Annotated in this window: 37 protein-coding genes; 9 read left to right on the top strand and 28 right to left on the bottom strand. The window is 61.7% G+C overall.

The features are described from left to right. Positions 1-298 precede the first annotated feature (298 nt). The 5 genes from H0Z09_RS24910 to H0Z09_RS24890 all read right to left on the bottom strand — a co-directional run bounded on the left by H0Z09_RS24910 (position 299) and on the right by H0Z09_RS24890 (position 5388). Positions 299-523: an MbtH family protein gene (locus H0Z09_RS24910; RefSeq protein WP_076953031.1), complete on the bottom strand. Its 225-nt coding sequence runs from the start codon at positions 521-523 to the stop codon at positions 299-301. 82 nt (positions 524-605) lie between these two features. Further along, entirely contained in the window at positions 606-2000 is a 1395-nt protein-coding gene (locus tag H0Z09_RS24905; RefSeq protein ID WP_186694263.1) for an aspartate aminotransferase family protein, read from the bottom strand. 482 nt (positions 2001-2482) lie between these two features. Further along, positions 2483-3250 (bottom strand): N-acetylmuramoyl-L-alanine amidase, encoded by a 768-nt coding sequence (locus tag H0Z09_RS24900; RefSeq protein ID WP_186694261.1) that lies wholly within the window; start codon positions 3248-3250, stop codon positions 2483-2485. 141 nt (positions 3251-3391) lie between these two features. Beyond that, entirely contained in the window at positions 3392-4711 is a 1320-nt protein-coding gene (locus tag H0Z09_RS24895) for an ATP-binding protein (protein ID WP_186694258.1), read from the bottom strand. Continuing rightward, positions 4708-5388, bottom strand: coding sequence for a response regulator (locus H0Z09_RS24890; RefSeq protein ID WP_076953027.1), 681 nt, complete (start codon positions 5386-5388; stop codon positions 4708-4710). The genes H0Z09_RS24895 and H0Z09_RS24890 overlap by 4 nt, the downstream gene beginning before the upstream one ends. 164 nt (positions 5389-5552) lie before the next feature. On the opposite strand from H0Z09_RS24890, the gene dsbD reads away from it, so the two are divergent. Genes dsbD through dsbG form a run of 3 tightly spaced genes read left to right on the top strand, consistent with a single transcriptional unit; the run spans position 5553 to position 8875 of the window. Next, a complete protein-coding gene (gene dsbD, locus H0Z09_RS24885) occupies positions 5553-7292 on the top strand; it encodes a protein-disulfide reductase DsbD (protein WP_186694256.1) in 1740 nt (579 codons plus the stop codon). Further along, positions 7293-8138 carry a TlpA disulfide reductase family protein gene (locus H0Z09_RS24880; RefSeq protein ID WP_186694253.1) on the top strand — a complete coding sequence of 282 codons (846 nt, stop codon included), beginning with the start codon at positions 7293-7295 and terminating at the stop codon, positions 8136-8138. It abuts the gene before it with no gap. Next, positions 8114-8875 (top strand): thiol:disulfide interchange protein DsbG, encoded by a 762-nt coding sequence (gene dsbG, locus H0Z09_RS24875; protein ID WP_076953024.1) that lies wholly within the window; start codon positions 8114-8116, stop codon positions 8873-8875. Before H0Z09_RS24880 ends, dsbG begins: the two co-directional genes overlap by 25 nt. Positions 8876-8941: 66 nt before the next feature. Here the strand turns inward: dsbG and H0Z09_RS24870 are convergent, their stop codons facing one another. The 4 genes from H0Z09_RS24870 to H0Z09_RS24855 all read right to left on the bottom strand — a co-directional run bounded on the left by H0Z09_RS24870 (position 8942) and on the right by H0Z09_RS24855 (position 28449). Then, complete coding sequence (locus H0Z09_RS24870) at positions 8942-11668, bottom strand: hypothetical protein (RefSeq protein ID WP_186694250.1); 2727 nt, start codon at positions 11666-11668, stop codon at positions 8942-8944. Between the two features lie 257 nt (positions 11669-11925). Next, a complete protein-coding gene (locus H0Z09_RS24865) occupies positions 11926-14634 on the bottom strand; it encodes a hypothetical protein (protein WP_186694248.1) in 2709 nt (902 codons plus the stop codon). 128 nt (positions 14635-14762) lie between these two features. Further along, positions 14763-27644 carry a non-ribosomal peptide synthetase gene (locus H0Z09_RS24860; protein WP_186694246.1) on the bottom strand — a complete coding sequence of 4294 codons (12882 nt, stop codon included), beginning with the start codon at positions 27642-27644 and terminating at the stop codon, positions 14763-14765. Positions 27645-27696: 52 nt separating this feature from the next. Beyond that, positions 27697-28449 carry an alpha/beta fold hydrolase gene (locus H0Z09_RS24855; RefSeq protein WP_186694244.1) on the bottom strand — a complete coding sequence of 251 codons (753 nt, stop codon included), beginning with the start codon at positions 28447-28449 and terminating at the stop codon, positions 27697-27699. Positions 28450-28750: 301 nt separating this feature from the next. Between H0Z09_RS24855 and H0Z09_RS24850 the strand changes: the two genes are divergently transcribed. Next, positions 28751-29302, top strand: coding sequence for an RNA polymerase factor sigma-70 (locus H0Z09_RS24850; RefSeq protein ID WP_076953019.1), 552 nt, complete (start codon positions 28751-28753; stop codon positions 29300-29302). 115 nt (positions 29303-29417) lie between these two features. On the opposite strand, the gene H0Z09_RS24845 is transcribed toward H0Z09_RS24850, so the two are convergent. Next, positions 29418-30206, bottom strand: coding sequence for a transporter substrate-binding domain-containing protein (locus H0Z09_RS24845; RefSeq protein ID WP_186694242.1), 789 nt, complete (start codon positions 30204-30206; stop codon positions 29418-29420). A gap of 78 nt (positions 30207-30284) precedes the next feature. Next, a complete protein-coding gene (locus H0Z09_RS24840; protein WP_186694240.1) occupies positions 30285-30923 on the bottom strand; it encodes a TetR/AcrR family transcriptional regulator in 639 nt (212 codons plus the stop codon). A gap of 138 nt (positions 30924-31061) precedes the next feature. Here H0Z09_RS24840 and H0Z09_RS24835 point away from each other — a divergent pair, with 138 nt between their 5' ends. Together H0Z09_RS24835 and H0Z09_RS24830 are read left to right on the top strand one after the other, a co-directional pair. Continuing rightward, entirely contained in the window at positions 31062-31604 is a 543-nt protein-coding gene (locus tag H0Z09_RS24835) for an exonuclease domain-containing protein (protein ID WP_186694238.1), read from the top strand. A 63-nt stretch (positions 31605-31667) separates the two neighbouring features. Further along, positions 31668-31949 carry a pyrimidine/purine nucleoside phosphorylase gene (locus H0Z09_RS24830; protein ID WP_076953015.1) on the top strand — a complete coding sequence of 94 codons (282 nt, stop codon included), beginning with the start codon at positions 31668-31670 and terminating at the stop codon, positions 31947-31949. 65 nt (positions 31950-32014) lie between these two features. On the opposite strand, the gene H0Z09_RS24825 is transcribed toward H0Z09_RS24830, so the two are convergent. Both H0Z09_RS24825 and H0Z09_RS24820 read right to left on the bottom strand, forming a co-directional pair. Then, the gene (locus tag H0Z09_RS24825) at positions 32015-32821 is read right to left on the bottom strand and encodes an MOSC domain-containing protein (RefSeq protein WP_186694236.1); all 807 of its coding nucleotides are present in this window, start codon (positions 32819-32821) and stop codon (positions 32015-32017) included. Positions 32822-33004: 183 nt separating this feature from the next. Then, positions 33005-33943, bottom strand: coding sequence for a chemotaxis protein CheV (locus H0Z09_RS24820; RefSeq protein ID WP_186694234.1), 939 nt, complete (start codon positions 33941-33943; stop codon positions 33005-33007). Between the two features lie 540 nt (positions 33944-34483). On the opposite strand from H0Z09_RS24820, the gene H0Z09_RS24815 reads away from it, so the two are divergent. The 3 genes from H0Z09_RS24815 (at position 34484) to H0Z09_RS24805 (ending at position 36822) form a co-directional block, all read left to right on the top strand. Then, positions 34484-34933, top strand: coding sequence for a hypothetical protein (locus H0Z09_RS24815; protein ID WP_186694232.1), 450 nt, complete (start codon positions 34484-34486; stop codon positions 34931-34933). A 339-nt stretch (positions 34934-35272) separates the two neighbouring features. Beyond that, positions 35273-36166 carry a sensor histidine kinase gene (locus tag H0Z09_RS24810; RefSeq protein WP_186694230.1) on the top strand — a complete coding sequence of 298 codons (894 nt, stop codon included), beginning with the start codon at positions 35273-35275 and terminating at the stop codon, positions 36164-36166. Next, positions 36163-36822, top strand: coding sequence for a response regulator (locus tag H0Z09_RS24805; protein WP_186694227.1), 660 nt, complete (start codon positions 36163-36165; stop codon positions 36820-36822). The genes H0Z09_RS24810 and H0Z09_RS24805 overlap by 4 nt, the downstream gene beginning before the upstream one ends. Here the strand turns inward: H0Z09_RS24805 and yegS are convergent. The 15 genes from yegS to flhA all read right to left on the bottom strand — a co-directional run bounded on the left by yegS (position 36781) and on the right by flhA (position 52064). Then, positions 36781-37701, bottom strand: coding sequence for a lipid kinase YegS (gene yegS / locus H0Z09_RS24800; protein ID WP_186694225.1), 921 nt, complete (start codon positions 37699-37701; stop codon positions 36781-36783). The genes H0Z09_RS24805 and yegS overlap by 42 nt on opposite strands. Before the next feature lie 235 nt (positions 37702-37936). Next, positions 37937-38329: a DUF2802 domain-containing protein gene (locus H0Z09_RS24795; protein ID WP_076953009.1), complete on the bottom strand. Its 393-nt coding sequence runs from the start codon at positions 38327-38329 to the stop codon at positions 37937-37939. Then, entirely contained in the window at positions 38330-38812 is a 483-nt protein-coding gene (locus H0Z09_RS24790) for a chemotaxis protein CheW (protein WP_010564003.1), read from the bottom strand. It abuts the gene before it with no gap. Positions 38813-38892: 80 nt separating this feature from the next. Next, complete coding sequence (locus H0Z09_RS24785) at positions 38893-39687, bottom strand: CheW domain-containing protein (protein WP_186694223.1); 795 nt, start codon at positions 39685-39687, stop codon at positions 38893-38895. Further along, positions 39687-40475 (bottom strand): ParA family protein, encoded by a 789-nt coding sequence (locus tag H0Z09_RS24780; protein ID WP_186694221.1) that lies wholly within the window; start codon positions 40473-40475, stop codon positions 39687-39689. The genes H0Z09_RS24785 and H0Z09_RS24780 overlap by 1 nt, the downstream gene beginning before the upstream one ends. A gap of 50 nt (positions 40476-40525) precedes the next feature. Continuing rightward, positions 40526-41413, bottom strand: coding sequence for a flagellar motor protein MotD (gene motD / locus H0Z09_RS24775; protein ID WP_186694219.1), 888 nt, complete (start codon positions 41411-41413; stop codon positions 40526-40528). Between the two features lie 15 nt (positions 41414-41428). Continuing rightward, positions 41429-42169, bottom strand: a complete 741-nt coding sequence (locus H0Z09_RS24770; RefSeq protein ID WP_076953005.1) for a flagellar motor protein — start codon at positions 42167-42169, stop codon at positions 41429-41431. Then, complete coding sequence (locus tag H0Z09_RS24765; RefSeq protein WP_186694217.1) at positions 42169-43296, bottom strand: chemotaxis response regulator protein-glutamate methylesterase; 1128 nt, start codon at positions 43294-43296, stop codon at positions 42169-42171. Before H0Z09_RS24765 ends, H0Z09_RS24770 begins: the two co-directional genes overlap by 1 nt. Positions 43297-43344: 48 nt before the next feature. Beyond that, positions 43345-45567 carry a chemotaxis protein CheA gene (locus H0Z09_RS24760; protein WP_186694215.1) on the bottom strand — a complete coding sequence of 741 codons (2223 nt, stop codon included), beginning with the start codon at positions 45565-45567 and terminating at the stop codon, positions 43345-43347. A gap of 11 nt (positions 45568-45578) precedes the next feature. Beyond that, positions 45579-46367 carry a protein phosphatase CheZ gene (locus tag H0Z09_RS24755; RefSeq protein ID WP_065873738.1) on the bottom strand — a complete coding sequence of 263 codons (789 nt, stop codon included), beginning with the start codon at positions 46365-46367 and terminating at the stop codon, positions 45579-45581. Between the two features lie 18 nt (positions 46368-46385). Then, the gene (locus tag H0Z09_RS24750; protein WP_015885173.1) at positions 46386-46760 is read right to left on the bottom strand and encodes a chemotaxis response regulator CheY; all 375 of its coding nucleotides are present in this window, start codon (positions 46758-46760) and stop codon (positions 46386-46388) included. Positions 46761-46929: 169 nt separating this feature from the next. Further along, on the bottom strand, positions 46930-47670 hold the full coding sequence (gene fliA / locus H0Z09_RS24745) for an RNA polymerase sigma factor FliA (RefSeq protein WP_015885174.1): 741 nt from the start codon (positions 47668-47670) through the stop codon (positions 46930-46932). Continuing rightward, positions 47667-48500, bottom strand: a complete 834-nt coding sequence (gene fleN / locus H0Z09_RS24740) for a flagellar synthesis regulator FleN (protein WP_003192912.1) — start codon at positions 48498-48500, stop codon at positions 47667-47669. Before fleN ends, fliA begins: the two co-directional genes overlap by 4 nt. Positions 48501-48605: 105 nt before the next feature. Further along, a complete protein-coding gene (flhF, locus tag H0Z09_RS24735) occupies positions 48606-49922 on the bottom strand; it encodes a flagellar biosynthesis protein FlhF (protein ID WP_076953002.1) in 1317 nt (438 codons plus the stop codon). Between the two features lie 12 nt (positions 49923-49934). After that, on the bottom strand, positions 49935-52064 hold the full coding sequence (gene flhA, locus H0Z09_RS24730; RefSeq protein WP_076953112.1) for a flagellar biosynthesis protein FlhA: 2130 nt from the start codon (positions 52062-52064) through the stop codon (positions 49935-49937). Positions 52065-52299 lie beyond the last annotated feature (235 nt).

Here is a 52299-nt window from a genome sequence, read left to right as displayed (position 1 = left end):
CAGGCTTTGGAGCGTGGGTAACCCGGCAGGACGCCGGGTTAGCCGCACTGGGCCATGGATGGCCCATTGCGGCGGCCCACGCTCCAAAGCCGGAGTGAGGGCATGCCGAGCCTAGGCGAGGCACCGAGTGTTGGGGCGAAGGCCTTTTGGTTACTTTTGGGCCTTTCCAAAAGTGACCCGCCGTAAGGGCGGAACCCTAAGTGGCCGTGACCGCAGGAATGGATATGTACTCACCTCAAATACATGGTAGGCCCAAAGGCCGCCACGGAAGCAAGCTCCCACACTGAATCGTGACGAATCAGTTAGCGACGGCAGCACCATCCATCTTCTGCCGCAAACTCAACGGCCGCATATCAGTCCAGACCTCCTCGATGTAGGCCAGGCACTCTTTCTTCATGCCGCTCTTGCCCACGGTGCGCCAGCCTTCCGGCACTGCCTTGTAGTCGGGCCAGATGGAATACTGTTCTTCGTGGTTGACCACTACCTGAAACAGGATGTCGTCGCGGTCAAATACTGAGGTCATTGCTGTTCTCCATCGCTAAAAGGCGGGCTGCGCACCGTGCGCAGCACTGATATCTGTAGAAACGTATAACCCTGGCAAAAAATTAGAGGCTGGCGACCGCCGCCGCCAACGCGCGCCCGAAGATATCCGCGACCCGGTCGACTTCGGCGGCGGTGATCACCAGCGGCGGCAGGAAGCGCACCACACTGCCATGTCGCCCGCCCAGCTCGAGAATCAGCCCGCGCTTGAGGCATTCGCGCTGCACCAGCGGCGCCAACTGGCGATGGACTGGTGGGTGGCCTTGAATGTCGAGTGGACCCTCGGGCTCAACCAGCTCCACGCCGAGCATCAGCCCGCGGCCGCGAATATCCCCCAGGTGCGGGAAGTCGCGCTGCAGGATGCGCAGGTGTTCACCCAGGCGTTCGCCCATGGCCGCCGCGTGGCCGGCCAGGTCGTGGTCCTTGAGGTAGCGCATCACCGCCGAACCCGCCGCCATCGCCATCTGGTTGCCACGGAAGGTCCCGGCATGCGCGCCCGGCAACCAGGTGTCGAGCCAGTCGCGGTACACCACCACCGCCAGCGGCAGGCTGCCGCCGATGGCCTTGGACATCACCACCACATCCGGGAGGATGCCCGCGTGTTCGAAGGCGAACATCTTGCCGGTGCGGCCGAAACCGCTCTGGATCTCATCGACGATCAACGCCACGCCCGCTTGCTCGGTGATGCGGCGCAGGCCGCGCAGCCAGTCCAGATCAGCCGGGATCACCCCGCCTTCGCCCTGCACCACTTCGACGATCACCGCCGCCGGCAGCAAGACACCCGCTTCCGGGTCATTCAACAGGTTTTCCAGATAATGCAGGTTGACCCGCACACCTTCCGCGCCGCCCAGGCCGAACGGGCAACGGTAGTCGTAGGGATACGGCAGGAATTGCACGCCATTGCCGAGCAACGCGCCCAAGGGCTTCTTCGGTCCCAGGCTGCCCATCAGGCTCAACGCGCCCTGGCTCATGCCGTGATAACCGCCCTGGAACGACAACACGGTGCTGCGCCCGGTGGCGGTGCGCACCAGTTTCAAGGCGGCTTCGACGGCATCGGTACCGGTGGGGCCGCAGAACTGGATCTTCGCTTCCCGCGCCAGCGCTGGCGGCAACAGGCCGAACAGGTCCTGCACAAACTGGTCCTTGACCGGGGTGGTGAGGTCCAGGGTATGCAGGGGCAGTTCATCGGCAAGCACTTGCTGGATGGCCTCGATCACCACCGGGTGGTTATGCCCCAGCGCCAGGGTACCGGCGCCGGCCAGGCAGTCGATGAAGCTGCGGCCTTCCACGTCTTCCACGTAGATGCCTTTGGCGCGCTTGAGCGCCAGGGGAATGCGCCGTGGGTAGCTGCGGGCGTTGGATTCCTGCTGGCGCTGACGGGCGAGCAGCGGGGTGTCGTCGAACTGGTAGAGCGTTTCATGCACCTGGGCGTCTTCGATACGGCTGGTAGCGACTGACATTTCTCGATCCCTCAATACGCTGATGATGACCAAACTGCCGATCCGATGGCGTCTGGCCCAAGGGGCATGCGCACGGATTTCCTGTTCTGGAAACGCACCAGTGCCGGGAGGATTTACTCCGCATGTCGCGAAAAGCCAATGGCCGGTAACTCGAGTAACTGTGGGAGCTGGCTTGCCTGCGATGACCATAGGTATCTACACAACTTTCAAAGGCTGACAAATCTCCGTGTAGTGAGCGGGCTTGTCCCGCGCTGGGCTGCGAAGCGGCCCCAACCCAGGCGACCTTGTTCTATCTGGAACTCTGCGGTGTCTTTATTGGGGCGGCTTCGCCACCCAGCGCGGGCGGTGCGACGATTCGCCAAGCCCGCTCACTACAAAAATGTGTAGATACCTATGCTGCGATGACATCACCTCGGTGTGCCTGATGTACCGAGATGTCTGCATCGCAGGCAAGCCAGCTCCCACAGGACAGCATCCAGGCCTCAGAGCCCGAGGTACTTTTCATTCAGCGCATATAAGATCGCGCAGGTCTCTGCGTCCAGAACCCCGCAGAAATCCCGCGGGCGAAAGTGCATCTGAAATGCCCGCGTCCTCTGTTGAAACGCCTGCCGGTTCTTTGCAGGCGCATACCCGTAACGCTGGAACGCCCGCTCCACCTCGACTTCCGAGGGCAACCCGGTGCAAAACCGACGTTGATACATCCCCCGCGTCGTCTCATCGAACCAGGCCCCCACACCTGCTTCATGCAAGCGACGCCACGGCAGTTGCGGCCCTGGATCGCTCTTGCGCGCATACGCCACGTCCGAATGCCCAAGGATGTCGGTGGGCCCAACTTGCGGATAGCGCCCAAGGATGTCGCGAACCAGCGCTATCAACACGTCAGTCTGTTCCTCGCCATAGGACGGAAAAGTGAACACCCCGCCGTCATCCCGCGCCAGGTTGACGATTTCGATGCCAATCGAGCGGCTATTGAGGTTATCGCGCCCCGCCCAATGGCTGACCCCGGCATGCCAGGCGCGCTTTTCTTCCGCCACCAGGCGAAACACCCGCAGCTCTTCATAACCGGCAGCGCGGTAACTGGGGTCATCAGGATCGGGCAGCAGATAGTGCGCACTGACCCCGTCCTGGGTCAGGGTGCGCAGGGAGGAGCCAAAGGGCGCCGCGGTGTAATGCAGAATTACCTGCCTCACAGGCTCGCCGTTACGCTCGTTGAAGCCCGTGGCAGGAAAACTGGTATCAATGACCAACATAAGAACCGTCCTTTTCAATTCAGGCCGAGTCGTTCAACCCGTTCAAACGCAAAAAATCAACGCCATCCTGAAGGCTTGAACCTCAGGAGGGCGGTAACTATTTGTGCTTGAAAGAAAAGTTGGCACCTGAAAGAAAAGTGATCAGCGCCGCAGCGGCATGCCCAATTCGACGCGCAGGCCATCCGCCTGGCTGTCGAACTTCAGCGAGCAGGAACAACGCTGCACGATCGCTTGCACGATCGCCAGGCCCAGGCCGCAGCCTTCGCTGTTGCCATTGCGCCAGAAGCGTTGGGTCAGGTATTGCAGGTCCTCGGGCGAGATCTGCTTGCCGTGGTCACGCACGCGGAACACCACGTGATCGGCCGAGGTGATCACGCGCAGCTCCACCCGCGTATCCGTCGGCGTGTGGCGCATGGCGTTATCCAGCAAGTTGCGCAAGGCCGCGACCGCCAGGCCAACCGGCATGCCCACCGGCGCGTCGGACAGAGTGTCGGGCAGGATCAGGTCGATGCGCGCGTTGTCGCCGGCATTCGCATCCTGGATCGCCAGCCGTGCCACTTCTTCAGCACTGGACTGCACGCCATCGTCGAATGACAGGCTGCCTTCCACTCGCGCCAGCAACAGCAATTGCTCCAGGGTGCGATGCAGGCGGTCGGCGCCCTCCTCGGCGTGGGCCAGGGACTGGTCGCGGGCCGCGCCCTCGGTCATGCGCGCCACTTGCAGGTGGGTCTTGATCGCCGTCAGCGGGCTGCGCAGCTCATGGGCGGCGTCCCCGGTGAGGCGCCGTTCGCGCTCGATGGTCTTGGCGATGCGCTGCAACAGTTGGTTCTGGGTGTCGAGCAGTGGCTTGAGCTCGCTGGGCAGTGGGTGGATCTGCAGCGGCTCGAGGGAGTCGGGGCTGCGGCGCATCAACGCGTCACGCATGCGGTTGAGCGGCAGCAGGCTCTGGCCGATGCCCAGCCACAACAGGCACAGGCAGCCCAGCATCGCCACGCCCACCGGCACCGACGCCGCCAGCAGGATCGACAGGTTCAGCGCCTCGCGTTCCACCTGGCGATCAGCGGTGGTGATCAACAGGTCACCACGGGACAGGGTAAAACTGCGCCAATTCACGCCATCGATCACTTGGTCCCGAAAGCCGCTCACCCGCGACTCCAGCCCTTCATCCGGGGTAGCGTGGCTGCGCGCCAGCACTTCGCCACGCAAGGAGCTGACCTGGCACGCCATGCCCCCCGGTACATTCAGGCTGCCATGCAAATGCGCGCCAGCGCTCTCACTGGCCAGCCCCGGCATCTGCTCGGTGAGCCCCGCCACCATGCGCGCCGATGCCACCAGGCGCTGGTCGAGGGAGAACATCATCTGGTTACGCAAGTCGTTGAGCATCCAGGCCGCCGCGAGGGCCCAGATCAGCACAAAGGCGGCGCCCAGCTTGAACGTCAGGCGCAGGCGCAGGCTTTTCACGGGGCGTCCTCGCCCCCGTCAGCCGGGCCCAGGCGGTAGCCCAGGCCGCGCACGGTCTCGACAATGCCGTTGCCCAATTTGCGCCGCAGGTGGTGGATGTGCACGTTGAGCGCATTACTTTCAAGCTCATCGTTGAAACCGTAGACGCTGTCCTTGAGCTGCTCGCTGGACAGCACGCGGCCCTTGTTGTGCAGCAGGGCTTGCAGCAGCGCCTGCTCACGGCGTGACAGGTCCACCGGCTGGCCGCCCAGGAAGGTTTCGCGGCTGCTGGGGTCGTAGGCCAGGCGGCCATGTTCGATCAGGTTGACCCGGCGGCCGGCCACGCGGCGCAGCAGGGTCTGCAGGCGCGCGGCGAGCTCGCGCAGGTCGAAGGGCTTGAGCAGGTAGTCGTCGGCGCCGGCTTGCAGGCCGTCGACGCGGTTGGTCACCGAGTCGCGCGCGGTGAGGATCAGCACGGGGATTTCCAGACCCTGGCTGCGCTGTTGCTGCAGCAGCTTGAGGCCGTCCTCGTCGGGCAGGCCGAGGTCGAGCACCATGATGTCGAAGGTGGCCGCCCGGAGCATGGCGCGCGCGGCGCCGGCGGTAGCCACGCGCTCGACGGTAAAACCCTGGGCGGTAAGGCCGGCCACGATGCCGCTGGCGATCAGTTCGTCGTCTTCACAGACCAGTACGTGCATGGTGAACCCTTCAGGAAAGATGGGGGGTGATTAAAGGTGCCGCGGATTAAGCGCAGATTATGCCGCTAAACCCGCCACACTCCCTCTAGAATAGCCTGGGTTAATCATCGGTTAATCAACGCCACACATTGTGTGCCTCACTTGCATCGAACTAAGGCTTGACCATGCGGCATCTGTTTATCTTTCTGCTGGTGTTGTTCGCGGGGTTCGCCCAGGCCGCGCCGGGCAACCCTTTCGCGACCAAATCCGAATTCCCCCCCGCGGAGAAGGTTTTCGTCTTTACCTCCGAACGCCTGGAGTCGGGTGAAACCCAGCTGTATTGGCAGATTGCCGACGGTTACTACTTGTACAAACAGCGCATGAAGTTCGACGGCCTGGAGCAAACACCGCTGCTGCCACAAGGTGAAGCCCATAGCGACGAGTTCTTCGGCGAGCAGCAAGTGTATCGCCAGGGCCTGGAAGTGAAGATTCCGGCCGGCGCCACCGGCCAGGTCAAGCTGGGCTGGCAGGGCTGCGCCGATGCGGGACTGTGCTACCCGCCGCAGTCGATCACCGTGGACCTGGGCGGCAACCCTGCCGCTGTCGGCACGACACAAGGGCCGGCCGAGGCTCAGGACCAGAGCCTGGCCAGCAGCCTGCAACAACACAGCCTGGGCTGGAACCTGCTGGTGTTTTTCGGCCTGGGCCTGTTGCTGGCGTTTGCCCCGTGCTCGTTGCCGATGCTGCCGATTCTCGCCGGCCTGGTTGTCGGCAGCGGTGCCAGCCCACGGCGTGGCTTTGCGCTGGCCGGCAGCTACGTGGTGTGCATGGCGCTGGTGTACGCAGCGCTGGGTGTACTGGCCGCCCTGCTCGGCAACAGCCTCGCCGCGTTGCTGCAAACGCCGTGGATCCTGGGCAGTTTCGCTGCCTTGTTTGTGATCCTCGCCCTGCCGATGTTCGGCTTTTTCGAACTGCAAATGCCCGCCTTCCTGCGTGACCGCCTGGACAACATCAGCCGTCAACAACGTGGCGGCAGCCTGGTAGGCGCGGGGGTGCTCGGCGCGCTGTCCGGCCTGTTGGTAGGCCCGTGCATGACCGCGCCCCTGGCCGGCGCGCTGCTCTATATCGCCCAGACCGGCAATGCGCTGCACGGCGGCCTGATCCTGTTCACCATGGGCATCGGCATCGGTATCCCGCTGTTGCTGCTGGTGACCGTGGGCAACCGCTTCCTGCCCAAGCCGGGCACCTGGATGAACGTACTCAAAGGCATCTTCGGCTTCCTGTTCCTCGGCACCGCCGTGCTGATGATTCGCCCGGTGGTTGACGACGCCTTGTGGATCGGCCTGTGGGGCGCCCTCGCGCTGATAATGGCTTACTGCGGTTGGACCCTGGCCCACGAATACGGCCTGGCCGCCAAGGTGTTTGGCGCCGGCTCCCTGGTGCTGGGCCTGTGGGGCGCCGTGCTGGTGGTGGGCGCAGCCGGTGGCAGCGGTGATCTGTGGCAACCGCTCAAGGTCTACAGCGGCTCGCGGGCCGCCGCCGCATCGACCGCTCACGACGCCTTCATGACCATCAATGATCCGGCCGTGCTGCAAAACCAGCTCGACAGCGCAAAGGCCCAGGGCCAATGGGTGTTGCTCGACTATTACGCCGACTGGTGCCGGTCCTGCAAGATCATGGAGAAAGATGTATTTGGTAAGCCGCAAGTCATGGAGGCCCTGAAAGGCGTACGCCTGCTTAGGGTTGACGTGACGAGCGATAACGATGCCAGCCGTGAACTGCTGGCGCGCTATAAGATTCCTGGCCCGCCGACCTTCATCTGGATCGGCCCCAACGGCGAAGAACGCCGCGCCCAACGCATCACTGGCGAAGTGGATGCCGCCGCCTTCCTGCAACGCTGGACACACACCCGGGACGCCCTCTGAATGCTGACGCTGACCATCGGCACCTTCGCCATCGCCTTGAATCACCTGCTGCTCATCAGCGCGCTGGTTCTGGCCACCCTGGTGGGTTGGCGCGTGGCCAAGCGTGGCGGTGAAAACCCGGAATCGGTGCTGTTCAGCCTGTTCCTGTTGGGCATGCTGGTCGCCCGCGTCAGTTTTGTGCTGATGTACTGGAGCGATTACCGCCACGACCCGCTGCAGATGGTCGACCTGCGCGACGGCGGTTTCCTCGCCTGGCCCGGCGTGATCGCACTGGTCCTCGGCGCACTGGCCTACGGCTGGCGCCGCCCGGCCCTGCGCAAGCCACTGGGCGCCGGGGTAATCACCGGCCTGATGTTCTGGGGCATGACCAGCCTGTCCCTGAGCCTATACGACAAGGGCACCCAACTGCCGGACATCACCTTGCGCAATGCCAATGGCGACGTGGTGCAACTGGCTGACTACAAAGGCGGCCCATTAGTGATCAACCTCTGGGCCACCTGGTGCCCGCCGTGCCGTCGCGAGATGCCGGTACTGGAACGCGCCCAGCACCAACGCCCCGACGTGACCTTCCTGTTCGTCAACCAGGCCGAAAGCATGCAAAGCGTCGCAACCTTCCTCGCCACCCAGGGCCTGACCCTCGACAACGTACTGTTCGACGCCAGCGGCCGCCTTGGCCAAGCCGTGGGCTCGATGGCGCTGCCCACTACGTTGTTCTACACAGCGGACGGACGCTTGATCAACAGCCACCTCGGCGAACTGTCCCAAGCCAGCCTGGCCCGTGCCATGGAACCCTTCGACATCGATACAACAAGGAAACCCACATGCCCCGCCTCCGCCACCTGCTGACCCTGCTGCCACTGACGCTGGCCGCCACCCTGGCCCACGCCGAAGACTGGCCGGCACCGATCAAACAGATCGAGGCCAAGGGCGCCAAGATCCTCGGCAAATTCGACGCCCCCAGCGGCCTCACCGGCTACGCCGCACAATACCAGAACCGCGGCATGGCGCTGTACCTGACCGCCGACGGCAAAAGCGTGATTGCCGGTAACCTGTACGACGCCCAAGGCAATGACCTGAGCAGCGCGCCCCTGGAAAAACTGGTGTACGCGCCCATGGCCAAGGAAGTCTGGGCCAAAATGGAAAAAAGCAGCTGGATCCAGGACGGCGACGTCAACGCGCCGCGCACCGTCTACCTGTTCAGCGACCCCAACTGCCCCTACTGCAACATGTTCTGGGAACAAGCCCGTCCTTGGGTAAAAGCGGGCAAGGTGCAGTTGCGCCACATCATGGTCGGCATCATCCGCGAAGACAGCCCAGGCAAATCCGCCGCGCTGTTCGCCGCCAAGGACCCGCAAAAAGCCCTGCAGGAACACGAAGCGGCGGGTAAAGGCAGCAAGTTGCAGGCACTGGACAAGATCCCGGCCGATATCGAGGCAAAGCTGGATGCGAATATGAAGTTGATGGAAGAGCTGGAGTTATCGGCGACGCCGGCGATTTTCTATCTGGATGACAAGGGTGGGTTGCAGCAACAGCAGGGGGCTCCTTCGCCGGAGAAGTTGGGGAAGATTATGGGGCCGAAGTAAGCGCATCCGAACAGGTTGACGTTAAAAAACGCCCATGCAGCTTTGCATGGGCGTTTTTGTATGTCGCTACAACCAGAATGTGAAGAAGTCAAAGAACATGTAGTCCCCAGAGTGTATTTCTATACGCCCGATTTTTGAGCTTCCTGGCGTAGAGAAGTCCACCCAACCATGAAGCGGAGATCCATTATTGGCGCCGTTCAAGTTCACCACACCCAAGTAGACACCCGACGCGCTGTAGAACGTGAGTACCGTATGAAGGTGGCTCCAAGTGTAAGCGAACTTTACTCTCTTGCATTCGAAGGCTAAATCCAAACGTAGATGTTGTTTAGGATTCTGGTCGGCGCCGCGACACAATACAATTGCTTGCCCTTCCAGCAGCCCCGGAGTTGGAAAGTATGAATCGATCCCCGCTGGACCCGGGCCTGAAAGGAAGTTGATACGCATGGTGGGTGTATTGATGCTCTGCCCCGCCGTGATCAGACTGGTGGGCTCTGCAGTGAAGTTTTCGTAACGGATTTTAGGAGGAACTATCACCTGTAGCCTTCCCACTGGAAAAGCAAAGGCATTGGCTTTGCTTGTTCCCGGATAGGTCGCCACACAAAACTTTAATTCCAGATATTCGCCAGATTTAAGTTTTTCCAGTTCAGACCGGAGCAGTTGGCCCTTCACACCAGAGTCCATGTCAGGAACGGTGATCGGCTTGCGCGAAAATACATTAATCACATAACGCGCTCCGTCCTCACCAACGCCTTCAGCATCCAGCCAGCATTCTTGCCCCGGCAAGGCGAACCAGTAGGCGATGGACAATGCTTCGTCAAAAACAACAGCATCAGCATGTCCACTGAAGGTCGCTAAGTCCAGGACACCTAAAGTCTCTTGGGGCACTTCAGGTGTAGGCAATCTTTCCGGGTTGGGTGGACTGATGTCCAAATTCAACTCATCTGACGTGACTTTGGAACAGGCATTAAAAACGGTGTATGTGACCTTCACCGTCCTGCCGGCGCTCTCGATCGCTGCAGATCGCGGCAGATGTATAACTACGGGGCCAGGCTTGACGCCAGGTTGGGCGGGTACTGGCCAGTCACTGCCATCCGGCCTCTGAAATTCGAGTTCGATCGTATATTTCGAGCTATTACCCAAAAAGTCGACTTTTACATCGATCCCCTTATCTGCGTTCCACAACGTCAGATTATTCTCCACGGCTTGGGCAACCGTGGGTGCGGGTACCACCAAATGTTCCTGAGCGATATGGAAAGATTGGGTGGGGAATACAATAGCTGACTCCAGATCGCATTTCCCATCGAAGCTCACCGCGCCATGCAGTTTAAAGTCACTGCAATCTGCCAGTTTTTGCAGCTCAGCCCTGGGGATCGTTGCGTCAATGCCATTGGCCAGCCAGTCCGCGGTAAAAGGCTCATCCATGAGGATGTAGAACTGGTAAGTGGTGCCGTCCTCCAGCGTGCCGGTAATCCAAACCCAGACACATTGTCCGACAGCAGCATAGTCCCAGATAGGCACCATCACGGTTGCGTCGTCTTTGAATGTTTTGAGGTCCAGGGTGCGACCCGTTGCTTGTTCGATACACGGTTTGGTCAATTGAGGCGCGAGAACCTTCACTACCCGCTCAGGGGAAGTCTGGGGCGGATGACTGCCAAATTGAACGCTGTAGATCAACTTCAACGATTTTTTGAAGAATGTCGCAATGATCCAGGCTGGCAGATCGAACAACGCAGCGGGCTCTTCACTTTGTACCGTCGTGCAACCCAGTGATACCGGAGCAAAACCCTCGCCGAATACAGAGGCGCAAACAATGTCGCCCTTCGTCATACCGTCATAAACAGCTTTTACATGCCCACCGTTTTTGCTGTTAGTTGGATTAAGCGCATGTTCACCATCACTGCACAACGTTGATTCGATAAGATCCGGCTCTGGCAAGTCGAGTGTCGAGACCACACGTAAGAGTGTTGTGTGACGGGAGTGGAAATCATCGCCATTGCTCGGTAGGTCCTTGTGATTCGCGGGATCGAGTGTATTGAACTCTCCCGGATTCCCGGAATAGATCCAAGCCAATCTAGGGGTAATTGATGAATAGTCCTGTCGTCGGGCCAGCCAACTTCTTGGTATCCGATATTTAAAATCATGACTAGGGCGCGCCTCTTCAGCAGCGATCGACCGACCAAACTCCAACCAGATGAACGCGGACTCCTGCAGATGCTCATCTCCCTCAATGAGCAAATACAGACGCATCCCGACTACAGCCATGGGTGGGGATTTAAACGTAATGAGTGCATCACCAGAAAAATTATGCATGTTCAGCCAGCGGGTGTTGAACTCGATCTCCTCTTGGGGAAATTCTGGCAACGAGTTCTGTGTCTGATCTTCTCTGAGACTTTGAACAAACAGCTCGCCAACGAGTGATTCGTGGCGCACGCCGTTCATCATCGCTTCGTACCAATACAACACGGTCAACGATATGGACTTACTGATCCATTCTGATGGGACCATTACTGTGTCACTACCGTCTGGCACCGCCAGCGGTAGAAATGCGGGTAGGGGGTGGTCCTTCAGTTTCCAATGAAAGGTACATCTGGTACTGCCACGCGGGGGGAACACTTTAGCTTTGATACCGCTTTTGCCGTCCAAGGGATCCAGCAGATTTCCGCCGTGGACATGTTCAAGTTCTGCATAAGGCATTTCCGGCGCCTTCACGGAGCTGGGCAGCGATGCGAGCGGAATACTGCCTTTGACGTTATTAGTAGAGCTGTTTTTTTTGGGGATCGGTTTTTTAGCCACGATAAGACTCCTGTCCAACGTTAGGTAACCGTCGAGGCTGGCCTTGCCAGCCAGAAACTTCGGTTATCTAACGCTCGGAACAGGAACCCTGCCTACTGTCAGAATTGACAGTTCTGACGAATCGCCTCGATTTACCCGATAAACGGCTACCTTGAAACCAACATCACCGCAGCATTGCGCTCAAGATAAATCGCGGCGAAAGCAAGAACCCGCCTCCACTGGCATCTCGCCGAGATCATCACTCGTTTTGGGTGATACTAAAGTGAACGCACGCGAAATTCGTCAAGGTTGTAATCATCCCCATCACCGCCGGCAGGTACCGACTGATAGGTGCGGACACTCAGCCACATGGTTGTTGCGGTAGCTTGAAACGATCCTTTTAACTCAACCCATCCCCATCCTGGGAAGTGCGTAGGCGCGGTGATATTAAGCACCGTAGTACCGTCGGTAGCCTGCAGGGAAAGTGTCGGTACCGGAGGGTAACCATTGCGATTCTGAACCTTAATGCTGAACTCATAGCTTTGGCCAACAGCCAAACCGTCGTAGCGTTTCTTCACCAGCTCGCCAGTTCTTGTGTCGGCTGCGTCGTGAACCAATACCCAGTTTCCTCCAAGGTTCGTCATAAGCAGGTCCACCGGACGGTAGGCGGCGGGACCAGGCTGCCAGCCATTCCAGTCCCCTCCCGTGAACGGGGTAAAGTCATACAGCGGGATGGTTTTGACTACCAGCACCCGCGATGGGCATACCACGTTCACATTAGAACTACCGTCGGTTGATAAACTGAAAGTCAACGTCAGAGGAGTAGCGTCCATCAGTTTAACCAACTCGGACCGCAGGACAGGCCCAGCCACCCCCGCAGTCTCCTCTGCCGCCGTAATGGCTCTGGCCGAGTAAACACTGAACGAGTAGGGATTGCCGTTTTTATCCGTTCCATCCGCCCGTAACCAGCACTTCTGCCCTGCGCGCGAAAACCACATTGGATCTTCGAGGGAATTGGCATTCCCGGTGAACGTTCTCAGGTCCAAAACGGCGTTTTGCGTATTGGGCGGCGTTGCCTCCAATACGTTTGGCGTTTGCAGGCGCACCGGCAGGCTGATTTTCAAGTTCAGAGGCGGTGAGGTCTGCACCTTGCAGGCGGTGGTGACGGTGTAAGTGATCTCCACCGCTGTCCCCATGCTCTCGATCACGGCTTCCGGCGGCAACAACCAGATCACCGTGCCCGTCGTGCTACCAGGTTGGGAGGCCACCAACCAGCAAGAACCATTCGGTCTCTTCCAGCAGATAATGATGGAGTGCTTGGGATTACTGCCAGCGTATTTCACTTCAACATGTACGCCATTGCGCCCGTTGTAAGCGGTCAATTGGTCAGCCACCGCCTCTCTCACTACGGGCTCAATCAGTGCTAAAGGCTCCTGTTCGATGTTGAAAGTCTGAACAGGGAATTCGTGGGCATTCTCCCGCTCACACTTGCCACAAAAACTCACCGCAAAATGCAACTCAAATTCGCTGCAATCGGCCAGCTTTTGCAGCTGGACCCTTGGTATCGAGGCAGCGACTCCATTAGTTTTTCTGGCATCCTTAACAGGGGCATCTACCAAAATATCAATACGGATAGCACTGCCGTCTTCACGCTCACCCGTGATCCACATCCAGCAACATTCCGAGCACTCGGCATAATCCCAGTCAGGCACAAAAGCAGTCGCATCCTCAAAGAATGTATTGAGACAAAGGGTACTGCCCGTTGCCTGTTCGATCTCAGAGTTAGGAAATTGGGGCAGCGACACATTAATCACTTGCTCAGGTGATTGTTGTGGTTGGATACCGTTAGGGAATTGAACGGTATAGGTCAGCGTCATCTCATTGTTGAAGAAACAAGCAATATCACAGGGCGATAACTTGATGGTTGCCGGATCTCGATCATTTTCAATGGTGATGCAGCCGAGTGGCTTAGACGCTTGGCCAGGTCCGCTTAGATAGAAACAGATGCGGTCGTCTGCATAGGTGTCCAAGGTGGGGACGTGTACATCCCCACCCTCTTTGGCGTTTTCAGGGTTAAGCCACCACTTACCGTTGAAAAACGCAGACTGTCGCAAATCCGGGGGAGGCAGATCAAGGCCTTGATCGCCAATGAAAGCAGCAGTGCGGCGATATGGAATTTGAAGGGCATTTCTCGGAAGACGCGTCTCTTCATCAGGATTAGTAACATCAGCTGGAGGTTGGGCAGCTTCGCCACTCGTGATGTAGGCACACTGCAGGGTTATTGACTCATATAGCGGTATTTGTCGCGCCAGCCAAGCACGTCTGACAGCGTGAGTGAGTTCGCCCGAAGCTATATCCTCAGCTGTTAACGCATATCCGTCAGCCACTGGGTAAAAAACGGGATTTCGACTAAATTGCCGAGTAACAAGGGTGCAGTAAAATCTATCATTTACTTGGGCAAGATAAGGAATCTCCGTCTTGACGAGACCGTCCCCTTTGAAATCGCGCATGTCAATGACAGGTGAGCTTTGATAGATTTTTTCGTGGAGAAAATAAGGTGCGTACTTTTTACTTTCGTTTGCTTGGTAAAACTCGATCAACACTTCTTTCTTCAAAGAAGCGGCTACCTGCCCTTGCACTTTCCCGGTATTCGAAATGACGAGCGTTTTCCCCATTGCCGCCGTCATGTAAGGCAGAGGAATTTCAGTTTCCTCGGCGCCAGACTCACCGCCTGAATACACAATATCCTCGAACTCCAACCCGGGTGTTTCCTTCGTGCGGAAGCTGGCGATAATGGGTTCATCCTTGTCCATTCTTGAGTCAAATGTCAGGTATGAACCCACCATGCGAGAGGTCGCAACCGTTCCGTTCTGCTCACTGGAAACTAACGGACTGTTTACTTCAACAGCTTTGGGTTTTGGCCGCTTGGGCTTTTGCGCTCTGATAACGTTAGAGGCTGCGTTCGACGCCGGGATTTTCTTAGCCATGGTAAGAACTCCTTGTTCCAGGGGCTGTTCCCCTTGGCTCGATCTGAAGCCAAGGGTCTCCCTTCAGTGAGCTCTTTTGGCATCCGCTCGCCTACTGTCAGAATTAACAGTTCTGACAAACGGCCCGCTCAAAGCCCCTCCAACTCCGCCATCAAATCACTCAACCGATCCACCGTCCCGGCACTGATCTCATTCCCCGCCAACCCCTCAATATACTCAGCCAATTCCGCCACCGTACTGCACTCGAACATCGCCCTTAGCGGCACATCCCGCTGCAAGGTTTTCTGCACCCGCGAGGCAATCTGCGTGGCCAGCAGCGAGTGCCCGCCCAGTTCGAAGAAGTTGTCCTGCACCCCTACCCGCTCGACCTTGAGCACCTCGGCCCAGATCGCGGCCAAGGTGGTTTCCAGTTCATTGCGCGGCGCCAGGTAGTCCTGGCTGTGAAGGTGGCCGATCTCCAGGGCCGGCAGGGCCTTGCGGTCGAGTTTGCCGTTGGCGTTGAGCGGCAGGCGGTCGAGCCAGAGCCAGTGCAGCGGCACCATGTATTCCGGCAGTTCGGCGCGCAGGCGTTGCTTGATGCGGTCCAGGCGTTCGCTTGGGTTGAGCGTTTCATCCACCGCCACCAGATAGCCGACCAGGTGCTTGCCGTTGACGCCTTCCTGCACGCCGACTGCCCCATCGCGCACTTCCGGTTGTTCGTGCAGGCGCGCTTCGATTTCGCCGAGTTCGATGCGGTAGCCGCGAATTTTCACCTGGTGGTCGATACGCCCGACGTACTCCAGCACGCCGTCGCTGCGTCGCCGTGCGAGGTCACCGGTGCGGTAGAGGCGCTCGCCCGGTGCGCCAAACGGGTTGGGCACAAACACCGGGGCGGTACGCAGCGGGTCGCTGACGTAGCCGCGACCGACACCCGTACCGGCGACGCACAACTCGCCCACCGCGCCCTGGGGCACCAACTCCAAAGCACCATCGAGCAGATACAAACGGTTGTTGTCGGTCGGCGTGCCAATCGGCAGGTACGTGCCACGCGTCGAGGCCAGGTCGACGCGGAAGAACGCCACGTCATCGGAACACTCCGCCGGGCCGTAAGCGTTCACCAGCCCAATCTGCGGATAACGTTGCAACCACTGGCGCGCCAGCTCCGGCGGCATGGCTTCACCGGTCGGCAGCAACCAGCGCAGGCCGTCCAGGCCAATACGCTCCTGGGCCAACATGCCCTGGATCAGCGAAGGCACGCTTTCCAGCAGGGTGATGCCTTGGGCCTGCACATGTTCCAGCAGGCCTTGGGGATCATGCGCAATGGTGTTCGGCAAGATGTCCACCCGTGCGCCGAACAGCGGCGCGGCGAGGAACTGCCACACGGAAATATCGAAGCTCTGTGAAGCGGTCTGCGCGATCACATCCGCGTCGCTCAAGGCCAGGTACGGCACCTTGCTCAGCTGGTTATTGAGCATGCCGCGCTGCTCCACCATCACGCCCTTGGGCAGGCCGGTGGAACCCGAGGTGTAGATCACATAGGCGAGGTTGTCCGGGCCACTGTAAATGCCGGGGTTTTCTCCGCGTGCGGGCACTTCTTCCCACACCAGCAGTTGGCAGTCGAAGCCTTCCAGCAGCTCGATCGCCTGCTCGCGGCATGCCTCGGTGCACACCAGCAAGGGCGTGCGGCTCAGCTCGATGATGCTGCGCAAACGCTGGCTTGGCAGGCCTGGGTCCAGCGGCAGGTAACCGGCACCGGCCTTGAAGCTGCCGATGATCATGCCCAGCAGGTCGAGGTTACGCTCAGCCAGCAACGCCACTGGTTGATCCAGGCCTACGCCCGCCGCGATCAGCGCGTGGCCCAGGCCGTTACCGCGCCGGTTCAGCGCGTCATAGCTCCATTGCTGGTCCAGGCAACTGGCGACGATGCGCTGCGGATGCGCGGCCACCTGGGCTTCGAACAGTTCGACATAGCTGCGTTCCAGCGGGTAGTCATGTTCGCTCTGATTGCAGCCGTTGAGCAGGAATTCGCGCTCCTGTTCGCCCATCAGCGGCAGGTCGGCCATGTCGCCATGGAAACCCTGCACCAGCGCCAGCAGCAAGCGCTTGAACTCGCCCAGCATGCCTTGCACGGTGGTTTCGTCGAAGTAGCGCTGGTCATAGGAGAGGTGCAATCCGAGGTCATCGCCTGGATAGCACACGGCGGTCAGCGGGAAGTTGGTGTGAGTACGCCCGGAATCCGAGGTGGCATTCAGGCTCTGCGCACGGTCCAGCACCGAGACTTCCACCGGGGCGTTTTCGAACACGAACAGGCTGTCGAACAACGGCTGGCCCTTGGGCAGTTCGCTGTGTTCCTGGATCGTCACCAGCGGCAGGTATTCGTACTCGCGCAGCTGCATATTGCTGTCGAGCAAGCCGCTCAGCCACTGGCGCACGCTGCAGCGCTGATCGTCCTCGGGCAGTTTGACCCGCAGCGCGATGCTGTTGATGAACAGGCCGACGGTGCGTTGCATCTCGGGCATGTCCACCGGGCGGCCGGCGACGGTAACGCCGAACACCACGTCGCGCTCGCCGCTCAAACGCCGCAACACCAGGGCCCATGCCGCCTGGGCAAAGGTGTTGATGGTCAACTGATGGGCCTGGGCCAGCTCGCGCAGTTGCGCACCGTCGCGGGCATCGAGACGGGTGTAGCAGTCACCCACCACCATGCCGCCGCTGTGGCCCGCATGTTCGCGCAGGAACGGCCGGTCGCTCGGAATCGGCGTGGTGCGCTCGAAGCCTTGCAGGTTCTGTTGCCACCACTGGCGCGCCTCATTCAGGTCCTGGCGTTGCAGCCAGGCAATGTAGTCGCGGTAGCGCGGTGGCGCGGCCAGTTGCGCGTCGCGGCCTTCGCCGAGGGCCGTGTAGAGGTCGAAGAAATCATTCATCAGCAACGAACGGCACCAGGCATCGATGAGGATGTGGTGGTTGCTCATCATGAACCAGTAGCGGGCCTCGGCGACGCGGATCAGGCGCAGATGGAACGGCGCCTGGTTGAGCAGATCGAAACCGGCTTCGCGCTCCTGCTTGAGCAGGGCTTGCAGGCGTGGTTCCTGTTCGGCTTGCGGGTCGTTGCTCCAGTCCAGGTATTCGATCGGCGTGCTGCCGGGTTTATGGATGACTTGCAGCATGTCTTCGCCGACGTTCCAGCAGAACGACGCACGCAGGGCTTCGTGGCGGGCGATCACCGCCTGCCAGGCCTGGGCGAAACGCTCGGGGTCCAGGGCGCTGTTGATGCGGTAGCGATCCTGCATGTAGTAGAGACCAGTGCCCGGCTCCAACAGGGTGTGCAGCAGCAGGCCTTCCTGCATCGGGGTCAGCGGGTAGACGTCTTCGATGGCAGTGGCCGGTACCGGCAGGCTGTCGAGCTGCGACTGGGTCAGGCGCGCCAGCGGGAAGTCGGACGGCGTGAGGCCGCCGGCGTCGTCCCGGATGCAGTGCAGAGTCAGGCTTTGCAGTTCAGCCAGGTACGCATCGGCCAATTCGCGGATCGTGTGCGGATCAAATCGCTCGCAGCTGAAGGTCCAGCGCAGCACCAGTTCACCGCCGTACACCTGGCTGTCGACGCTCAGTTCGTTGGGCAGCGGCGCGTCCGGGTCATGGGCCAGGCCTGCGGATTCATCCAGCGGATGGAACAGCGCATCGGCGCCAAAGCTCTGATCGAACTGGCCCAGGTAGTTGAAGGTGATCGGCGCGCTCGGCAGTGCGGCCATGCTCTGTTTGCAGGCATCATCCGCCAGGTAGCACAGCACGCCGTAACCCAAACCTTTATGCGGCACGCCGCGCAGTTGTTCCTTGATCGCCTTGATCGAGTCGCCCTGGGTCGCTTGCGGGGTCAGGCGCAGCGGATAGGCACTGGTGAACCAGCCGACGCTGCGGGTCAGGTCGATGTCATCGAACAGGCTTTCGCGGCCGTGGCCTTCCAGTTGGACCAGCGCCGAGGCGTGGCCGCTCCAGCGGCACAGCACGCGCGCCAAGGCGGTCAGCAGCAGGTCGTTGACCTGGGTGCGATAGGCGCTTGGCGCCTGTTGCAGCAACTGGCGGGTGTGTTCGGCATCCAGGCGTACGCTGACGCTGTCGGCATCGCGGTGGCGCAGCGAGCCTTGCGCGCGGGCCACCGGCAATGCCGTGTCGGGCCCGGCCAGTTGCGCCTGCCAGAGGCTCAACTCTTCGCGCAGCGACTCGCTGCCGGCATAGGCTTGCAAACGCGCGGCCCAGTCACGCAGGGCGCTGGTCTTGGCCGGCAAGCTGACGGGCTGGCCGTCGCTGAGTTGGCGGTAGACCGTTTGCACGTCTTCCAGCAACACGCGCCACGACACGCCATCCACCACCAGGTGATGGATCGCGATCAGCAGGCGTTGCTGGCCCTCGGGACCGTCCACCAGCAAGGCGCGCAGCAGCGGACCGTGCTGCAAGTCGAGGCTGCGCTGGGTGTCGGTGAATAAAGCGGTGCAGTCCGCCATGTCGCGCACTTGCGCCTGCAGCAGCACCCCGCCTTGGGGCACCGCCAGATGTTCGGCGTGCCACTGCGCGTCGCGCGGGCAGAAGCTCAGGCGCAGGGCGTCGTGGTGTTCCAGCACGGCCAGCAGCGCTTGTTCCAGGCGATGGGGCTGCAGCAGTTGCAGCGGCTTGAGGACCAACGCCTGGTTCCAGTGCTGACGCTGTGGAATCGGCGTGTCGAAGAACCAATGCTGGATCGGTGTGAGGCCCGAGCTACCGGTCAGCACGCCCTGCTCCGCCGTGACCTGCTCGGTGCGCGTGGCAACGGCGGCCAGGGTCTGCACGGTCTGGTGCTGGAACAGGTCACGCGGGCTGAAGTGTATGCCCGCCTGCCGCGCACGGCTGACCACCTGGATCGACAGGATCGAGTCGCCGCCCAGCTCAAAGAAGTTATCGTCCAGGCCGACTTGCTGCACGTTCAACACGGCGCACCAGATGGCGGCCAGGGTGCTTTCCAGCGAGTTGCGCGGCGCCACATAGGCTTGGCGGTTGGCCTCGGGATCCGGTTGCGGCAAGGCGCGGCGGTCGAGTTTGCCGTTGGCGGTCAGCGGCATGCTGTCCAGTACGATCAGGTGCGCGGGCACCATATAGTCCGGCAGATGTGCCTTGAGATGCGTCTTCAGCGCATCACGCAGCGTGCCGTGGTCGGCGTCGCTGACCAGGTACGCCACCAGCTGTTTGCCACTCGGCGCATCCAGCGCCAGCACCACCGCTTCGCGCACGGCTTGGTGCTCCAGCAGGCGGGTTTCGATTTCGCCCAGCTCAATACGGAAACCGCGAATCTTCACCTGATGGTCGATGCGCCCCAGGTATTCCACCAGACCATCGGCGCGCTGGCGCACCAGGTCGCCGGTGCGGTACAGCCGTGCGCCATTGCGGGCAAACGGGTCGGCGACAAAACGCTCGGCGGTCATGCCGGGGCGCTGGTGATAACCCTGGGCCAGGCCGGCGCCGCCGACATACAACTCGCCGCTCGCCCCCTGCGGCAACAACGCCAGGTCGGCGTCGAGAATATAGGCCACACGGTCACCTATAATGCTGCCGATCGGTACGCTGCCGGCGCCCTCCTCCAACTGCTCGGGCGCAAGGCTGGCCAGCGGCATCACCACGGTTTCGGTCGGGCCGTAGGCGTTGAAGAACATTTGAGGCTGGAACGCCGCGCGGATGCGCTGCAAGTGCTCGCCGGTGAGCGCTTCGCCGCCGGTGATGCACATGCGCACCGGCAAGGTCTGCTGCCGGGTCGCCAGCCACTGCGCCAACTGGCTGCCGTAGCTGGGCGTAAAGCCCAGAATGTTGACGCGATGGGTGCGGATCAGCGCGCAGATTTCTTGCGCATCCCACTGGCCCTGGGCACGCAATACCACGTGCGCACCGCTGAGCAGCGGCACCAGCAGCCGTTCGGTGGCGGCGTCGAAGTTGATCGAGTAAAAGTGCAGTTCGCAGTCGTCCGGGCGCATGCCAAAGCGCTCGATCACGGCCTGGCAATGCATGGCGATTTCACCGTGGCACACCACTACGCCTTTGGGTTTGCCGGTGGAACCGGAGGTGTAGATCAAGTACGCCTGATGGTGCGCCAGGCTGATAAACGGCAGCTCATCGCTCGGGTAGTCGGCAAGCCGCGGCACATCATCCTCAAGGCACCAGCACGCCACGCCCGCCGGCAATTCGCCGAGGGCCTGGAACATGGCCGCGTCGCTGAGCAGCAGGCCAATGCCGCTGTCTTCGATCATGTAGTGCAGACGGTCCAGCGGGTATTCCGGGTCCAGCGGCACATAGGCGCCACCGGCCTTGAGAATCGCCAGCAGGCCGACGACCATTTCCAGGGAACGCGGCAGCGCCAGGCCGACGCGCACCTGCGGGCCGACGCCGCGTTCGCGCAGCATCCAGGCCAGGCGGTTGGCGCGGGCGTCGAGTTCACGGTAGCTGAGGGTTACGCCGGCAAAGGTCAGCGCGGGCGCATCGCCACGGGCTGCCGCCTGCTGGCTGAACAGCGGATGAAGACACTGGTCGAGACGGCGTTCGCCCGCTTCGATGCCCAGGCTGTCCTGCACTGCGCGTTGCTCGGTGGCGCTGAGCAACGGCAGTTCGCTGAGGCGCTGCTGCGGATCAGTGATCAACGCCTCCAGCAGGTTGCGCCAATGCTCGGCCATGCGTGCGATGCGCGGTTCGTCGAACAAGTCGGTGCTGTAGGTCAGGCAGCAACCCAGGCGATGGTCGAGGTCGGTGACTTCCAGGTTGAGGTCGAACTTGGTCGCGCGCGCGTCGTTCGCCAAGTACTCCACGGTCATGCCGGCCAGTTGGCGGCTTTGCTGGAATTCCCAGCGCTGCACGTTGCACATCACCTGGAACAGCGGGTTGTAGGCCGCGCTGCGCGGTGGTTGCAGGGCTTCCACCAGGTGATCAAACGGCAGGTCCTGATGGGACTGGCCCTCGATCACGGTGTGGCGCACCTGCTCGAACAACTGCGCGACAGTCATCTGCCCATCGAGCTGGCAACGCAGCACTTGAGTATTGAGGAAAGCACCGATCAGCCCTTCGCTTTCCGGGCGAATGCGGTTGGCCACGGGCGCACCGATGCGCAGGTCGTTCTGGCCGCTGTAGCGATAGAGCAACACGGCCAGGGTGGCGGTCATGGTCATGAACAGGGTCAAGCCGCGCTCGGCGTTGAAGGCGCGCACGCGGGCGGCCAGGTCAGCGCTCAGATCGAAGCGGTACAGCTCGCCCCGGTGGCTTTGCACAGGCGGCCGTGGCCGGTCGCCGGGCAGTTCCAACAGCGGATGTTCGTTGCCCAGTTGCGCGGTCCAGTAGTCCAGCTGACGCTGGCGTTCGCCGGACTCCAGCCACTGACGCTGCCACACGCTGTAGTCGAGGTATTGCACCGGCAACGGCGCCAGCGGTGACAAGCGCTCATCGATAAAGGCTTCGTACAGGGCGCTGAGTTCACGGGCAAAGATGTCCATGGCCCAGCCTTCGGTGACGATGTGGTGCAGGGTCAGCACCAGGTAGTGTTCCTGCTCGCCGGCCTTGACCAGGCACGCACGCAGCAAGGGCCCGGTTTCCAGGTTGAACGGCGTGTGCGCTTCTTGATCGGCCAGTTGTTGCAGACGCAGTTGGCGCTCGGATTCGCCAAGGCTTGAGACGTCCTGCCAGTCCATGCGCAGGCCCGTTTGCGGCGAGACCTTTTGACAGGCTACGCCGTCGACGCTCGGGAAAGTGGTGCGCAGGGTTTCGTGACGCATGATCAACGCCTGCAGCGCCGCCTCGAAACGCCCCACATCCAGCACGCCACGCAGGCGCGCCATGCCGCCGACGTTGTAGGCCGGGCTGTCCGGTTCCATCTGCCACAGGAACCACATGCGTTGCTGGGAATACGATAGTGGCACCGGTTGGCTGCGGTCGACCTTGGCGATGGCGGTCTGCTGGTTGCGTTGGCCCGAGGCCTGGATCAGGCCGACTTGCTCAGCAAAAGCGCCCAACTCACTGGCTTCGAACAAGGTGCGCAACGGCAGCTCGACGTCGCAGGCCTGGCGGGTGCGGGAGATGATCTGCGTGGCCAGCAACGAGTGGCCGCCCAGCGCGAAGAAGTCATCATGCAGGCCAACGCGCGGCAGGCCCAGCACTTCGCGCCAGATCGCGGCGATCTGCTGCTGCAAAGGGGTCTCGGGTTCGACATGTTCGCGGGTTTGCCACACCGGTTCCGGCAGCGCGCGACGATCCAGCTTGCCGCTGGGGCTCAGGGGCATGCTGTCCAGGCGCATCAACAGCGCGGGCACCATGTACTCCGGCAGCTCGGCGGCCAGGGTGGTTTTGACCTGCTGTTCATCAAGTTCGCCATGGGCGGTGAAGTAGCCGATCAATTGCCCGTCGCGCACCAGCACTACGGCTTGGCCGATGCCGTCCAGGGCCAGCAGGCGCGCTTCGATTTCTTGCGGTTCCACCCGGAAACCGCGCAGCTTGACCTGCTGGTCGAGACGGCCGAGGTACTCGAGCACCCCGTCGGCGCTCCAGCGCGCGCGGTCACCGGTACGGTACAGGCGCGCCCCCGCGTGGTCGGCGACAAACCGCTCGGCCGTCAGCCCGGCACGGCCAAGGTAACCCCGGGCCAGGCCGATGCCGCCGATGCACAGTTCACCCGGCACGCCCAACGGCACGGGGTTGAGCTGTTCATCCAGCACACGGCAGATCACATTGCCCAGCGGGCGGCCAATCGGCGAGCGTTCGCCGTCTTCGGCGCGGCAGTGCCAGTGGGTCACGTTGATCGCGGTTTCGGTCGGGCCATAGCGGTTATGCAACTGCACCGCCGGCAACTGCGCCAAGACGCGGTTGCGCAGTTCGGCGGGCAAGGCTTCACCGCCGGAGAACAAACGACGCAGGCTGGTGCATTCGGCCGCCAGGGGTTCGTCGACAAACAATTGCAGCAGCGGCGGCACGAAGTGCAACGTGGTCACCCCGTGTTGCTGCACCAACTGTGCGATACGGTGCGGGTCACGGTGCTCGCCAGGGCCGGCCAGCACCAGGCGGCAACCGGTGATCAGCGGCCAGAAGCATTCCCACACCGACACGTCGAAACTGATCGGCGCCTTTTGCAGCAGCACGTCGGTTTCATTCAATTGATAGGTGGCCTGCATCCACTGCAAGCGCTCGGCCAGGGCGGCATGGGTATTGCCCACGCCCTTGGGCTGGCCGGTGGAACCGGAGGTGTAGATCACATAGGCCAGGTTATCGCCGTGCAGGCGCAGGCCGGGTGGCTGGGTGGGCCAACTGTCCAGGTGCAGGCTGTCCATCGCAATCACGCACACGCCGTTGGCACTGGGCAGTTGTTCCAGCAACGCGGTCTGGGTCAGCAGCAAATGCACGCCGCTGTCCTTGAGCATGTAGGCCAGGCGCTCGGCGGGGTAATCCGGGTCGAGTGGCACGTAGGCGCCACCGGCCTTGATGATTGCCAGCAGGCCGATCAGCAGTTGCGGCGAGCGCTCGGCGGCGATGGCCACGCACACGTCCGGGCCGACGCCTTTGTCGCGCAGGTAATGGGCCAGGCGATTGGCCTGGGTGTGCAGTTGGGCAAAGCTCAGGTGGCCGTCCTGCCAGACCAGTGCGGTGCTGTCCGTGGTGTGCTGATTGAGCAGCTCAGGCAGCCACCGTTGCGCAGGCGCGCAAGGTGCCTGGCTCCACGGTTGCTGTTCGTCGTGCTGCATCAGCGCGAGTTCGCCGATGGCCTGTTGCGGTTGTGCGCAGATCGCCTGCAGCAGGTTGATGTAGTGCGTGGCCATGCGCTGGAGGGTGGCGGCGTCGAACAGTTCGTCGGCGTAGTCGAACGACAGGCTCAGGCGCCCGTTGCGGTCCTCTTCGCTGTGCAGTTGCAGGTCGAACTTGGCCTCGCGACTGTGCCATGGCAGCTCGTCGGCGAGCAGCCCCGGCAGGCGGCGCAAGGCGCTGAGGTCGCGTTGCTGATGATTGAACATGACTTGGAACAGGCCTTGTTCGCGGGCCTGGGGGAACGCTTCCAGCAGCTGTTCGAACGGCAGGTCCTGATGCGCCTGGGCGCCCAACGCCGTGTCGCGGGTGGCGGCCAACAGCGTGTTGAACGGCAAGCGCCCGTCCAGCTCGGCGCGCATGACCTGCGTGTTGATGAAGAAGCCGACCAGGCCTTGGGTTTCCAGGCGCGGGCGGTTGGCGCTGGGCACGCCAATGCGGATATCGCGCTGGCCGCTGTAACGGTAGAGCAGCACCTGATAGGCCGCCAGCAACAGCATGAACGGGGTGGACTCGCTGGCCTGGGCGGTATGGCGAATGGCGTGGCTGAGGCCCGCATCCAAGCGCACGGTGTGCCGCGAAGCGCTGCGGTGCTGTTGCGCCGCGCGCGGGTGGTCGGTGGCCAGGTTCAGGGCGGGATGCTCCTGGCCCAGTTGCGCTTTCCAGTACGCCAACTGGCGCTGGCCTTCGCCTGCGGCCAGCCATTGGCGCTGCCAGCTGCCGTAGTCGGCGTAGTGCAGGGCCAAGGATGGCAACGCCAGGGTCTGGCCTTGGGCAAAGGCGGCGTACAGGCGTGAGAACTCGTCCATGAGGATATTCAGCGACCAGCCATCGGCGATGATGTGGTGCAGCGTCACCAGCAGTTGGTGATCTTCATCGTCCAGGCGTACCAGGGTTACCCGAAGCAGCGGGCCTTTTTCCAGGTCGAACCGGGTGCGGGCTTCGTCTTCGCGGATCTGCTGCGCGCGCGCTTCGCGCTCGGCCGCAGGCAGGTCGCTGAGGTCGATGACGTGCAGCTTGAAAGCGGTTTTGGCGTCGATGCGCTGGAAGGCCTGGCCGTCTCTCTCGTAAAAGCGGGTGCGCAGGGCTTCGTGGCGCTGGATCAATTGCTCGAAGCTTGCGCGCACGGCGTCTTCATCCAGCTCGCCGCGCAGGCGCAGGGCACCGGGGATGGTATAGGCGCTGCTGTGCGGGTCCAGTTGCCAGGTGATCCACAGGCGGTTCTGCGCCAGGGATTGGGCCAGCTCATCGTGACGCGACAGGGAATGGATAACACCTTGGGCAACGCCGCCATCCTGCTGCAACTGCGCAACGCCGGCGGCAAAGTCTTGCAGGGTTGGAGCTTCGAACAGCAGGCGCAGGTTCAGCTCCAGGCCCAGGGTTTCACGCAGGCGCGCGACCACCTGGGTGGCGGTGATGGAGTTGCCGCCGAGCAGGAAGAAGTGGTCATCGGCGGCGACGGAGGCGACTTGCAGTTGCTCGCACCAGATCGCGGCGATGCGGTCTTGCAGCTCGGATTCCGGCCCCCCATGGCTCGCCGGCGTTTGCAGGCCGGGGAACTGCGCATAGCTGTCGAGGCTGCCATCCTTGTGGCGAAGCGCGCACGCCGCACGTTGCACCTTGCCGCTGGAAGTTTTCGGCAAGGCACCGGGGTTGAGCAATACCACCACGCTCGGCGCTTGCTGATACGCCTCGGCGACGGCCTGGCGGATCGCCTTGACCAGCGCTTCGGGCGGCAGGATTTTCTGCACGCTGCGGCTGATTTCAGCGGCAATGCCGATGCCTTCCAGGCCCTGGTCATTCACGGCAAACGCTGCAACCCGGCCCTTGCGCACCACCTCCACTTCGCGCTCGATGGTCTGCTCGATGTCCTGCGGGTAGAGGTTGTGGCCGCGCACGATCAGCAGGTCTTTCAGGCGACCAGTGATGTACACCTCGCCGTCGCGGATAAAGCCCAGGTCGCCGGTGCGCAGCCAGGTACGCCCGGCGTGCTGCACGAAGGTCCTGGCCGTGGCTTCGGGGTTGCGCCAGTAGCCATGGGCGATGCTCGGCCCGCTGGCCCAGAGTTCGCCCACGCGGTTGTCGGCCAGTTCGCTCAGGGTGTGTGGGTCGGCGATCAGTACGGCGTGTTCGGGCTGGCTGGTACCGCAGCTCATGATCGCATTGCCCTGCCCAGGCTCGGCGCGGTTGGCGGCCAGCGCCTGTTCATCGACACGCAGCGCCGGGATGCCGTGGCCACGTTTGCCACCGGCGACAAACAGGGTCGCCTCGGCCAGGCCATAGGAGGCGAAGAAATTGTCCGGAGTAAACCCGCAGGCAGCGAACTTCTCGGCGAAGCGTTCCAGGGTGTCGAGGCGGATCGGTTCGGAGCCGGAATACGCCACGCGCCAGTGGCTCAAGTCGAGGCGCTCCAGGGCCGATTCGCTGACCCGCTCGCTGCACAGGCGATAAGCGAAATCCGGGCCGCCGCTGATGGTGCCGCCGTATTCGCTGATCGCTTCGAGCCAGCGTAACGGCCGGCCGAGAAAGTAGGCCGGCGACATCAGCACGCAGGGCACGCCGCTGAAAATCGGCTGCAGCAGGCCGCCGATCAGGCCCATGTCGTGGTATAGCGGCAGCCAGCTGACGATCACGTCATCCGGGTTGAGGTCGATGCCGAAGCCGCGACGGATCAGTACTTCGTTGGCCACCAGGTTGCCGTGGCTGACCTGCACACCCTTGGGCAACGCGGTCGAGCCGGAGGTGTATTGCAGGAAGGCAATGTCGTTGGGGTGCAGGTCGGGAGCGATCCAATCGCCAGCGTTTTCCAGATGATCGACGCTCATTATGGGCGGCGCGCCTTCGATCTGCGCCAGGCCGTCGGCAAGGCTGGCGATGGTCAGCAACAGGCGCGGCTCGGCATCGCTGATGATCGACAGCAGACGCTCCTGGTGATGACGGCGGGTCGACTCCGGCGGGTAGGCCGGCACCGCAATGACGCCAGCGTAGAGGCAGCCAAAGAACGCCGCGACGTAATCCGGGCCGCTGGGGAACAGCAACACCGCACGGTCGCCCTGGCTCGCATTGGCCTGCAAGGCGGCGGCGATGCCGCGGGCGCGTTGGTCCAGGTCGCGGTAACTGAGCACCACGCTCTGTTCGGCGGACTCGGCCAGGAAGCGCAGGGCCACCTGGTCCGGGGTCTGCGCGGCGCGGCGCTGAAGGGACTGGACCAGCGTGAGGGGAAGTTCGAAGGCGTCCATCATGGGGTTCCTGCCTGAAATCGGCTTGCGGGAAATTCGGGAATTGAGCGGGCTTTCAGCCGGCGGCCAGTTGCCGTGCGGCGCCGTTGCGCCAGCGGGCCAGGTGTTCGTCGGCGTAGCGCCGCACGCAACGCAGCACGGCGCTTTCGTGTTGCACGAGGAAGAAGTGATGGCCGTCGAACATGTCCAGCGAAAAGTCACTGGCCGCCTCGAGCTGCCAGTCGAGCAACTGGTCGGCGCGCACGCTGTCCTGTTTGCCGCCGAACACGTGGATCGGCACGTCCAGCGGCGCGCGCTCGCCATAGGTGAAGCTGCCGCACAAGAGGAAATCGGCGCGCAGGATCGGCAGCATCAATTGCATCAACTCAGGGTTGGCCAGGGCTTCTTCGGTGGTGCCTTGCAGTTCGCGCAGGCGGGCGATCAGTTGTTCGTCGGTCTTTTCGATGGCGTATTCACTGACATCGCGACGCGCCGGCCCGGCCGTGCCGGAGGCAAACAGCGCCAGCGGCGCAGGCACCTTGCGCGCACCCAGCGCGTGGGCCAGTTCGAACGCGAGCAGGCCGCCCAGGCTGTGGCCGAACAGGGCATAGGGGCCGCTCAAGTCGCGGCTGATTTCGTCTGCCAGTTGCGCGGCCAAGGCCTTGATATCGCGCTGCAACGGCTCATCCATGCGCATGCCACGGCCGGGCAATTCCAGCGGGCATACCTGCAGCCACTCCGGCAGCACTCGCCGCCAACGCGCGTAAACCATGGCGCTGGCGCCCGAATAGGGCAGGCAGAACAGGCGCAGTCGAGTCGGCGTACTCATCCGGCGACGACTCCAAACTGAAACACGCTGTATGCACGATAGAAACCCATTTCGTCCTCCTGCGGGTGCTGATCCTTGGCCGTTTTACTAGCGGCCTGTCACCCAGAAGAACGGACGGCAGCGGCAAATAATTAGTCGCCGGGTACGTGCGAGACGTGGTTCACACCTAACAAGAAAGCATAAGATTAGTTCGCCTTCTCATTTGACAATAATTATCATTAAGCATAATTTGTTGCCCGATGTGTAGGAGGCTTCAGCAAGGACGCCCTCCCCTAACCTCTTTTGCTACAAGGTGAATTCCATGACGGAACAAGTATCCACAGGCAGGTGCGACTCACCGCTTCTCCAGGCATTCGTCGACAATCGTCTGATCCTGGTGAAGATTGCGGCACGCATTACCGGGTGCCGCTCCCGTGCCGAAGACGTAGTGCAGGACGCCTACTTCCGGCTGCAGTCGGCGCCGACGATCACGTCGTCATTCAAGGCCCAGCTCAGTTACCTGTTCCAGATCGTGCGCAACCTGGCGATCGATCACTACCGCAAGCAGGCCCTGGAGCTCAAATACTCAGGGACCGAAGAGGAAGGCTTGAATGTGGTTATCCATGGCGCTTCACCGGAAACCTCGCACATCAATTTCAGCACCCTGGAAAACATCGCCGACGCCCTGACGGAGCTGCCCCAGCGCACCCGCTATGCGTTCGAGATGTACCGTTTGCACGGCGTGCCGCAAAAGGACATCGCCAAGGAATTGGGAGTGTCGCCAACGTTGGTGAACTTCATGATCCGGGATGCGCTGGTGCACTGCCGCAAGGTGTCGGGCACTCACAGCGATACGTTTGCGCGCCGCGTGTGAACAAATGTGGGAGCGGGCTTGCTCGCGAAAGCGGTGATTCAGTCACAGGTGTTTTGACTGACATGCCGCATTCGCGAGCAAGCCCGCTCCCACATTTGGATCTGCAGGGTGCCTGTCAGGGCGCCGGCATGACATCGATGCGATAGGGCTCGAAAATCTTCAGCATCTGGCCATTGTCCCGCAGGCGCTTGAGCAGTGCGGAAAACGCTTCGCCCGTGATCGGCGCTTTCGGGCGCAGCAGTGCGTAGTGGTGATACACCTGGTCGATGCGCTCCGACACCAGGAACTGCCCGGCCATATCCGCATTGCGCACCAGGAAGTCACTCAGGTACGAACGGGTCACCAAGGCGATATCGGCACGCCCGCGCGCGACCATCAGCAGGTTGCTGTCGTGGGAATAAGTCAACGTGGCGTTGAAGTGCTCGACCATGTACTTGGGGTCAGGGTTGAAATGGGCGAAGGCGTAGTGATAACCGCTGAATACGGCCAGCCGTTTGCCTTTGAGGTCAGCGAAATAGGCCTGGCCGCGACCGGGCTCACGCTGGGCGACGAAAATCTCCGCGTCCTCCAGCCCCAGGTCGACGGCAGTGTGGGGAATCTCCTGCCAACCCCAGTCAGGGTTCTCGAAGATGGCCATGTCGACCCGGCCCTGCTCGAAATCGCGAAAGCGCCGCGGGATAGAGGTGGGTACCAACACAAATTGATAATCGCTTTGCAAGGCGTTCAGCGCCACGATCAGTTGCGGCAGCAGGCCTGTGTCGGCGCCCTGCTCCGGACGCACGGTATAAGGAGGAAAATGCGCCGCGCCGATCCTTACCAGCTGCGCAGCCGAGGCGGGTATGCACCAAGCGCTGCCCAATGCCCAAAAGGTAAGTCCTGCGGCCAGCCGCCGTGGCGAAAACATCAAGGCACACACCGTTCAAAAGGCTAATGGCGATAAGCTAGGCGTTTTTGTCTGGCGAGACAACTTTCTACCGGCAAATTAATAGCTTGCGTCAGGGGAGGCTTTGAGCACCATCAGCAGGGCTTCCTGCGCCAATTGCTCGAGGGTCAGGCTACCCTCGGCGCGGTACCAGGTGGTGGTCCAGGACAGCGCGCCGGTGAGAAAGCACCGGGTAATGACCACATCGCCGCGTATATAACCTGCCGCCTTGGCCTCCCCCAGCACTTGCAGCCAAATGTCTTCGTACTCGTCGCGCAGGGCCAGCACCTGGGCCTGGCCTTGCGTCGACAGTGAGCGCCATTCGTACACCAGCACCGCCATGGCCTCGCCGCTGCCGCCCATGATCGACTGCAATTCGCAACGGATCAGCGCCAGCACACGTTCGCGCACGTCTGTGGCCTCTTCAAGGCAAGCGCGCATCATCGCGGTGTTGTAGCGGATGGTTTCTTCCATCACTGCGCGCAGGATCTCGTCCTTGCTCTTGAAGTGATGAAAAATGCTGCCGGACTGGATGCCCACGGCGCTGGCCAGGTCACGCACGGTGGTACGCTCGAAACCCTTGTTGCGAAACAGGTGGGCCGCGGTTTGCAGCAGCTTGCCCCGGGCGCTGTCGGGGTCGGTCAATTGGCCGCCGTCCACCAGGGTGCGCATCACCCGCAGGGCATTGTGCTCATCCATGCCTCTCTCCTTGCTTCTACGGTCATGTTGGCCGGCAATTTAGGCCGTGCCGGCCAACCAAGCAAGCGCTTGGCGGAACTACAGGGCCGGGCTACGCTCTACCCCCAACAGAAAGGGAAGAGTACGGGAACCTGCGCGATGCCTCATTGGCTGATTATTGACCTTGAAGCCACAACGGATGAAGGCGGCTGGCCCGTGACGGAGATGGAAGTCATCGAGATCGGCGCGAGCCTGGTCAACCGCCAGGGGCGCGAGCTGGATCATTTCCAGCGCTTTGTGCGACCGCTGCGCCGGCCGCTGCTGACGCCCTTCTGTCGGCAACTGACGCACATCACCCAGGCGAACATCGATGGCGCCGCGTCGATCACCGAGGTGTGGCCGCTGTTCGAACGCTGGCTGGGCCAGCACCGGCCGCGCCTGGAAGGCTGGGCCAGTTGGGGCGATTACGACCGCCGCCAACTGGAACTGGAGTGGCAGCGCCATGGCCTGGCCAGCGCGCTCGCCGATACGCCCCATGTGAACCTCAAGCAACGCTTCGCCAAGGCCCGGCGCCTGGACAAGCCTCTGGGGCTTAACGGCGCCCTGCAGTTGGCGGGGATGCAGTTTCATGGCCAGCAACACCGGGCGCTGGAAGATGCGCGCAACACCGCACGCCTGCTGCCGCTGATTTTGCCGGTCTAGGCAGCTCCCCTGCCCTTGGGCATACTGGCCGACCTTTCCAGACCCTTTTCCGAGGAATCGCCCATGTTTAAAGTCAACGAGTACTTCGACGGCACCGTCAAGTCGATCGCTTTCGGCACCGCAGAAGGTCCGGCGACCATCGGCGTCATGGCCCCCGGCGAATACGAATTCGGCACCGACCAACGTGAAATCATGCACGTGGTCTCCGGTGCGCTGGTCGTCAAGCTGCCTGATGCCGAGTGGGAAACCTTCGCCGCCGGCAGCCAGTTCAACGTGCCGGCCAACAGCAAGTTCCAGTTGAAGGTCGCCGTGGACACCGCCTACCTGTGCGAATACCGCAGCTAAGGGTTCCTGGCAGTCAAAAAAATGCCCGTCTCCCCAGAGACGGACATTTTTTATGACCAGGCAGGCTATTCGAGTACCGTCACCGGCATGCCGATTTCCAGGCGCCCGTTGCCATCGTTGACCAGGTTCTGGCCGAACATCGCCCCCTGCTCAGTCTTGCGATAGGTCTCCAGCGTGGCGAAGGGTTCGCGGTCGGCGCTGCGTTCGCCGGTCTGCGGGTCGATGGTGGTCAGGATGCAGCGCGAGCACGGCTTGACCACTCGGAACTCCACATCACCGATGCGCAGGCGTTTCCAGCCGTCTTCAGCAAAGGCGTCGCCGCCTTCGACCACCAGGTTGGGGCGAAAGCGCAGCATTTCCATCGGGCGACCGATGCGCGCGCATAAATCGTCCAGGGAAGCCTGGCCGATCAACAGTAACGGGTAGCCATCGGCAAAGCCTACCTGGTCATCGTCCTGCCCGTATCCGGCATCGGTGGCCCGCGCGCGCTCCAGGGGCAGTTGCACCAGGCGCGTCGGCTTGCCGATGAACTCGCTGACCCAGGCCGCGGCCTCATCGCCCGCATCCGGCACGCGCAGGGTGTCGCGCCAGATGGTTACGCCACGCAACGCGGCGTCGCTGCCGGGCAGCGCCACGTCCAGCGGCGCGCACCCCGGCGAACTCAGGGTGAGGCCACCGCTGCCGTTCCACAGCGCCGACAATTGGCTCATCTTCGCCACGGCACGCTGGGTGAGGAAACGCCCGCTGGCTTCATCCACCAGCATCCAGCGTCGATCGCCTTCCACCCCGAGCTTATCCAGGCCGGCCTGCTGCAGTCTTTCGGCCTTGCCGGACTTCAAGGGGTAACGGTACAACGCGCTGAGACGAAGCATGGGCCTGCATTCCTGAACAAATAAAGCCCGCACTATATCCCGTAGTGAGCGGGCTTGCCCCGCGCTGGGGGGCGAAGCCGCCCCAAAAGAAGACGCCTCGGTGTTTCAAAAAAATTGAGTCGCCTGGTTTGGGGCGGCTTCGCCACCCAGCGCGGCGGTGCGACGATTCGACAAGCCCGCTCACTACAAAGCGGGCACTTCGTCCAGCATCAAACGCTGACGCACCACATCCACCAGCTTGTCGGGCTGGAATTTGGACAGGAAGTTGTCGCACCCGACCTTTTTCACCATCGAGTCGTTGAAGCTGCCCGACAGCGACGTGTGCAATACCACGTAGAGTTTGCGCAGGCGTGGGTCGTTACGGATCTCGGTGGTGAGACGGTAGCCGTCCATTTCGGGCATTTCGGCATCGGTGAAGATCATCAGCAGCTTGTCGGTCATCACCTGGCCGCTGTCGGCCCAGCCCTTGAGCATGTTCAAGGCCTTGAGGCCGTCGCTGGCGATGTGCATCTTCACGCCCAGTTGGCCGAGAGTGTCGCGCAGTTGCGAGAGGGCCACGTTGGAGTCATCCACCAGCAGCACCTCGCGGCCACGGGCGCGCTCCAGTACCGGGTCGTCGAGTTTTTCACGGGAAACCTTGGCGTTGTACGGCACGATCTCGGCCAGGACTTTTTCCACGTCAATGATTTCCACCAGTTGGTCGTCGACCTTGCTGATGGCGGTGAGGTAGTGCTGGCGCCCGGCGCTGGCCGGCGGCGGCAGGATGGCTTCCCAATTCATGTTGACGATGCGGTCCACGCCGCCCACCAGGAACGCCTGCACGGAACGGTTGTATTCGGTGACGATAATGGTGCTGTTGGGCCCCGGCACCAGCGGGCGCATGCCGATGGCCTGGGACAGGTCGATCACCGGCAGGGTCTGGCCACGCAGGTTGACCACGCCGCACACGAAGGGGTGGCGCTGGGGCATCAAGGTCAGCTTGGGCAATTGCAGGACTTCCTGCACCTTGAACACGTTGATCGCGAACAACTGGCGCCCGGCCAGGCGAAACATGAGGATCTCCAGGCGATTCTCACCCACCAGTTGCGTGCGTTGATCTACCGTGTCGAGAATGCCGGCCATTGAAAGCTCCTGATGCGCTAAGGGGTTGTGCAGTTCACATAAGCTGGTTATCGGCGGCGAGCGCCAGACCTTGACCCTGAGTAAAATGCCACGTAAATACATTGATGTCACACTGACATCATGGTTTACTGCATTGCCTTCTGCACAGAGCGGTACAGCGTCGTTGCGCGACATTCGATTAGACGCTAAGTTCCGCCATGTAGGGGATTCCCCTATGCGCAATCAGGCCCAACCTGATATTCGCAGTATCTAATAGCCATTAATGTGACGCCATTCTCAATGCATGAATGGAGTCAGGCTTTTGTTTGCCATACCAAGCCCTCGACCCGCGGGTCTTCCAGACATCCGGACGTCAACAATCGAAGGTGCGCAATCGACCCCACTCATGAGGGTCGCGCGCAGCCGTCGCCTGCACTCTCATAAACGTCCTACTGAAAAGTCAGAAGCAACCTACAGATTCCAGTCTCATTTCAGCGCTAGTTTTAAGCCATTCACCCAACGCGGCATCTCATCACCCGACCTTATGTTGCGGAGACTTGCATGATGAACAGCGCAAATGAATGGCAGACCACGCTTCCCGAGTTCTTGCTGGAAGCGCAAGCGCTGCTGGCAAAGTCAGAAGAGTGCTTGAGCCACCTGCACCTGATTCGCGACGACAGCGATGCCATCGACTGCATGAAGTCCAGCCTCGCCAAACTGGCCGAGAAGGCCGACAACCTGGCCCTGCAGGCGATCAGCGAGTTCTCCCGACATATTCAATACCTGATCGCCAACGCCGCCTGCCCCATGCAGTTGCATGACCAGGCGCTGGAGGCCTTGCACGCGTGCCTGACGTTGCTGGCGTGGCAATTGGAACTGATCGATACCCGCACGGGCGAACTGGGCATGGACGAGAGCGAGCAAGCGAAGTTGATTGCAACGGTCACGCTGCAAATTCCGCAGAAAGAATTCAGTTATAAACCTGAGCAACCTGTGCACCGCGTATCTTGAACGCTGCGGTCGGGTTTGACCCGGCATTATCTGGATAACGACAACGCCAACTCGTTTATTGGTGGGAATAGCCGCGGAAGATATCAATTAGCCACTAACCTGAATATATAACCCCCCACTCCAAGAACTCTGGGAATACCGCCCGGGGTATTTGCGTGGTTAATAACTCTGCAAGACACAGCATCAGGCGACCGACGGTAATAGTGGTGGTACTATGCTCGACTCGAAGTGACTCAACTTCATAGCCATGAAGACGATCCAACTACGTATTCCAAACAAAGCCCGGTCAACCGCCGTAACCGGTCTTCCCGCAGCGAACCCTCATTGGCTCCATCCGCTATGTATGCCAGCCTAAAGACCTTCATCGCCAGGTTCGCGTCCTGCAGCAACGCACGCTGCTGGATCATCGCCCTGTGCCTTGGCTCGCTGTTGCTGAGCCTGTGGGCCTATACCCGCTCCGCGCCGCTGCCATTACTGGTGATTGTGCTCAACCTCGCCACGCTGTCAGTGGTCGGCCTGCGGCAATGGCGTTCACGCACGTCCATCAAGTTCCAGCCCCAGGAGCTGGCCGACCGTTTACTGCAGGTGCAGGAAAACGAACGCCACCGCCTCAGCCGCGAACTGCATGACGATATCGGCCAACTGCTCACCGCCGCCAAGCTGCAAAGCGAATGGCTCAAGCGGCGCCTGCCCGAAGACCTGCAAAGCCAGTGCACGGTGCTATGCGACACCTTGAATGAAACCCTGGCCAAGGTGCGCGACGTCTCCGCCATCCTCAACCCACGCCAGCTGGCCAGCCTGGGCCTGGAAGCCAGCCTGCGTGCGCACCTGCTCAAGACCCTGGAACACACACCGGTGTGCTGGAGCCTGGAATGCCAGCAACGACTGACCGGCATCCCGGAAGAAATGGCCGTGGCGGCCTTTCGCATCACCCAGGAAGCGGTCACCAACATGCTGCGCCACGCCCAGGCGCGCAACCTGCTGGTACGCCTGCAACGCTTGCCCGAGGGCCTGTCGCTGAGTATCTGCGATGACGGCCAGGGCTTCTCGCCCGCCGTCAACCCGGGCCTGGAAGGCCAACGGGGCATGGCCGGCATGTCCGAGCGGGTTGATCAACTGGGCGGCACCTTGTCCGTCAGCAGCCAGCCAGGCCAAGGGACCCGGATCGACGCACTCTTCCCCTGGGCGCCCCGCGCCCTCGAACGGGCCAGTTCCCCTAAGGTTTTCGAGTGAGCTGCACATTACTTCTGGTGGATGACCATGCACTGATCCGGGCCGGCGTACGCGCACTGGTCCAGGACATTCCCGGCTACACGGTGGTCGGCGAAGCCAGCGATGGTGCGCAATTGCTGGAGCAGTTCAGCACATTGCTGCCGGATATCGTGCTGCTGGACCTGTCGATGAAGCACACTGGCGGCCTGGACGCCTTGCAGCAACTCAAGCGCGCCTACCCCAAGAGCCGCGTGCTGATCCTGTCGATGCACACCGAGCCGGAACTGATCATGTGCGCGCTGGAGTCCGGCGCCCATGGCTACCTGCTCAAGGACACCACCGCCAACGAGCTGGAACACGCGCTGCTCGCGTTGTGCAATAACGAACGCTACCTGAGCCCGGCGATCGCCCACACCGTGATAAGCCAGGCGCTGGTGCGCAGCCAGGGCCCGACCCTACCAAAGGCTCAAAGCCATAACCTCACGGCTCGGCAGTTGGAGATCCTGCGTCTGGTCGTGCGCGGCAAGTCCACGCGGGAAATCGCCCACGGCCTGGGCTTGAGCATCAAGACCGTGGAAGCCCATCGCTCGCAGATCATGAAACGCCTGCAGATCTTTGACGTGGCGGGCCTGGTGCTATTCGCGGTGCGCGAGCAGATCATCAGCCTGGACGACTAGCGGCGAACCGACTGGCAGGTGCACGCGCAAGGCCTTGGGCAACACTTCGAAGTGCAGGTCGTCACCTTCCAGCGGCTCACCATCGAGGTTGATGTACAGGCCCTGCGCAACCTTGATATTCACCCAGGGCAGCCGCGCGCGGACGAACATGGTGTCCAGGCCAAAGCCATTGTTCATCAATTCGCGAAGCGTACCGACCACTTCCTGGGGCGCCGGCAGGATGCTGACGTCCAGCAACCCGTCATCCGCCATGGCGCCAGGGCACAGCTCATGCCCGCCACCCGCCTGGCGACCATTGCCGATGCCCAGCGCGAGCAGCTCGCCCTTCCAGTGGAAATCCGGGCCCTCCAGCTCGCCATAGGCGGCTTTCAACTCGCTGAAGCGCGACAGGCCGGTGAACAGATACGCCGCGCCACCGAGGATTTTCTTCAGGTCTTCGGAGGTATTGGCGGTGACCTGGCTGCCAAAGCCGCCAGTGGCCATGTTGAGGAAGATCTGCCCGCCGACCCGGCCAAGGTCGATGGCCCGAGCCGGCACGTCCAGCAGCGCCAGCGCCGGACCGGGCTCCAGCGGTACCCCCGCGGCCTTGGCGAAATCGTTGGCGGTGCCCAACGGCATCAACACCAGGCTGGCGTCGGTCTTGGCCAGGGCCATGGCCTCGGCCACGTCGCGCAAGGTGCCGTCGCCGCCACCGGCAATGATGTGGGTGTAGCCGGCGGCCAACGCTTCGTTGACCAGCCGCTGGGCATCGCCGCCCTCCCATGTGACGCGCACCGCCAGTTCACCGCCTCGCTCGCGCCGGGCCTGCACGGCGGCACGCACGTCCTCGTTGAGAGCTTGCTTGCCGTGGAGGATCAACAGTGCCTTGGGGCTGGTCATGGACGAGGTACTCCTGGATTCAAAGGTGCTTGAAGGATGTGGACCTTTGGTGAGGAGAAAAAAGCCATTGAAGTTGGAAATTATTTGGACAGCCACCTGATGTACGCAATCCAAATGTGGGAGCGGGCTTGCTCGCGAATACGGTGGTTCAGTCGACAAATGTTTTGACTGACACTCCGTATTCGCGAGCAAGCCCGCTCCCACATTTTTGACCGGGTACGATCACAAAACCCCATCAGCCCTTGTGAAGCTTGCTCATCAACTGCGCTTCAGCCTGGGTCAGGCCACACGACTGGGTCAACTCATCCACCGTTGCGCCCATGCCCACCAGTTTCGCAGCCTGGGCGAACGACAAGCTCGACGGATCACGCTGCTCGATCTGCGCCAGCTTATCCGGCAACGGCGCAAGAATGGCGCGCAGTTCATGCACCTCGTCACCGACCTTCACCGCGCTCTGCTGGTAATGATCAACACGTTTGAGCAATTCGAGGATGCGCCGGTCTCGCACGGCGTCACGCTCGGCCTGCTGCAATAACAATTCGCGCTGCTGGCGCACATGGCGCAGCAGGAATGCCAAGGTCCCGGCCCACAACAGGGCCAGGACAATTACCACGGCCTCAAGGAACAATCAGATGCTCTCCAGTTCCGACCATTCTTCTTCGCTCATCATCTTGTCCAGCTCGACCAGAATCAGCAATTCGCCGTTCTTGTTGCATACGCCCTGGATGAACTTGGCGGATTCTTCGTTACCCACGTTCGGCGCGGTTTCCACTTCCGATTGGCGCAGGTAGACCACTTCCGCCACGCTGTCGACCATGATCCCGACCACTTGCTTGTCGGCTTCGATGATGACGATACGGGTGTTGTCGTTGACTTCGGTCGGGACCAGGCCGAAACGCTGGCGGGTGTCGATGACCGTCACCACGTTGCCGCGCAGGTTGATGATACCCAGCACATAGCTGGGCGCACCCGGTACCGGCGCGATCTCGGTGTAGCGCAGCACTTCCTGCACGCGCATCACGTTAATGCCATAGGACTCGTTGTCCAGTTTGAAGGTAACCCATTGCAGGATCGGATCATCCAAACCTTGTGCGGACGCTGACTTGTTCATTTCTCTGACCCCTTCAAATACCGTTCGACACGGCGTGTGTGCTTCTTTGACCGCACTCGCATGCGGCCCTTATTGTTCAATCAACTGCGTTTGGTCACCGGCATCGTCTTGACCGCACCGCTGGCGATCAACTCGGCCAGTTCGGCGACGTCGAGCAACGCGCACATGTGTTCGATCACGGTGCCCGCCAGCCATGGCCGTTGGCCCCGGTGGCTGCGCCATTTGATTTCGTTGGGGTCCAGGCGCAACGAGCGGCTGACTTGATGCACCGCCAGCCCCCACTCGTAGCCCTGCACCGAGATCACGTACTGCAAGCCCTGGCGAAAGTCGTCGCGGTAGCGGTCGGGCATCACCCAGCGCGCGGTATCGAGGACCTTCAGGTTGCCGGCCTGGCTGGGCAGGATGCCGAGGAACCATTCCGGTTGCCCGAACAGCGGTGTCAGTTCCTGGCCTTCCAGGGAATAGATCGAGCCCAGGCACACCAGCGGCACCGCCAGGGTCAACCCGGCCACGTCGAACAGCAGGCATTCGAACGGCTCGGCCGCCCAGCTCGGGCGACCGTCGCCCGTCACCGGCGGCGGCGGCGTGATGCTCGGCGGCAGGTGCACTTGCACCACCGGCTCGACCATCACGGGAGCAATCACGGCAGGCGCGAGCATAACCGGTGTGATCGGCACCACCACCTGCGCATCACGCGCCTGTTCTTCGAGCACCGCCAGCTGGAATTCATCCAGCGTGCTTGCGGGCTCGACGGCAGGCTCCAACACCAGAATCGGTTCCGGCAGTTCTTCCGCGGTCGCTTCCTGCAACAAGGCATCCAGGTAGGATTCCAGTGCCAGTTGCGGCCGGGTCTTGAGTTCAGTAGGCCGGTTCATCACGCCACCTGCGCCACAAGCTGCTGCGACAGCAGGTGCTTGAGCAACACGCGGTAAGCCTGCACGCCACGGCTCTTGCCGTCGAACTGCGACGGCGTAAGCCCCGCCCGGCTGGCGTCGCGCAGGCGCGTGTCCACCGGGATATAGCCATTCCAGATGCTCTCCGGGTAAGCGTCGCGCAGTACCCGCAACGTTCCGAGGGAGGCCTGGGTGCGGCGGTCGAACAAGGTTGGCACGATGCTGTAGGGCAATGGCTGTTTGCGTGAACGGTTGATCATCGCCAAGGTGCTGACCATGCGCTCCAGGCCTTTGACCGCCAAATGCTCGGTCTGCACCGGAATCACCAGCTGTTGGCTCGCCGCCAAGGCGTTGACCATCAACACGCCAAGCAATGGCGGGCTGTCGATGATCGCGTAATCGAAGTCCTGCCACAGCTGCGCCAGGGTCTTGGCGATCACCAGGCCCAGGCCACTCTGCCCCGGCGACTGGCGCTCGAGAGTAGCCAGGGCGGTGCTGGACGGCAGCAGGAAAATGCGTTCGTGGCTGGTGGGCAACAGCAGTTGCCCAGGCAAATCGGCCGGGACGCTGCCTTTGTGCAGGAACAGGTCGAAGTTGCTGTGTTCCAGCGCGTCCGGGTCGTAGCCGAAATAGCTGGTCATGGAACCGTGAGGATCCAGGTCCACCACGACCACACGCTTGCCCGCCTCGGCCAGCAAACCGGCTAAGGCGATGGAGGTGGTGGTCTTGCCGACTCCACCTTTTTGATTGGCAACTGCCCAGACTCTCATTCGGTTGGTTCCTCCCGGCAGGCACACGCGCGACCGAGACATTGCATAAGTTATTGAGCCGGCGACGGAGAATTGACGGCACTCTGACGAACCGGCGGCTTTACAAGGGCCGGTGCAGTTTGTGTGCCAGCCCGCTTCAGGGCCGCATCCGGTGTTGCGTTGGCGGTGCCGGTGCCCGTCAGGCTGCGGCGCACTTCCAGGTTGCGCGACACCACCAGCACGACCCGGCGGTTGCGTGAACGCCCTTCCACCGTGGCGTTATTGGCCACTGGTTGGAACTCGCCATACCCCACCGACGCCAGGCGACCCGGGTTGATACCCTGCATCGCCAACATACGCACGATGCTCGCGGCGCGCGCCGACGACAGTTCCCAGTTGGTCGGGTACTGCGCGGTACTGATGGGGACGTTGTCGGTAAAACCTTCAACGTGGATCGGGTTCTCGAATGGCCGCAGGATCGCCGCGACCTTGTCGATGATGCTGAACGCCTGGTCACTGGGCATCGCATCGGCGCTGGCGAACAGCAGGCTGGAATTGAGCTCGATCTCCACCCACAACTCGTTGCCGCGCACGGTCATCTGGTTGGAGCTGATCAAATCGCCAAACGCAGCGCTGATGTCGTCGGCGATGCTTTTGAGCGGATCGCTGGTGCCCCCGACGCCAGCGGCGGTTTCGTCGCTGTCGTTGACCAGCGGCTTGGCCGGGGTCACGGTCTTGGGTCGCTCGTCGCCAATCGGGATCGGCTTGAGCGCGCGGTCAGAATCGGAAAACACTCCGATCAGCGCCTCGGAAATGACTTTGTACTTGCCTTCGTTCACCGATGAGATGGAGTACATCACCACGAAAAACGCAAACAGCAAGGTGATGAAGTCCGCATAGGACACCAGCCAGCGTTCATGGTTGACGTGTTCTTCAGGTTCGCGACGGCGACGGCTCACAGGTCATACCTCCCATCAATCCATGAAGCCCTGGAGCTTCAATTCGATGGAACGCGGGTTCTCGCCTTCGGCAATCGACAGGATGCCTTCGAGCAACATTTCGCGATAACGGGACTGGCGCATGGCAATCGACTTGAGCTTGCTGGCCACCGGCAACAACACCAGGTTGGCACTGGCCACGCCGTAGATGGTGGCGACGAACGCCACGGCGATCCCGCTGCCCAATTGCGAAGGGTCGGCCAGGTTGCCCATCACGTGGATCAGGCCCATGACCGCACCAATGATGCCGATGGTCGGCGCGTAGCCGCCCATGCTTTCATAGACTTTGGCGGCGTTGATGTCGCGGCTTTCCTGGGTGTAGAAGTCCACCTCCAGGATGCTGCGGATCGCTTCCGGCTCGGCGCCATCCACCAATAATTGCAGGCCTTTGCGCGCATAGCTGTCCGGCTCGGCATCGGCCACGCCTTCCAGGCCCAACAGGCCTTCCTTGCGGGCGGTGAGGCTCCAGTTGACCACGCGGTCGATGCCGCCGGCCAAATCGACACGCGGCGGAAAGATGATCCAGATAAGGATCTGCATCGCCCGCTTGAACGAGCTCATAGGCGACTGCAGCAACGCCGCGCCCACGGTGCCGCCGATCACGATCAGCGCCGCCGGGCCGTTGGCCAGGGCACCGAGGTGGCCGCCTTCGAGGTAGTTGCCGCCGATGATCGCGACAAACGCCATGATGATGCCGATCAGGCTCAATACATCCATCAGAGGCAGGCCTCCACCAGATGCTTGCCGATGTCGTCCAAGCTGTAGACGGCGTCGGCCAAGTCAGCCTTGACGATGGCCATGGGCATGCCATAGATCACGCAGCTGGCTTCGTCCTGGGCCCAGATGGCGCTGCCGCCCTGCTTGAGCAGGCGCGCGCCTTCACGGCCGTCGGCGCCCATGCCGGTGAGCACCACCGCCAGAACTTTGTCGCCGTAGGACTTGGCCGCCGAACCGAAGGTGATGTCCACGCACGGCTTGTAATTCAAGCGTTCATCGCCCGGCAGGATTTTGATCGCGCCGCGACCATCCACCATCATCTGCTTGCCGCCTGGCGCCAGCAGCGCCAAGCCTGGACGCAGGATGTCGCCATCCTCGGCTTCCTTGACGCTGATGCGGCACAGCTTGTCCAGGCGCTCGGCGAAGGCCTTGGTGAACGCGGCGGGCATATGCTGGATCAACACGATCGGCGCCGGGAAGTTGGCCGGCAGCTGGGTCAAGACGCGCTGCAGGGCCACCGGGCCGCCGGTGGATGTGCCGATGGCGACCAGCTTGTAGGCTTTGCGCTTGGGCGCGGGCGAATGCGCCGCAGCGGGCGCCGACGTGCGCACCGGCGGCGGGGCTGGGCGTGCGACTGGAGCAGGGCGACCGAACGTAGAGCCGGTGGACGCAGCAGGTGCGGCAACCGGCGCAGGTGCGGGCGCCGGCGCGCTGAACAGACTGCGACGGTTACTGCGCGAAATGCTGTGCACTTTCTCGCACAGCATCTGCTTGACCTTGTCGGGGTTGCGCGAGATGTCTTCGAAATTCTTCGGCAGGAAGTCCACCGCGCCGGCGTCCAGCGCATCCAGGGTCACCCGGGCGCCTTCGTGGGTCAGCGAGGAGAACATCAACACCGGGGTCGGGCAGCGTTGCATGATATGCCGAACTGCCGTGATGCCATCCATCATCGGCATCTCGTAGTCCATGGTGATCACGTCGGGCTTCAATGCAATGGCTTGATCAATCGCCTCTTTGCCATTGGTGGCCGTACCGACCACCTGGATCGTTGGATCGGCGGAAAGAATTTCCGAGACGCGGCGGCGGAAGAAACCCGAATCGTCCACCACCAGGACCTTGACTACCATAAGCACTCCGTTAGGCGGGACGGGCAATACCGCCCTGACCCACCAGAATCAAATACGCCGAGCGGCGTAACGCTTGAGCATGCTCGGAACATCGAGAATCAGCGCGATCCGACCGTCACCGGTGATGGTCGCACCCGACATGCCCGGGGTTCCCTGCAGCATTTTGCCCAAAGGCTTGATGACCACTTCTTCCTGCCCCACCAGTTGATCGACGACAAAGCCGATACGCTGGGTGCCCACGGAGAGAATCACCACATGGCCTTCGCGCTGCTCTTCATGGGCAGCCGAGGCGACCAGCCAGCGCTTGAGGTAGAACAGCGGCAATGCCTTGTCGCGTACGATCACCACTTCCTGGCCGTCCACCACGTTGGTGCGCGACAGGTCGAGGTGGAAGATCTCGTTGACGTTGACCAGCGGGAAAGCGAAGGCCTGGTTGCCCAGCATCACCATCAGGGTCGGCATGATCGCCAGGGTCAACGGCACCTTGATGACGATCTTCGAGCCCTGGCCCTTGGTCGAGTAGATATTGATCGAGCCGTTGAGCTGGCTGATCTTGGTCTTCACCACGTCCATGCCCACGCCACGGCCCGACACGTCGGAAATCTCGGTCTTGGTCGAGAAGCCCGGGGCGAAGATCAGGTTGTAGCACTCGGTGTCGGTCAGGCGGTCGGCGGCATCCTTGTCCATCACGCCACGCTTGACCGCGATATTGCGCAGAATGGCCGGGTCCATGCCTTTGCCGTCATCGGTGATCGACAGCAGGATATGATCGCCTTCCTGTTCCGCCGCCAGGATCACCTTGCCGCCCCGGGACTTGCCCGAGGCTTCACGTTCTTCCGGGGTTTCCACGCCGTGGTCGACGGCGTTGCGCACCAAGTGGACCAGCGGGTCGGCCAGGGCCTCGACCAGGTTTTTGTCGAGGTCGGTTTCTTCACCCACCAGTTCCAGGTTGATCTCTTTCTTGAGCTGGCGCGCCAGGTCGCGAACCAGACGCGGGAAGCGGCCGAAGACTTTCTTGATCGGCTGCATCCGCGTCTTCATCACGGCGGTCTGCAGGTCGGCGGTGACCACGTCGAGGTTCGACACGGCCTTTTGCATGGCTTCATCGCCGCTGCTCAGGCCCAGTCGCACCAGGCGGTTACGCACCAGTACCAGCTCGCCGACCATGTTCATGATGTCGTCCAGGCGCGCGGTATCAACGCGCACGGTGGTTTCGGCTTCAGTGGCGGGCTTGTCGGCCACCGGCGCCGCGGCGGCACGCGCCGGAGCAGGTGCAACGGCGGGGGTTGGCGCTGGCGCTGGCTTGGCCACCGGTGCCGGGGCGGCCGCTTTGGCAGCAACCGGTGCAGCCGTGGCGGCCGGGGCCACTTCGCTGAACTTGCCCTTGCCGTGCAATTCGTCCAGCAGCGACTCGAACTCGTGGTCCGAGATCAGGCCATCGCCGGCGGGCGCGGCACTGACGGCGGCAGGCGCTGCGGCAGTAGCAGCCGTGGCGGCGACATTCGGCAAGGCGTCGGCCGCGAACGTGCCCTTGCCATGCAGTTGGTCGAGCAAGGCTTCGAATTCGTCATCGGTGATGTCGGTGCTGGCTTTGGCGGCCGGCGCATCCACAGCGGTGCTTGCGGCAGCCGCAGGCGCCACGGCGTCGGCCGCGAACTGGCCTTTGCCATGCAACTGGTCGAGCAGGGATTCGAACTCTGCATCGGAGATGTCTTCGCTGGTCGGTGCCGCCGGCGGCGCAACGGCGGCCGGTGCTTCGGCCTCGGCCTTCACCGCGCTGAGGGAGTTGAGCAGTTGCTCAAACTCGCTGTCGGTCACATCCGGCTCGGCTTGCGCCACAGGCTCCGGTGCAGCCTCAGCCACCGGGGCGGCGGACAGGTCGGCAGGCTCTGCATAGCGCGCCAGGGCGGCCAGCAGTTCCGGGGTGGCGGCGGTAACCGGTGCACGTTCACGCACTTGGCTGAACATGCCATTGACCGCGTCCAGTGCTTCGAGAATCACGTCCATCAATTCCGAGTCAACCTGACGCTCACCCTTGCGCAGGATGTCGAACACGTTCTCGGCGATGTGGCAGCACTCCACCAGCTCATGGAGCTGGAGGAAGCCGGCGCCCCCTTTTACAGTGTGAAAACCGCGAAAAATTGCATTGAGCAGGTTCGCATCATCCGGTCGGCTTTCCAGCTCGACCAGTTGCTCGGACAGTTGCTCTAAAATTTCGCCGGCCTCTACAAGGAAATCCTGAAGGATTTCTTCATCGGCGCCGAAGCTCATGGGTGTGCTCCTTAGAAGCCTAAACTGGATAACAGGTCATCGACATCATCTTGACCCGATACAACGTCTTCACGTTTATCGGCATGAATCTGCGGACCTTCACCCTTGGCGAGATGTTTTTGTGGATCTTTTTCCGAGAGGATCGCTTCGCGGTCATGTTCGATGCCTGCAAAGCGGTCTACCTGGCCTGCCATCAGCACTAATTTGAGCAAGTTGCTTTCCACTTCGGTGACCAATTGGGTCACACGCTTGATCACCTGGCCGGTAAGGTCCTGGTAATCCTGGGCGAGCAGAATGTCGTTGAGGTTGCTGGAAACCGTGCGGTTTTCCTGCTCGCTGCGTGACAAGAACCCTTCGACCCGACGCGCCAATTCACGGAACTCTTCAGCCCCGACTTCACGGCGCATGAAACGGCCCCAGTCAACGCTGAGCGCCTGGGCTTCGGTGGCCATGCCATTGACCAAAGGCGTGGCGTTTTCCACCAGGTCCATGGTGCGGTTGGCCGCCGCCTCGGTCAGCCTGACCACATAGGACAGGCGTTCGGTGGCATCGGTGATCTGCGAGATTTCTTCGGCCTGGGGCATGTGCGGGTCAATCTGGAAATTGACGATCGCACTGTGCAGCTCGCGCGTGAGCTTGCCCACTTCCTGGTACAGGCCGCGGTCACGGGTCTGGTTGAGCTCATGGATTAACTGCACCGCGTCGCCGAACTGGCCTTTTTCAAGGCTTTCGACCAACTGGTGAGCATGCTTTTTCAGGGTCGACTCAAAGTCGCCCTGTGACGTTTCTTTATGCTCCATAGCTCCCCCGCGATGGCATTAGCCGTGGATGCGTTCGAAGATTTTTTCGATCTTCTCTTTCAAGGCCAATGCAGTGAATGGCTTGACCACGTAACCGTTTACCCCGGCTTGGGCGGCTTCGATGATCTGCTCACGCTTGGCTTCGGCGGTCACCATCAACACGGGAAGGCTGCGCAGTTTTTCGTCGGCACGCACGTGGCGCAGCAAGTCGATACCGGTCATGCCAGGCATGTTCCAGTCCGTTACCAGAAAGTCGATGCTCCCGCTGTTGAGGATCGGAATCGCGGTAATGCCGTCGTCCGCCTCGACCGTGTTAGTGAACCCAAGGTCACGCAACAGGTTTTTTATGATCCGCCGCATCGTTGAGAAGTCATCAACGATGAGGATTTTCATGTTCTTGTCCAATTCGACCTCCAAGCAGTCTTAAACGCGCCCAGCACCTGGACGCGCCATTTCAATCAACAGGCATTACACAAAAAGGACTGCCGGGGGCACCACGGGCCGAACCCGCAAAGGCTTGGCGCCCTCGCGGTATCGTCTGCAGTGCCCCCCACACTGCCTGTCAGCGCGCTCGCCACTCTCCCAAACGCCCCCGCAAGCGGGCTGCGCACTGGCTATGCAACTGGCTGACCCGCGATTCGCTGACCCCCAGGACCTCACCGATTTCCTTGAGGTTCAGCTCTTCGTCGTAGTACAGCGCCAACACCAGCCGCTCACGCTCCGGCAAATTGGCAATCGCGTCCGCCAACGCCCCCTGGAAGCGTTCATCCTCCAGGTCGCGCGATGGCTCCATATGAGCGCTCGCGCCGTCCTCATGCAGCCCTTCGTGTTCGCCGTCCTGCAACAGGTCGTCGAAACTGAACAGGCGGCTGCCCAAGGTATCGTTCAAAATCCCGTAATAATCGTCGAGACTCAATTGGAGTTCGGCCGCAACTTCGTGATCTTTAGCGTCGCGACCGGTTTTTGCTTCAATTGCGCGAATTGCGTCACTGACCATGCGCGTATTGCGGTGCACCGAACGCGGCGCCCAATCACCCTTGCGCACCTCGTCGAGCATCGCGCCACGGATACGGATCCCCGCATACGTCTCGAAACTGGCACCCTTGCTCGCGTCATATTTGGTCGACACTTCGAGCAGGCCGATCATGCCGGCCTGGATCAAGTCTTCGACCTGGACGCTCGCGGGCAGGCGTGCCAACAGGTGGTAGGCAATGCGCTTGACCAACGGCGCGTAGCGCTCGATCAACTCGCCCTGGCTGTCACGGGCGGATTTCTTATAGGCGTTGTAGCCGTTCGCTGTCATAGCACCGGTCCTGCGCTCGTCTGATGCACCAATCGCTCGACGAAAAACTCCAGATGCCCCCGCGGATTGGCGGGCAACGGCCAGGTATCGACCTTCTGGGCAATAGCCTTGAACGCCAATGCGCATTTGGAACGAGGGAACGCTTCGTAGACCGCACGCTGCTTTTGCACAGCCTTGCGCACACACTCGTCGTAGGGAACTGCGCCAACGTATTGTAAGGCGACATCGAGAAAGCGATCCGTGACCTTGGTCAACTTGGCGAACAGGTTGCGCCCTTCCTGCGGGCTCTGGGCCATGTTGGCCAGGACGCGGAAGCGGTTCATGCCGTAGTCGCGATTAAGCAGTTTGATCAGGGCGTAGGCGTCGGTGATCGAGGTGGGTTCATCGCAGACCACCAGCAGCACTTCCTGCGCGGCGCGCACAAAGCTGACCACGGACTCGCCGATCCCGGCGGCGGTGTCGATCACCAGCACGTCGAGGTTGTCGCCTATGTCGCTGAAGGCCTGGATCAGGCCGGCATGCTGCGCCGGGCTCAGGTGCACCATGCTCTGGGTACCGGAGGCGGCCGGCACGATGCGGATGCCACCGGGGCCCTGCAACAGCACATCGCGCAGCTCGCAGCGGCCCTCGATCACATCGGCGAGGGTGTGCTTGGGCGTCAGCCCCAGCAGAACGTCGACGTTCGCCAGCCCCAGGTCAGCATCCAGCAGCATGACGCGGCGGCCAAGCTCTGCCAGGGCCAGGGACAAATTCACTGACACGTTAGTTTTCCCGACGCCACCTTTGCCGCCGGTCACCGCGATCACCTGTACGGGATGCATGCTGCCCATTTTATTTCTTTACCTTGTCTTGCTTAGACGCAGGCTACATGGCTTGGCCGCGTGAATCGCTTGCAGACCATCGATGTAGATACATTTCATGGTGTTCATCCTGACCTATCCCACCCGTTTTGCCGGGTTGTGGTAAAGGTCGGCGAACATATCGGCCATCGCTTCCTCGCTAGGCTCTTCTTGCATTTGCACGCTGACTGCACGGCTGACCAATTGATGACGGCGCGGCAGATGCAGATCATCCGGGATCCGCGGGCCGTCGGTCAGGTAGGCGACCGGCAATTCATGACTGATGGCCAGGCTCAGCACCTCGCCCAGGCTCGCGGTTTCATCGAGCTTGGTGAGGATACAACCGGCCAGGCCGCAGCGCTTGTAGCTATGGTACGCAGCGGTAAGAACCTGTTTCTGGCTGGTGGTTGCAAGCACCAGGTAATTTTTCGACTTGATGCCACGCCCGGCCAGGCTTTCCAGCTGCATGCGCAATGCCGGGTCGCTGGCTTGCAGGCCGGCGGTATCGATCAGCACCACACGCTTGCGCAGCAGCGGGTCGAGGGCGTTGGCCAGGGACTGGCCCGGGTCGACGTGGGTCACCGACACATTGAGGATGCGGCCCAGGGTCTTGAGCTGTTCCTGGGCACCGATGCGGTAGCTGTCCATGCTCACCAGGGCGATATTCTGCGCGCCGTACTTGAGTACGTAACGGGCGGCCAGCTTGGCCAGGGTGGTGGTCTTGCCCATGCCGGCGGGACCGACCATGGCAATCACCCCGCCCTCTTCCAGCGGTTCGATTTCCGGCGTGGCGATCATGCGCGCCAAGTGAGCCAGCAGCATGCGCCAAGCCTGGCGGGGCTCTTGGATCTCGGTGGTCAAGGCCAGCAGGTCGCGGGACAACGGGCCGGACAGGCCGATGCGTTGCAGGCGGCGCCACAGGTTGGCCTGTTGCGGCTTGCTGCCTTGCAGTTGGGTCCAGGCCAGCGAGCCAAGCTGCACTTCGAGCAGCTCACGCAGGCCGTTGAGTTCAAAGCGCATCGAGTCGAATGCGCGCGGGTCGACAGCAGCGGCCGGGGCAGGCGCTGCCGGACGCGGCGGCTCTTTGAACGTCGGTTCGACCAAGGGCTCGGCCGCGGTCAGCGGCAGGCCGGCGAACAACTGGCGGTTGGTGGTGGCATCGCTGTCACCGCGCATGCTCAGTTCGGCCTGGGCCGAGACAATGCGCGAGGCCGTCTTGCGCAGCTCGTCTTCGAGCTCCATGTTCGGCACGCGCGGCGCCAGGGCCTGGGGGGTGTAATCCAGGGCAGCCGTCAGCTCGACACCGCCGGCAATACGACGGTTACCGATAATCGCGGCGTCGGCGCCCAGCTCATCACGAACCAGTTTCATGGCCTGACGCATATCGGCGGCGAAAAAACGCTTCACTTGCATAACCCACTACCCTCAGCCGTTGGGCCCTACTGTCGCGACGATAGTCACTTGCTTGTTGTCAGGAATTTCCTGATAAGCCAAAACGTGCAAATTCGGTACTGCCAGGCGTCCAAACCGCGACAACATCGCGCGGACCGGGCCGGCCACCAGCAAGATCACCGGCTGGCCCTGCATTTCCTGGCGCTGTGCGGCGTCGATCAACGAACGCTGCAGCTTCTCAGCCATGCTTGGCTCCAGCAGGACGCCTTCTTCCTGGCCTTGACCTGCCTTCTGAATACTATTGAGCAATATTTGTTCCAACCTGGGTTCCAAGGTGATCACAGGCAGCTCGGAGTCAAGCCCTACAATGCTTTGCACGATTGCGCGCGACAATCCGACGCGCACCGCGGCCACCAGCGCGGCAGTATCTTGACTCTTGGCGGCATTGTTCGCGATGGCCTCGGCAATGCTGCGAATGTCGCGCACCGGCACCTGTTCGGCCAGCAGCGCCTGCAACACCTTGAGCAATTGCGACAGCGACAGCACGCCCGGCACCAGCTCTTCGGCGAGTTTTGGCGAGGCTTTGCCGAGCAAACCCATCAATTGCTGGACTTCCTCGTGGCCAATCAGCTCATGGGAATGCTTGTACAGAATTTGGTTGAGGTGCGTGGCAACCACGGTACTGGCGTCCACCACGGTGTACCCCAGGGACTGCGCCTGGCTGCGCTGGCTGATTTCGATCCACACCGCTTCCAGGCCAAAAGCCGGATCTTTGGCGGTGATGCCGTTGAGGCTGCCGAACACCTGGCCTGGGTTGATCGCCAGCTCGCGGTCCGGGTAAATCTCGGCCTCGGCCAGGATCACGCCCATCAGGGTCAAGCGGTAGGCGCTGGGGGCCAGGTCGAGGTTGTCGCGGATATGCACGGTGGGCATCAAAAAGCCCAGGTCCTGGGACAGCTTCTTGCGCACGCCCTTGATCCGCGCGAGCAATTGGCCGCCCTGATTGCGGTCCACCAGCGGGATCAGGCGGTAGCCGACTTCCAGGCCGATCATGTCGATCGGGGTCACGTCATCCCAGCCCAGCTCCTTGGTTTCCTGGGCGCGGGCCGGGGAAGGCAGCAGCTCCTGCTGGCGCGCGACTTCTTGCAGCGCCTGGACCTTGACCGCGTTCTGCTTCTTCCAGAACAGGTAGGCGCCGCCACCGGCCAGGGCCGCCATGCTCAGGAACGACACGTGCGGCATGCCCGGCACGATACCCATGATGGCCATGATGCCCGCCGCCACGGCCAACGCCTTGGGCGATGCGAACATCTGGCGGCTGATCTGTTTGCCCATGTCTTCGGAGCCCGAAGCACGGGTCACCATGATGGCCGCCGCTGTGGATAACAACAGTGATGGCAATTGCGCCACTAAACCGTCACCGATGGTCAGCAAGGCGTACACCTTGCCCGCATCGCCGAAGGTCATGCCGTGCTGGAAGATACCGACCGCGATGCCGCCGATGAGGTTGATGAACAGAATCAGCAGGCCGGCGATGGCGTCACCGCGCACGAACTTGCTGGCACCGTCCATGGAGCCGTAGAACTCGGCTTCCTGGGCCACCTCCAGGCGGCGTGACTTGGCCTGGTTCTGGTCGATCAGGCCGGCGTTAAGGTCGGCGTCGATGGCCATTTGTTTGCCGGGCATGGCGTCGAGGGTGAAGCGCGCGCTCACCTCGGAAATCCGCCCGGCGCCTTTGGTCACCACCACGAAGTTGATGATCATCAGGATCGCGAACACCACGATACCGACCACGTAGTTACCGCCGATCACCACCTCACCGAAGGCCTGGATCACCTTACCGGCGGCGGCGTGACCGTCCTGACCGTGGAGCATCACCACGCGGGTGGACGCTACGTTCAGCGCCAGGCGCAACAGGGTCGCCACCAGCAGAATCGTCGGGAACACCGCGAAATCCAGCGGCCGCAAGGCGTAGACGCACACCAGCAGCACCACGACGGACAGGGCGATGTTGAAGGTGAAGAACACGTCCAAAAGGAACGGCGGCATCGGCAACATCATCATTGCCAGCATCACCAGCAACAACAACGGCACACCCAGATTGCCTCGGGAGAGGTCAGTCAGGGTGGTACGGGCCGTGCCGAACATTTGAGAGCGATCCACCACCGGTATTCCTCGTTTCCTTGAAGCAAAGTTTTGACGCCGCGGGGCGTCCTGGAGGCGGTATTGCAAGAAGCCTTCCAACTTTGGTCCGGGCGTGGATATCCTCACAAGCAACCGAGCTCACAGGGTGTAAACCGATTCCAATGTGGGAGCTGGCTTGCCTGCGATAGCCATAGGTATCTACACATCTTTATTGAGAGCATGCGAGCATCTGTAGTAAGCGGGCTTGTCCCGC

Origin of the sequence: Pseudomonas sp. SWRI18 (genome assembly GCF_014268345.1) — a bacterium.
GTDB lineage: Bacteria > Pseudomonadota > Gammaproteobacteria > Pseudomonadales > Pseudomonadaceae > Aquipseudomonas > Aquipseudomonas cedrina.
Note: the sequence above shows the minus strand (reverse complement) of the source record. Positions and strands in the feature narration are given on the sequence as shown.

Coding starts and splice junctions, on each gene's coding strand:
- H0Z09_RS24910 (WP_076953031.1), bottom strand. CDS start 523: ATGACCTCAGTATTTGACCGCGACGACATCCTGTTTCAGGTAGTGGTC.
- H0Z09_RS24905 (WP_186694263.1), bottom strand. CDS start 2,000: ATGTCAGTCGCTACCAGCCGTATCGAAGACGCCCAGGTGCATGAAACG.
- H0Z09_RS24900 (WP_186694261.1), bottom strand. CDS start 3,250: ATGTTGGTCATTGATACCAGTTTTCCTGCCACGGGCTTCAACGAGCGT.
- H0Z09_RS24890 (WP_076953027.1), bottom strand. CDS start 5,388: ATGCACGTACTGGTCTGTGAAGACGACGAACTGATCGCCAGCGGCATC.
- dsbD (WP_186694256.1), top strand. CDS start 5,553: ATGCGGCATCTGTTTATCTTTCTGCTGGTGTTGTTCGCGGGGTTCGCC.
- H0Z09_RS24880 (WP_186694253.1), top strand. CDS start 7,293: ATGCTGACGCTGACCATCGGCACCTTCGCCATCGCCTTGAATCACCTG.
- dsbG (WP_076953024.1), top strand. CDS start 8,114: ATGCCCCGCCTCCGCCACCTGCTGACCCTGCTGCCACTGACGCTGGCC.
- H0Z09_RS24865 (WP_186694248.1), bottom strand. CDS start 14,634: ATGGCTAAGAAAATCCCGGCGTCGAACGCAGCCTCTAACGTTATCAGA.
- H0Z09_RS24860 (WP_186694246.1), bottom strand. CDS start 27,644: ATGATGGACGCCTTCGAACTTCCCCTCACGCTGGTCCAGTCCCTTCAG.
- H0Z09_RS24855 (WP_186694244.1), bottom strand. CDS start 28,449: ATGAGTACGCCGACTCGACTGCGCCTGTTCTGCCTGCCCTATTCGGGC.
- H0Z09_RS24850 (WP_076953019.1), top strand. CDS start 28,751: ATGACGGAACAAGTATCCACAGGCAGGTGCGACTCACCGCTTCTCCAG.
- H0Z09_RS24845 (WP_186694242.1), bottom strand. CDS start 30,206: ATGTTTTCGCCACGGCGGCTGGCCGCAGGACTTACCTTTTGGGCATTG.
- H0Z09_RS24840 (WP_186694240.1), bottom strand. CDS start 30,923: ATGGATGAGCACAATGCCCTGCGGGTGATGCGCACCCTGGTGGACGGC.
- H0Z09_RS24835 (WP_186694238.1), top strand. CDS start 31,062: ATGCCTCATTGGCTGATTATTGACCTTGAAGCCACAACGGATGAAGGC.
- H0Z09_RS24830 (WP_076953015.1), top strand. CDS start 31,668: ATGTTTAAAGTCAACGAGTACTTCGACGGCACCGTCAAGTCGATCGCT.
- H0Z09_RS24825 (WP_186694236.1), bottom strand. CDS start 32,821: ATGCTTCGTCTCAGCGCGTTGTACCGTTACCCCTTGAAGTCCGGCAAG.
- H0Z09_RS24820 (WP_186694234.1), bottom strand. CDS start 33,943: ATGGCCGGCATTCTCGACACGGTAGATCAACGCACGCAACTGGTGGGT.
- H0Z09_RS24815 (WP_186694232.1), top strand. CDS start 34,484: ATGATGAACAGCGCAAATGAATGGCAGACCACGCTTCCCGAGTTCTTG.
- H0Z09_RS24810 (WP_186694230.1), top strand. CDS start 35,273: ATGTATGCCAGCCTAAAGACCTTCATCGCCAGGTTCGCGTCCTGCAGC.
- yegS (WP_186694225.1), bottom strand. CDS start 37,701: ATGACCAGCCCCAAGGCACTGTTGATCCTCCACGGCAAGCAAGCTCTC.
- H0Z09_RS24790 (WP_010564003.1), bottom strand. CDS start 38,812: ATGAACAAGTCAGCGTCCGCACAAGGTTTGGATGATCCGATCCTGCAA.
- H0Z09_RS24785 (WP_186694223.1), bottom strand. CDS start 39,687: ATGAACCGGCCTACTGAACTCAAGACCCGGCCGCAACTGGCACTGGAA.
- H0Z09_RS24780 (WP_186694221.1), bottom strand. CDS start 40,475: ATGAGAGTCTGGGCAGTTGCCAATCAAAAAGGTGGAGTCGGCAAGACC.
- H0Z09_RS24770 (WP_076953005.1), bottom strand. CDS start 42,169: ATGGATGTATTGAGCCTGATCGGCATCATCATGGCGTTTGTCGCGATC.
- H0Z09_RS24765 (WP_186694217.1), bottom strand. CDS start 43,296: ATGGTAGTCAAGGTCCTGGTGGTGGACGATTCGGGTTTCTTCCGCCGC.
- H0Z09_RS24760 (WP_186694215.1), bottom strand. CDS start 45,567: ATGAGCTTCGGCGCCGATGAAGAAATCCTTCAGGATTTCCTTGTAGAG.
- H0Z09_RS24755 (WP_065873738.1), bottom strand. CDS start 46,367: ATGGAGCATAAAGAAACGTCACAGGGCGACTTTGAGTCGACCCTGAAA.
- H0Z09_RS24750 (WP_015885173.1), bottom strand. CDS start 46,760: ATGAAAATCCTCATCGTTGATGACTTCTCAACGATGCGGCGGATCATA.
- fliA (WP_015885174.1), bottom strand. CDS start 47,670: ATGACAGCGAACGGCTACAACGCCTATAAGAAATCCGCCCGTGACAGC.
- fleN (WP_003192912.1), bottom strand. CDS start 48,500: ATGGGCAGCATGCATCCCGTACAGGTGATCGCGGTGACCGGCGGCAAA.
- flhF (WP_076953002.1), bottom strand. CDS start 49,922: ATGCAAGTGAAGCGTTTTTTCGCCGCCGATATGCGTCAGGCCATGAAA.